41 protein-coding genes (2 of these 41 running past the window's edge) are annotated in these 57,671 nt (G+C 71.4%); 30 read left to right on the top strand and 11 right to left on the bottom strand.

Going from position 1 to position 57,671, the window contains the following annotated elements:
- From tssC to WMF22_RS01075, 11 genes are all read left to right on the top strand, one after another.
- Positions 1 to 661: the final stretch of a type VI secretion system contractile sheath large subunit gene (gene tssC / locus WMF22_RS01125; RefSeq protein ID WP_437297275.1), read on the top strand. 2,630 nt of this gene lie to the left of the window's left edge; the window shows 661 of its 3,291 coding nt (coding positions 2,631–3,291); its start codon lies beyond the left edge, outside the window; its stop codon occupies positions 659 to 661.
- 33 nt (positions 662 to 694) lie between these two features.
- Positions 695 to 1,264 (top strand): hypothetical protein, encoded by a 570-nt coding sequence (locus tag WMF22_RS01120; RefSeq protein WP_437297274.1) that lies wholly within the window; start codon positions 695 to 697, stop codon positions 1,262 to 1,264.
- A gap of 11 nt (positions 1,265 to 1,275) precedes the next feature.
- A complete protein-coding gene (gene tssK / locus WMF22_RS01115) occupies positions 1,276 to 2,679 on the top strand; it encodes a type VI secretion system baseplate subunit TssK (RefSeq protein ID WP_437297273.1) in 1,404 nt (467 codons plus the stop codon).
- Positions 2,680 to 2,721: 42 nt separating this feature from the next.
- Positions 2,722 to 3,084 carry a GPW/gp25 family protein gene (locus tag WMF22_RS01110; RefSeq protein WP_437297272.1) on the top strand — a complete coding sequence of 121 codons (363 nt, stop codon included), beginning with the start codon at positions 2,722 to 2,724 and terminating at the stop codon, positions 3,082 to 3,084.
- Positions 3,081 to 4,724: a hypothetical protein gene (locus WMF22_RS01105; RefSeq protein WP_437297271.1), complete on the top strand. Its 1,644-nt coding sequence runs from the start codon at positions 3,081 to 3,083 to the stop codon at positions 4,722 to 4,724. Before WMF22_RS01110 ends, WMF22_RS01105 begins: the two co-directional genes overlap by 4 nt.
- A gap of 2 nt (positions 4,725 to 4,726) precedes the next feature.
- Complete coding sequence (locus WMF22_RS01100) at positions 4,727 to 5,305, top strand: hypothetical protein (protein WP_437297270.1); 579 nt, start codon at positions 4,727 to 4,729, stop codon at positions 5,303 to 5,305.
- Positions 5,306 to 5,317: 12 nt separating this feature from the next.
- Positions 5,318 to 6,931, top strand: coding sequence for a type VI secretion system baseplate subunit TssF (locus WMF22_RS01095; protein WP_437297269.1), 1,614 nt, complete (start codon positions 5,318 to 5,320; stop codon positions 6,929 to 6,931).
- Complete coding sequence (locus tag WMF22_RS01090) at positions 6,928 to 7,581, top strand: hypothetical protein (RefSeq protein ID WP_437297268.1); 654 nt, start codon at positions 6,928 to 6,930, stop codon at positions 7,579 to 7,581. Before WMF22_RS01095 ends, WMF22_RS01090 begins: the two co-directional genes overlap by 4 nt.
- An 83-nt stretch (positions 7,582 to 7,664) precedes the next feature.
- Positions 7,665 to 7,925, top strand: a complete 261-nt coding sequence (locus tag WMF22_RS01085) for a hypothetical protein (protein WP_437297267.1) — start codon at positions 7,665 to 7,667, stop codon at positions 7,923 to 7,925.
- 6 nt (positions 7,926 to 7,931) lie between these two features.
- Complete coding sequence (locus WMF22_RS01080; protein ID WP_437297266.1) at positions 7,932 to 11,588, top strand: hypothetical protein; 3,657 nt, start codon at positions 7,932 to 7,934, stop codon at positions 11,586 to 11,588.
- Between the two features lie 107 nt (positions 11,589 to 11,695).
- On the top strand, positions 11,696 to 12,106 hold the full coding sequence (locus WMF22_RS01075) for a hypothetical protein (protein WP_438034560.1): 411 nt from the start codon (positions 11,696 to 11,698) through the stop codon (positions 12,104 to 12,106).
- Positions 12,107 to 12,165: 59 nt separating this feature from the next.
- Here the strand turns inward: WMF22_RS01075 and WMF22_RS01070 are convergent, their stop codons facing one another.
- A complete protein-coding gene (locus tag WMF22_RS01070) occupies positions 12,166 to 13,023 on the bottom strand; it encodes a hypothetical protein (protein WP_438034559.1) in 858 nt (285 codons plus the stop codon).
- Between the two features lie 189 nt (positions 13,024 to 13,212).
- On the opposite strand from WMF22_RS01070, the gene WMF22_RS01065 reads away from it, so the two are divergent.
- The 6 genes from WMF22_RS01065 to WMF22_RS01040 all read left to right on the top strand — a co-directional run bounded on the left by WMF22_RS01065 (position 13,213) and on the right by WMF22_RS01040 (position 23,535).
- Positions 13,213 to 13,851, top strand: a complete 639-nt coding sequence (locus WMF22_RS01065; RefSeq protein ID WP_437297263.1) for a regulatory protein RecX — start codon at positions 13,213 to 13,215, stop codon at positions 13,849 to 13,851.
- A gap of 108 nt (positions 13,852 to 13,959) precedes the next feature.
- Positions 13,960 to 17,559 (top strand): ATP-binding protein, encoded by a 3,600-nt coding sequence (locus WMF22_RS01060; protein WP_438034558.1) that lies wholly within the window; start codon positions 13,960 to 13,962, stop codon positions 17,557 to 17,559.
- Positions 17,560 to 17,646: 87 nt separating this feature from the next.
- On the top strand, positions 17,647 to 18,063 hold the full coding sequence (locus tag WMF22_RS01055) for a GAF domain-containing protein (protein ID WP_438034557.1): 417 nt from the start codon (positions 17,647 to 17,649) through the stop codon (positions 18,061 to 18,063).
- 135 nt (positions 18,064 to 18,198) lie between these two features.
- Entirely contained in the window at positions 18,199 to 19,428 is a 1,230-nt protein-coding gene (locus tag WMF22_RS01050) for a radical SAM protein (protein ID WP_438034556.1), read from the top strand.
- Positions 19,429 to 19,782: 354 nt separating this feature from the next.
- A complete protein-coding gene (locus WMF22_RS01045) occupies positions 19,783 to 20,409 on the top strand; it encodes an L-2-amino-thiazoline-4-carboxylic acid hydrolase (RefSeq protein ID WP_438034555.1) in 627 nt (208 codons plus the stop codon).
- 288 nt (positions 20,410 to 20,697) lie between these two features.
- On the top strand, positions 20,698 to 23,535 hold the full coding sequence (locus WMF22_RS01040) for a hypothetical protein (RefSeq protein ID WP_438034554.1): 2,838 nt from the start codon (positions 20,698 to 20,700) through the stop codon (positions 23,533 to 23,535).
- 55 nt (positions 23,536 to 23,590) lie between these two features.
- On the opposite strand, the gene WMF22_RS01035 is transcribed toward WMF22_RS01040, so the two are convergent.
- Entirely contained in the window at positions 23,591 to 24,544 is a 954-nt protein-coding gene (locus WMF22_RS01035; RefSeq protein WP_438034553.1) for a S1 family peptidase, read from the bottom strand.
- Positions 24,545 to 25,086: 542 nt separating this feature from the next.
- On the opposite strand from WMF22_RS01035, the gene WMF22_RS01030 reads away from it, so the two are divergent.
- The 5 genes from WMF22_RS01030 (at position 25,087) to WMF22_RS01010 (ending at position 32,396) form a co-directional block, all read left to right on the top strand.
- A complete protein-coding gene (locus WMF22_RS01030) occupies positions 25,087 to 26,535 on the top strand; it encodes a cytochrome P450 (protein ID WP_438034552.1) in 1,449 nt (482 codons plus the stop codon).
- Between the two features lie 248 nt (positions 26,536 to 26,783).
- Positions 26,784 to 27,035, top strand: coding sequence for a hypothetical protein (locus WMF22_RS01025; protein WP_438034551.1), 252 nt, complete (start codon positions 26,784 to 26,786; stop codon positions 27,033 to 27,035).
- Between the two features lie 51 nt (positions 27,036 to 27,086).
- Positions 27,087 to 27,521: a hypothetical protein gene (locus WMF22_RS01020; RefSeq protein ID WP_438034550.1), complete on the top strand. Its 435-nt coding sequence runs from the start codon at positions 27,087 to 27,089 to the stop codon at positions 27,519 to 27,521.
- Between the two features lie 85 nt (positions 27,522 to 27,606).
- Entirely contained in the window at positions 27,607 to 31,101 is a 3,495-nt protein-coding gene (locus WMF22_RS01015) for a PD-(D/E)XK nuclease family protein (protein ID WP_438034549.1), read from the top strand.
- Between the two features lie 83 nt (positions 31,102 to 31,184).
- Positions 31,185 to 32,396 carry an ABC transporter permease gene (locus tag WMF22_RS01010; RefSeq protein ID WP_438034548.1) on the top strand — a complete coding sequence of 404 codons (1,212 nt, stop codon included), beginning with the start codon at positions 31,185 to 31,187 and terminating at the stop codon, positions 32,394 to 32,396.
- A 63-nt stretch (positions 32,397 to 32,459) separates the two neighbouring features.
- Here WMF22_RS01010 and WMF22_RS01005 read toward each other — a convergent pair whose 3' ends face one another.
- A complete protein-coding gene (locus WMF22_RS01005; RefSeq protein ID WP_438034547.1) occupies positions 32,460 to 34,817 on the bottom strand; it encodes an ATP-binding protein in 2,358 nt (785 codons plus the stop codon).
- 486 nt (positions 34,818 to 35,303) lie between these two features.
- On the opposite strand from WMF22_RS01005, the gene WMF22_RS01000 reads away from it, so the two are divergent.
- Positions 35,304 to 36,563, top strand: coding sequence for a DUF4142 domain-containing protein (locus WMF22_RS01000; protein ID WP_438034546.1), 1,260 nt, complete (start codon positions 35,304 to 35,306; stop codon positions 36,561 to 36,563).
- A 176-nt stretch (positions 36,564 to 36,739) separates the two neighbouring features.
- Here WMF22_RS01000 and WMF22_RS00995 read toward each other — a convergent pair whose 3' ends face one another.
- Positions 36,740 to 37,165 (bottom strand): hypothetical protein, encoded by a 426-nt coding sequence (locus tag WMF22_RS00995; RefSeq protein ID WP_437297245.1) that lies wholly within the window; start codon positions 37,163 to 37,165, stop codon positions 36,740 to 36,742.
- Positions 37,166 to 37,327: 162 nt separating this feature from the next.
- On the opposite strand from WMF22_RS00995, the gene WMF22_RS00990 reads away from it, so the two are divergent.
- Positions 37,328 to 38,020 (top strand): hypothetical protein, encoded by a 693-nt coding sequence (locus tag WMF22_RS00990; protein WP_438034545.1) that lies wholly within the window; start codon positions 37,328 to 37,330, stop codon positions 38,018 to 38,020.
- A 147-nt stretch (positions 38,021 to 38,167) separates the two neighbouring features.
- On the opposite strand, the gene WMF22_RS00985 is transcribed toward WMF22_RS00990, so the two are convergent.
- The gene (locus WMF22_RS00985; protein ID WP_437297243.1) at positions 38,168 to 38,527 is read right to left on the bottom strand and encodes an arsenate reductase family protein; all 360 of its coding nucleotides are present in this window, start codon (positions 38,525 to 38,527) and stop codon (positions 38,168 to 38,170) included.
- 654 nt (positions 38,528 to 39,181) lie between these two features.
- Here WMF22_RS00985 and WMF22_RS00980 point away from each other — a divergent pair.
- Positions 39,182 to 40,522, top strand: a complete 1,341-nt coding sequence (locus tag WMF22_RS00980; RefSeq protein ID WP_437297242.1) for a sigma-70 family RNA polymerase sigma factor — start codon at positions 39,182 to 39,184, stop codon at positions 40,520 to 40,522.
- 24 nt (positions 40,523 to 40,546) lie between these two features.
- Here the strand turns inward: WMF22_RS00980 and WMF22_RS00975 are convergent, their stop codons facing one another.
- The 3 genes from WMF22_RS00975 to WMF22_RS00965 all read right to left on the bottom strand — a co-directional run bounded on the left by WMF22_RS00975 (position 40,547) and on the right by WMF22_RS00965 (position 43,690).
- Positions 40,547 to 41,158 (bottom strand): hypothetical protein, encoded by a 612-nt coding sequence (locus WMF22_RS00975; RefSeq protein ID WP_438034544.1) that lies wholly within the window; start codon positions 41,156 to 41,158, stop codon positions 40,547 to 40,549.
- A 26-nt stretch (positions 41,159 to 41,184) separates the two neighbouring features.
- On the bottom strand, positions 41,185 to 42,396 hold the full coding sequence (locus tag WMF22_RS00970; RefSeq protein WP_438034543.1) for an RCC1 domain-containing protein: 1,212 nt from the start codon (positions 42,394 to 42,396) through the stop codon (positions 41,185 to 41,187).
- Positions 42,397 to 42,769: 373 nt separating this feature from the next.
- A complete protein-coding gene (locus tag WMF22_RS00965) occupies positions 42,770 to 43,690 on the bottom strand; it encodes a transposase (protein WP_438034542.1) in 921 nt (306 codons plus the stop codon).
- A gap of 726 nt (positions 43,691 to 44,416) precedes the next feature.
- Here WMF22_RS00965 and WMF22_RS00960 point away from each other — a divergent pair.
- From WMF22_RS00960 to WMF22_RS00940, 5 genes are all read left to right on the top strand, one after another.
- On the top strand, positions 44,417 to 46,855 hold the full coding sequence (locus tag WMF22_RS00960) for a PAS domain-containing protein (RefSeq protein ID WP_438034541.1): 2,439 nt from the start codon (positions 44,417 to 44,419) through the stop codon (positions 46,853 to 46,855).
- 152 nt (positions 46,856 to 47,007) lie between these two features.
- Positions 47,008 to 50,301 carry a protein kinase domain-containing protein gene (locus WMF22_RS00955; protein ID WP_438034540.1) on the top strand — a complete coding sequence of 1,098 codons (3,294 nt, stop codon included), beginning with the start codon at positions 47,008 to 47,010 and terminating at the stop codon, positions 50,299 to 50,301.
- A gap of 102 nt (positions 50,302 to 50,403) precedes the next feature.
- Entirely contained in the window at positions 50,404 to 51,159 is a 756-nt protein-coding gene (locus tag WMF22_RS00950) for a glutathione S-transferase N-terminal domain-containing protein (RefSeq protein WP_437297236.1), read from the top strand.
- Positions 51,160 to 51,393: 234 nt separating this feature from the next.
- The gene (locus tag WMF22_RS00945; RefSeq protein ID WP_437297235.1) at positions 51,394 to 52,653 is read left to right on the top strand and encodes a PAS domain S-box protein; all 1,260 of its coding nucleotides are present in this window, start codon (positions 51,394 to 51,396) and stop codon (positions 52,651 to 52,653) included.
- 263 nt (positions 52,654 to 52,916) lie between these two features.
- Positions 52,917 to 53,342 (top strand): organic hydroperoxide resistance protein, encoded by a 426-nt coding sequence (locus tag WMF22_RS00940; protein WP_437297234.1) that lies wholly within the window; start codon positions 52,917 to 52,919, stop codon positions 53,340 to 53,342.
- Here the strand turns inward: WMF22_RS00940 and WMF22_RS00935 are convergent.
- The 3 genes from WMF22_RS00935 to WMF22_RS00925 form a co-directional block, all read right to left on the bottom strand.
- Positions 53,328 to 55,250: an ABC transporter ATP-binding protein gene (locus WMF22_RS00935; protein WP_438034539.1), complete on the bottom strand. Its 1,923-nt coding sequence runs from the start codon at positions 55,248 to 55,250 to the stop codon at positions 53,328 to 53,330. The genes WMF22_RS00940 and WMF22_RS00935 overlap by 15 nt on opposite strands.
- On the bottom strand, positions 55,247 to 57,193 hold the full coding sequence (locus WMF22_RS00930) for an ABC transporter ATP-binding protein (protein ID WP_438034538.1): 1,947 nt from the start codon (positions 57,191 to 57,193) through the stop codon (positions 55,247 to 55,249). Before WMF22_RS00930 ends, WMF22_RS00935 begins: the two co-directional genes overlap by 4 nt.
- Positions 57,194 to 57,347: 154 nt before the next feature.
- Positions 57,348 to 57,671 carry the end of a hypothetical protein gene (locus WMF22_RS00925; RefSeq protein WP_438034537.1) on the bottom strand. The gene runs 1,239 nt beyond the window's last position, so the window shows 324 of its 1,563 coding nt (coding positions 1,240–1,563); its start codon lies off the right edge, out of view; it ends in the stop codon at positions 57,348 to 57,350.

The raw sequence follows: 57,671 nt of genomic DNA, 5'->3' as shown, positions 1-57,671 counted from the left end.
GAACCTCATCCGCTCGTACGCGACGAGCGAGTGGGCGCAGCACATCCGCGGCCCGAAGGGCGGCGGCAGGGTGGACGGGCTCACCGTCTTCTCGTACACGCGCAAGGACGACGAGATCGTCTACGGCAAGAAGGCCATCGGGGTCGACGGCAAGGAGGAGTTCCTCCCGCCCGTCGAGATCGTGATCCCCGACTACCGAGAGTACCAGTTCGCGAGGAACGGGCTCATCGCGCTCGTGCACAAGAAGGGCGAGGCGGTCGGCACGTTCTTCAGCGCCCAGTCCGTGAAGAAGGGCAGGAACTTCCTCGAGGACGTCGCGACGAAGAACTCCTTCCTCGTCACGAACCTCGCGTACACCTACTCGATCACGATCATCGCGCACTACGTCAAGGCGATGGTGCGCGACTACATCGGATCGACCGCGGACGGCGACTACATCCAGAAGTCGCTCGCCGAGTGGCTCTCCGGCTACGTCACCACCGTGACCAACCCGGACGATCTCACGCTCCGCTACTACCCCTTCAAGGCCACCTCGGTGACCGTCGAGCCGAAGCCCGGGCCGTTCGGCTGGTACAAGTCGGTCATCTCGGTCCTCCCGCACGTGCAGTTCGAGGGCATGGACGTCGAGCTGCGCCTCGAAGCCAGCCTGGGCGGCAAGTGATCCTGAAGCGATCCGAGGAAAGGACGAGCTGCCATGCCTGAATACAGAAGAAGCCTCGATATCTACCAGGGATACAACTACAAGAAAGACAAGCAGACCCCGGTCGGCTACCTGACCAAGATCAAGGTCGCCGGCACGGATCTCACGGTCGATCAGACCTGCAAGGACCCGACGAACCCCACCACGGATCTCAAGTGCGTGGCGGTGCTGAGCGGCGCCCTGTGGGAGACGGGCGTCACCGACGCGGTGTACCTCTCCGGCCAGGTCTCGGCGCCGAACCGGCAGACCCTCGCGAGCCTGATCATCAACAGCCTGACGAGCGTCGAGGTCGTGTACCAGTTCGCTGTGTACGACTACGACCCCGTCGCGAAGAAGTACTACCTCGCGTTCCACGCGAACCAGACCGACATGAACGGCCTGCTCGAGAAGCGCGGGGAGGACCTCAACGTCTCGGTCGCCGACGACGCCTCCAACGAGGTGCAGTCTCCGATCAACTACGCGTTCCAGATCGGGATCAAGCCGCAGCCCAGCGCGCAGACCCTCCACATCGCGACCGCTGATCAAAAGAACGTCGTCAAGTCCTGGGGCCTGGCCCTCGGCTGACGGGAGACGAGATGGAGAGCCTCGCCCGCGTCGACTGGCACCTCGGACAGATCCTCCGCCCGGAAGACTTCGAGTCTCTGGAGGAGTCCCTGTCCGAGGAGCTTCGCGCGCGGGCCGAGGCTCCCGGGCTCCCGGCGTACGGCTGGCTCGAGCTGGAGTGGGATCCCGGCGACCTGTCGCGCGGTATCCTGCGCCTCGAGAGGGCGACGGCCGCCATGCCCGGCGGGCCGATCGTGCGCTCCTCCGACAACCTCTCTCTCCCGGAGCCCGTGAAGCTCAAGGCCGCGGGCACGCCTGAGGTCGACGTGTACTTCCACGTGCTCGCCGCGGAGCCCACCGAGGGCCAGCGGGCGGGCGCCGTGGGGACCCCGCGCATCACCCTCCGGTCCGAGCTGTCGTTCAAGGAGGCGTCCGCGCGCGGCCGATCGCTCCACGTGGGGCGCTTCGAGACGCGGGACGGCAAGGCGTTCCACGTCGCTCCGGCCGCCGTCCCGCCCCTCCTCCGGCTCCGATCGACTCCCCATCTCCACGCGCGCCTCGTCGGGTTGCGAGACCGGCTCACCCGGTATTCCGACGAGCTCCGCAAGCACGTGGCGCAGGCCCGAAGGTCGGCCGGCCCCACGCAGGCCTTCCTGCGCGGGCGCGCCGAGGTGATGAAGGCCGTCGCGCTCCTCGACGACGCGCTCCTCGACGCCCCGCAGGGCGCCGAGAGCCGCTCGCACGCGCGCCTGCACCCGTACACCGTGCTCGCGGCGCTGCGGTCGCTCCTCGTGGAGCTCCACCTCGTCGAGGGCACGCTGCCCGACGGCCTCCTTCCGAGGTACGATCACGACAACCTCGGCGGCCTGTTCGGCGACTTGATCTACGCGATCGAGGCCCGGATCGACGGGCTGCCGCTCACGACGCCGACCATCCAGCTCGTCGAGTCGGAGGGCCGCTTCGTGGCGCAGGACATCCCCGAGGACGTGCTCGACGCGCCGGAGATCTACCTGGTCATCGAGCGCCCGACGCCGTACGGCGAGATGCCCCTGGAGCGGTACAACGTGCGCCTCGGCGAGCCGAGCCGGCTGCCCTGGATCAATCAGCATTCCACGCGCGGGATCCGCCCCGCCCGGACGAGCGCCTCCCCCGCCGACTTCGGCGCTCGGTTCGACGTCTATGCGCTCCCGAAGCCCGACGGCAAGCAGCGCCAGCGCCTCGAGGGGCACCGCGTGGACACGCAGCGCATGGAGCCGCACCGCGCGGACACGCAGCGCATGGAGCCGCACCGCGCGGACACGCAGCGCATCGCCACGCTCGAAGAAGAGTGGAAGTACGTGCGTGCCAGCCGCTCCATCGGCTTCTTGCGCCCGAAGGAGCTGGAGGGCATCCGCGCCGCCCTCTACTGGACCTACCCGGCGAGCACGGCGCGCTGAGGGCGGACGATGGGCCTCCTGGGACGTCTGGCCGGTGAGCGCATGGAGTCCGCCCTGAAGTCGGTCGCGCGGAACCTCGCGACCGTGCTGAACGCGAAGAAGGGATATGCCGAGGCGGCCGAGGTCTTCGGCCTCGGCGACTACGACGAACACCTCGCGACGAACCCGCTCATCGAGACCCTGGGCCGCGAGATGCTGAAGCTCATCGAGGACTACGAGCCGCGCGCCGAGAAGCCGGTGCTCACCTTCCTCGGCGCAGACAGCACCCTGTACGCGGCCTTCCAGCTCCAGTGCGAGGTCGAGGGGAGCCCCGCGGCCTTCTGGATCCGGATGCACACGATCCTGCGCTACGTGACCGTCGAGCCCATGGCCCCGGGGCCGGACGGAGGAAGGGCGCCCACGTGAACGACCGGCTCGCCGCCACGCTGACGCTCACCTGCGGCGGCACGGCCCACACGATCCAGGGCGGCAACGTGCGCGGCTTCTCGCTCCGGCTCACGCCGTGGGGCGCCGAAGGAACGGTCGAGTTCGTCCTCCAGGACGACCAGACACGAGGCGGCCAGTACATGGACGACGTGCTCGCCGACTTCCAGAAGCCCGATCTCGCCGAGGTGAGCCTCTCCGTCACCGCCGTGCGCTCGGACGCGCAGAAGGACCCTACCGTTCCGGCGATCGCGACGCGCGGCCTCGTCGTCGAGCGGAGCGTGACCGAGAAGATCCACGACAAGGGCTTCACGGAGCGCCCGGTGCTCTACCGCAGGTATCGGGTCCGCTTCGTGGACGCGGCGCGCGCCCTCTGGAGGCAGCACCACCCGACGCTGCTCTACGTGGACCAGTCGTTCCAGGACGTCCTCGACGCCAACAAGGGCGACAAGATCACGCTCTCCTACGACTGGGACACGCTGTCCGCCGCGGTGCCGATGGTGTTCTTCCACCTCCACAAGGCCGCGGGCGCGAGCTTCTACGATCTCGTGACCTGGTACGTGAGCGACAAGGCGGGCGTCCTCACGTTCGATCACGCGGCCGGGACCTACAAGCTCTCGAAGACCAAGGACGCCTCGGGGACGGCGGCGGTCCTGCCGCGCGAGGACGTCGTCGACCTGACCTGGGAGATCGCCGAGCCCGCGCGGTACGCCCCGCGCATCGTGAACGTCTCGGCGGCGTCCCCGAAGCTCTCGGCGATCACGAACCAGGACGCGGCGACTGGCATTTACGAGGACGTGGTGATCTGCACGGACGTCGCGCAGGAGGGCGACGATCAGGTGACCGCCGAGACGTCCCGCGCGCGTGCGCCCGCGACCCGGTTGGCCCTCTCGTTCGCGCGGTTCCCCACCGTGCCTGTCTCCCCGGGCAGCCTGGTCACCGTGTCGACGAGCGGCGGGTTCTCCAGCTCCATCCGCACGCCCCCGGGCGACCTGCGCGTGCTCGAGCTCTCGATGTCGGCGCGCGCGCTCGATCAGGGCCCCGAGGCGGACTACGGCGACACCGCGACGGGGTTCGAGATCGAGCTCGGCCTCCTGCTCGAGGACCAGGACGACCCCTTCGTGTCCCTCTCGCCGTTCGTACCCCCGAAGTTCCCGGGTTACCTCGAAGGAAAGTGCGTCAGCGCGATCGGCGAGGACACCGACGTCACCTACGAGATCACCGCGAACGAGACAACGTCCGTGGACGAGTACAAGGTCGAGATCCCGTCCTTCGAGGACAAGCAGATCAAGGCGCCGTACATGTCGGCGCAGGCGACAGGCACCTTCTACCTGCCCGTCTACAAGCAGGAGCGGGTGCGGCTCGCGTGCTTCTTCGATCGCGCGGAGATCGTCCGCGTCCTCGATCACCGGGCCGGCGCGCGGGTGCCGCAGGACGGCCAGGGGCAACACCTGCTCTTCGGAAAGTCCGACAAGAGCAACACCTCGATGCTCCACGACTACCAGAGCGACAAACCGGTCCTCCGCGTGCTCCGCACGAACGAGAACGACACGGTGCTCCTGCGCCTCGAAGAGGGCAAGATGACCCTCAAGGTCGAGGAGACGGAAGGGGGAGGGTCGTAGTCGTGGGCAAGCTGGTCTGCACCGTGGAGCTCGACAAAGTGGCGGGGATCACCGTCACGATCGAGAACAAGGACGACCAGATCACGCAGACCGTCGCCATGAACGGGACCTCGATCACCCTCACCGTGAAGGGCTCCGACGCGACAAGCACCATCACGCAGACCTCCGCGAAGGTCAGCGTCTCGTGCAAGGAGTTCGAGGTGATGGCCTCCGAGACGATCACCATGAAGTCGACAAAGGCGTCCACCTACCAGAGCGACGACACGATGACCGTGAAGAGCGCGAAGGACATGACCCTCTCGTCGGACAAGGACATCTCGGCGACCGGCACCAACGTGAGCGTCACCGGCAACACGAAGATCGCCCTCTCGGGAGGCGGTCAGAGCACGGTGGATCTGACGTCCTCCGCGGCCAAGGTCGCGTCGATGGAGGTCGACGCCGCCGGGCAGACCAAGGTGAGCGTGTCCGGGGCGATGGTCCAGATCAAGGCCGATGCGACGCTCAACGCGGAGTCGACGGGCACGGCCACGCTCAAGGGCAGCCTCACCAACGTGCAAGGCCAGCTCGTGAACGTGGGCTGAGGGAGCGGCGACATGGACGAAGGACCCCAGTTTCGCGCCCTGTTCCACGAAGAGCTCGCGGCGCTCGATCACACCATCGAGGACGGCGTCCGCAGGGGCGAGCTCGCCGCCGGGACGGACGATCCCGACGTGCGGAGGCTCATCGAGGCCATGGCGTTCTTCTCGGCGCGCACGCGCGCGTCCGCGAGCGCCGCGATGCGGGCGGCGATCATCCGCCTGGCCGGCGGCCTGCTCGACGATCTGTTCGCGCCGATGCCCGCGGCGGCGCTCCTCCAGGCGGACGGGTGGGGCCTCCTCGACGCGCCGATCGAGCTGCCCGAGAGCACGCAGATGCGGGTCGAGACCTATGACGGGCGGGCGTCGGTCTTCTCGACGCGAGGCCCCCTGTCCGTGCGGCCGATCCGGATCCAGAAGGCCGAGATCGCGAGGAGCGCGCGCGGCGCGGAGCTGCGCATCCACCTCGCGGCCAGGGTGCCGCAAAAGGGCCCGATCGAGCTCCCGTTCTTCGTCCGGCGGCACGGCGACTACAACGCCGCGGCCGAGCTGCACGAGGAGCTGCGCCGCCACTTCCTGCGCGCGGTCGCGACCAAGGACGACGGGATCGACCGCGCCTGCGACGTGTCGTTCGAGCCGCCCGCGCCCGCGAGGCCGTGGGACATCGGCGAGGGCGGCTCGCCGATCGACCGGATCCGCTCCTTCTTCCACGCCCCCGAGCGGGCCCTGCTCTTCCGCGTCTCCGTGCCGGCCGAAGGGCCGGCCCCCGAGCGGATGACGCTGACGATCTCGCTCGGCGCGAGCTTCCCGGAGCAGCTCTCGGTCACGACCGACACGTTCGCGCTCTTCGTGGTGCCGATGCAGAATGCATGGAGTGATCTGGCCGAGCCGATCTCCGTCGACGGCACGAGCGACGCCCGCCAGGTCCGGCTGCTCCACTCGGCGCTCGCGGGGGTCGAGCCGGTGGCGGTGCGCGGCGTCTACAGGCCCGTCCAGAAGGTGCTGACGCCTGTCCCGCCGCGCTCGCTCTCGGGCGAGGAAGGGGACTCGTACGAGGCGCTCTTCCCCGAGGACGGCAGCGTCATGGTGCGCGTCTCCTCGCCCGACGCGGTGACCGCGCCGTGGATCGCGCAGGTGGACGCCGTGTGGTCACAGCCCTCGCTCTGGCAGAACGCGCGAGGCCCGCTGACCGTGCGGCCGCAGCGCAAGAAGGCCCTCGACGGCCTGGCGCTCCGCGTGCTCGGCAATGTGCGGCCGCCCCTGCCGAGCCCCCTCGCCCTCTCGCCCGAGAAGGGGCTCGACGTGCTCGCGCTCAAGCAGAAACCCACGCTCGAGGCGCGCGACCTCCGGGCCCTCCTCGCGCTCTTCGGCGCCTCCGGCGCGAGCCCGTTCGCCCGGTTTCCCGGCCGGATCGCCGGCCTCACCGCGTCGTTCGCGCCCGATCCGATCGGCGCGCGCGGCCCGCGAAAGAGGGTGTATCGTGTGGAGATGCAGCGGCCCGCGGCAGGAGAGGAGGCGCTCGCGCCCTGGTTCCACCGGCAGGTCTCGGCGCTGCTCGACGCGTGGAGCCCCGAGCCCGCGGACGTCGAGACGACCTCCCCGCGCGCGGGAGATCAGGACATCTCACCATGACGCAGGTGGGCAGTCCATCCAGCCCGGCCGCGGCGCCTCGGGAGGACGGGGTGCTCCACCTCTTGCGCGACGTGACGGCCGCGCACGCGAAGCTCGAGAAGATCATCGAGGACGCGTTCGACGCCGGCCCGGGCCTGCCCGATCTCGTTGTGCTCTCGACCGACATCTCCGACGAGCTGGACCACCTGCGAGGGCGGGTGTCCCGGAGGACGCGCGCTGCGCCCGAGAACGTGCTGCTGCCGCTCGTGTGCCTGTACGACGAGCGCGTGCTGCTCCGCGCCGCCCCGCTCGGCGGGAGCGAGGAGTGGCTGCGCGTGCAGCGGCGCGACTACGCGCCTCGCGAGGACGGAGGAGACCTGTTCTTCGAGGAGCTCGCGCCCCTCGTCCCGCGCGCCGAGCAGCTCGCGCAACAGCCCCCTTCGGACGAGCGCGATCGGGTCCTGTTGCTCCTGACCCTCTATCGATTCTGCCTCTCGGAGGGCTTCACCGGCGGCTACGCCGGCGCCCCCGATCTGCTCCGCGAGCGCACGGAAGAGGTGCAGAGCGCGCTGCGGCTCCTCGTGCCCTCGGCGCCCCGCGCCGCGCCCCTGGCGATTCCAGAGCCCCCGGAGTCCTGGCTCGCGAGGCTGCGAAAGGCGCTCTCGCTCTGAGCGCGGATCGCCGCGGGTGAGGGCAGAGACAGCGCAGACGCCTTTTTTTTGTGGCCGCGCGCCGCCCGTGGTCAGATCCCCCCATGGAGCGCCTTGGCCCGGGGTCCGACGATGCCGCACCGGCGCCGCGCCCGTCCGCGCCGCCGGCGAAGGGCGGAGTCTCGCCCGAGCAGGCGCTCCTCGCCAGCGTCGAGGCCCGCCTCTCTGCCTCGCTCTCGAAGACGGCCGTCGCCGCCGTGCTCGCGCCGCTCCACGAAGCCGTGGCCCCGGGGGCGAAGATCGACCCAGCGAAGCTCGTGGCCACCTTCGAGACCATCGAGGACCTGCTGGAAGCAGTGGGCTGAGCTGGGATGGATGTCGCGGGCGGCTCCGGCGTGGACGGGTGGTTCATCCTTGGGATCATCGCGCTCATCGTCGGGATCCTCTGCTTCGTCCTGCTCGCCGTGGGGTGGATCCGGAAGCGCCGCGCCGCCCAGGGGAAGAAGGCCGAGGACCTGGACCTCGCGGGCGCGTGGCGCAAGGCCGTCGCCGCGATGCCCCAGCGCGAGCGCGACGGCCCCGTGCTCGTCGTGCTCGGAGAGCGGCTGTCGGGGAAGACGACCCTCATCCGCGGAGCCCTGAAGCAAGGCGACCGGTACACGCCAGACGGCCGCGATCTGGACGTCTATTCAGGCAATGGACAGCGCGTCCAGGAGATCGCCGCAGACCTCCTGTTCGACCCGCGGCCCGAGGCCGAGGACGCGCTCCGCAAGCTCTGGAAGGGCGTGGCGCTCGAGGCGCTCCGCGTGATCGTGGTGGTCAACGCGAGCGCGCTCTCGTGGAACGACGCCGGGCTGCGCGATCTCGGCCGCGTGGCGCGGCGCAAGCTCGATATCCTCACCGATCTGCGCGGCTCGCCGGTGAACGTGCGCGTCGCGGTCACGCACTGCGACGCTCGCTCCGCCGGGTTCTTACCGCTCTGCGACATCCTCGAAGAGACCAACGCCCGCGGCCCGATCGCGCCGAGGGAGTCCGACGAGCTCCCCCCCGAGTGGCGCCGCGTGACGCCGCTCGGCGCCCGGACCACGAGGTTCCCTGAGCTCGTGGGCTTCGTCTCGTCGGAGGGCCCGGAGACCGTGCGGGCCCTCGCGCCGTTCTTCGAGTCGCTCCTCGCCTCGACGAAGGACGCGCCCATCGTCAACGGCGTGTTCCTCTCGGCCGCGACCGAGCTGGAGCCCTTCCGCTCCACCGGCGACGCGCTGGCCGAGGATCCCGAGCTCGCGAACAGCGACCGTCGAGCCCGGGAGCGCCGCTTCATCACGCGCGTGGGGCTCGCGCTGGCCGCGGCGCTGGCGCTCGGGGCGATCGTGTTCACCATGCAGCGCAGCTCGGTCGAGCGCACCGCGAGCGCCGTCACGGTCATGGCGGACGCGGTGAGCCACGGCGACAGGGTGTCGAGGACCGTCGAGGAGAAGGCCGCAGCCGAGGTGCTCCGGATGGACCGCTCGGCCTGGCTGTTCGACGCGCGGCGCGCCGAGATCGAGGAGCAGTATCGGACCGCCGTCGAGGCGGGCATGCTGAATCCGAAGCTCCAGAGCACCGACCGCGCCGCGCGGATCCGCGCGCTCTCCGTGCTCGACGCGGGCAAGGACGGCGACCCGCTGCGCGCGATCATCCAGAAAGACGAGGCCGCGTGGGCCGCCGCGCTCGGCATGTCGCCCCGGACCCTAAGGAGCTACCTGACCGTGAGCGACGGCGCGGGTCCGACCGAGAAGGAGCTGTCGAGTCTGCCCGAGATCACCGCGTTGCCGCGGGGCTCTTCCCGCGCGGACTGGGCCTCTTTCTTCCGCCGCCTGTCGGACGTGCTGCACGGACAGCGCCTGCGGACCGACCCCTTGAAGGAGCTCCAGGACAGCGCGGGTGATCTCGATCAGGCGGTCCGCGACGCCGCGGAGCAGACGGAGCTCGACGAGGCGGCGCGGATACTCCAGGCGCGTCATCCGACCCAGAAGAACCTGTTCGGAAAGGGCACGACGAGCGACGCGGGCCCGTGGATGCAGGAGAACGCGGGCACGCTCCAGCACCTGCTCGCGGCCGTCCGGGGAGCCTCGCTCGACGGGCCGTCGGGCGCAGGCAAAGGCCTGCGACAGGCCGTCCTGGACCTCCAGGTGATCGCCGTGCCGCCCGAGATCGTGGAGCCGAAAGCGAAAGAGGCCACGGCGGAGCAGCAGGCCAACAATCTGCTCGATCGATTGAAGCAGCTCGTCGGGACGGCCGCCGCTTCAACAGGCGGGGTCGCCTCCGCCGCCCCGAGGTCGAGCGCCGCGCCTGCGGCCCCCTCCGCGCCTGCATCGGCTTCGGCCTCGGCGAGCGCGGCGCCCTCGGGGAGTGCGTCCTCGACCGCGGCGGCCAGCGCCGAGCCGGAGGCGAAGAAGCCGCCTGTCTACAACGTGGTCCTCGACGCCCAGTCCTGGAGCTTCGACATGGGCCAGTGGGCCCAGGCCATCGTCGCCGGCCGCGCGCTCGTCTACCTCGACGCCCTGTTCGCGGACTCGTCCAGGCGATCGGTGCTGTTCCCTAAGGACGCGGCGTATCCCCCCGTGCTCCCGCAGCCCGGGCGCGGCGCGTCCACGTACATCGACGGCCTGTATTCACACGAGGCGTTCACGGCGGAGGTCGAGCCCGGCCTCGCGGGCTTCGAGGCCGCGCTCACGGGCACGGGCCTCGACGTCTCGGAGCGCGAGATCTACCTGCGGCCCACGCGCTCGGCTGCGTCGAGCTACGGCACGGGGCTGCGCGACGCGACGGACGCGTATTACAAGAGCTTCCAGCTCTCGCGAGGGGGCGCCTCCGCGCTCGCGGCGGACGTCGCCGACATGGTGTCTCCGTCCTCGTTCTTCACCACCTTTCAGAAGCGCGTCGCGGATCAGGCGAGCATCCCGGGATCGCCGGGGACGCTGCTCCGGCTCGTGGGAGACCCGGTCGCGGACTTCGGCCCGATCGCGCGGCTCCTGACCGGAGAGAACGGCAAGTATCCCGCGCTGGAGCCCTATTACAAGCTCCTCATCACGCTCGTCCCCTCGCTCTCGGACAGGGCCCCTCCGGCCCCGAAGAGGGACGCGCCGCTCGACGATCGCCTGGCCCCGATCGGCGCGCTCGCGCTCTCGGCCCTGCGCACCCCGGCGAAATCCCCCGACGCCGAGGTCGAGGCTTGGCTGAACGACGCGACGATGACCGAGTCGCTCCGCCGGCCGTTCCGCCTCGCGGCGCAGCGGGCGCTCGCGCTCGGGAAAGCCGATCTCGACCGCGCGACGGCCGACGCGTATACAGCGGAGCTCCGACCGTCCGTGACCCCGATCCTGGGGCGCTTCCCCTTCGACACGCGGTCGACGGTGGACGCGCAGGCGGCCGACGTGGAGGCGACGTTCGGGCCCAAGGGCACCTTCTTCGCGTCGTTCGCGTCGCTGATCGGGCCGGTGTGCCGCGAGGGCCCGGCGGGCAGCTACACGCCTCTGGAGGTCCCCTCGGCGGGCGCGGTCGAGGTCCCGGCGGGGGCGCTCCGGCTCGCGTCGTGGGCGCAGGGCCTTCAGAAGATGCTCTTCGGGCCCGACGGCAAGCCGCAGTCCATCGCGTTCCGCGTCAAGGCCCCTCCCCTCTCGCCGGTCGAGCCCGAGCGCACGATCACCCTGGCGCTCCTGCAGTCGGGGACAGCCACCTTCTATGCCTTCAACCAGGCCCCTTCGTGGCAGCCTTTCCCGGTCGCGTGGTCGCCGGCAGGGGGCCAGTCCAACACCTCGAGCGTGGGGATCCAGACCACGCCGACCGGCGGCGGCGAGCCCCGGATCCAGACCATCGACGTCGCGGCCGCGGACTTCTCATTCTTCCACCTGATCCAGCGCGCCGAGGTCGCGGGCTCGAAGGTCACCTGGAAGGCCCCGCCCGAGTCCCCCGGTGACCCGCGGCGGTACGCTGCGTTCCTGTTCGAGCCGAACCCCGCCGGGCTGCTCCGGGCGCCGTCCCTCGATTGAGCGCGGATCGCCGGGGAACCGGGGAGGACGGCGGGAGGACGGGGAAGGCGTCGCGGGCGCTCGCCGGCAAAGTGGATTCCTTCGCGCCGTCACGGGATAATCGCCGCGTGCGACTGCCCTGCCTGCCCCTCCCCGTGCTCGCGGCCACCCTCGCGGCGCCGGCGGCGCTCGGGTGCACGTCGCAGGTGGAGTTCCACGTCCGCCCGGACGACGGGCTGAACGAGAACCGGCCCTGCTACCTCGTGGTCCGCAACGTCGATTCGAAGACGTACCTCGAAGAGACCTACCAGGCGGCCTCTCTCCAGGTGACGGCGCCGGACGACTCCGTGCTGGAGACAGCCGTGGTGTTCCCCGGCACGAAGAAGGAGATCTCGGTGTCGCCGCCCGCGAAGGGCATGGTGGCGCTCTACGTCTTCTTCTACCACCCGACCGGCGACTGGAAGGCGCTCTTCCCCTCCTCCAAGGCGACGTACGACGTCGTGCTGGAGGGGAGTCGGCTGCGCGTCGAGAAGAGGTGAGCCCGGGGCGGAGGCCAGCGGAGAGCGTGCTCGTGAGCGGCGATAGGGCGCCGCGGCCCTCAATCGTATGTCTTGCTACCGCCCGTCGACGTGCTGCCCGGCTTCTTCGACCCCGTGCCGGAGCCCGTCGCGGAGGGATCGTAGAGCGTGTCAATCTTGGTGGGGTCCGTCAGCCATTCGAGCTTCGTGTTCGGGTACTCGTTGGCGAGGACCTGTGTCATCAGCGGAGAGATGTCCGTCCGCCTCTTCAAGACCGCCTCTTTGTAGTTGTCCATTCCCCAGATGAACGAGTCGAGCACGCCGAAGTTGGGCTGTGCCTTCGGCTTCGAGGAGGTGAGCTTCAGAGAGAGGCTGCTCAGCGGGGCGACCTCGGTCTTCAGCTTGGCGACCAGGACGCAGTCGAAGATCAGCGTGGAGTGGCTGCCCGCCGCGCTCGCATAGTCCTTGTGCCGGAACGTCCTCGTGGCCGGCTGACGCTTCAGCGGCTTGTAGTACGCCGAGTTGTAGGCGAAGAAAGGATACGTGCTGTGCGGCGCCTCCGGCCCGATGCGCAGGCGCGCCGGGGCCCCCACCTTGCCGCCGTCGATCGTGGCCAGCCCATCCCCGAACGTGGTGAGGCGGTCCATGTCGAAAGAGTTCTTCTCCAGGACCGCACGATCGGTGTCGGGCACCCACAGGACCTGGATCATCATCAGGTATCCGAGCTTCTTGGGATAGGAGGCGATGTACTCGATCGACATGGTCGGCTTGTCGACCCCGAGAGGCCGCCTGCCCCCCGCGTCCCACCACCACTGGTCGAGCTTCTCGGGCTCGGTCTGGTCCACTGCCAGCGCCCTCGTCGTCGGCATGTAGCCCACCACGACCCTGACATCGATGGTATCGTTCAGCAGCTTGTAGACGAGCCGTTGCCCGGGCATGGCGTCCTGTCTCCTCGCGGGCAGGAGACGCCAGCACGCCCCCGCGTGTCAAATTCCGAGTCGACGGCTCCACCAGGCGGCCGCGATCGTTCAGGTGAGGCGAGCCAGCAGGCGCCCTGCCGCGGCCGTGAGCAGGCGAAGTGAGCGGGAGCTTGCGGCCCGCGCGGGGTGCGCCATCGTCCCTCGGGCATGCCGATCATCACGGGAATCGCCCCCTCGCCTGACCAACCCGGCCACGTCGTCATCCTGGTGGATGGGGTGCCCTTCGCCACGGTGCCCGAGCAGGCCGCCGCCGGCCTGACCCCCGGCCAGGACAGCCCCGGGGCTGCGGCCGAGCCGCCGCGCAAGGCCCGCGAGGCCGCGGAGAAGACCTACGAGCGGGCGCTGCGGCTCCTGTCGTTCCGTGCGCGATCGGCCAGGGAGCTGGAGAAGCGCCTGATCGAGAAGGGCGAGCCCAGGGAGCACGTGACGACCGCGATCGAGCGCCTCACCTCGAGCGGGCTGCTCGACGACGCGCGCTTCGCGGAGGCCAAGGCGCGCTCCGGCATCGTGGGCAAGCCCCGGTCGCGCCGCAGGATCGAGCAGGACCTCGCCCGCAAAGGCGTCTCGCGCGACGTGGCGGACGCGGCCATACGGCAGGTGATGGCCGAGGAGGGAACGGACGAGTCCGCCGTGGCCGAGCGGGCGGCGCGCAAGAAGCTCCGCTCGCTCTCGGGGCTCGCTCCTGCGGAGCAACGGCAGAAGCTCTATGCTTTCCTCGCGCGCCAGGGCTATTCGCCCGACGTGGCGCGCCGGGCGCTGCGCGCGGTGCTCGACGCGCCGCCGTGAACGGCGACGGCGCGCCGGCCCCTGCGCGGTGCACGAGCTCCCCCGAGCGGCCGAAACACCCTGTTTTCTGCCCTTCTCCCGCCACCTACAGCACGCTACAAAGGGCCCATGTCGCCCGAGCTGGATGGCCCGCCGCCGGATCGCGCGGACGCTCGCGCGGTCCTCGCCGGCGGAGGCGAGATGGGCGCGCGCATGCGCGCGATCGACTGGTCGAAGACGCCGCTCGGACCGGTCTCGTCGTGGCCGCAGAGCCTCAAGACGTGCGTGCGCATCGTCCTGACGTCGCGCCAGCCGATGTTCGTCTGGTGGGGCGACTCGCTCATCAACCTGTACAACGACGCCTACAGGTCGATCGTCGGCGGCAAGCACCCCGAGGCGCTCGGGCAGCCCGCGTCCGTCGTGTGGCGCGAGATCTGGGGCCAGGTCGGGCCGCGCGCAGCGTCCGCGATGCGCCGCGACGAGGGCACCTACGACGAGGCGCTCCTCCTCATCATGGAGCGGAACGGCTACCAGGAGGAGACGTATTACACGTTCTCCCACAGCCCTGTGCCGAACGATCAGGGCGGCACGGGCGGCATCCTCTGCGCCAACACCGACGACACCCGGCGGATCATCGGAGAGCGGCAGCTCTCGCTCCTCCGCGACCTCGCGGCGCGGACCGCGGACGGGCGATCGTGGGAAGACGTGTGCGCGCGCAGCGCGAGCTCGCTCGCGACCAACACGAAGGATCTCCCCTTCGCGCTCCTCTACGTCGTCGACCCGGATCGGCGGCGCGTGCGGCTCGCGGGCAGCGCGGGGTTCGAGCGGGGGCACGCCGCGGCCCCCGAGACGATCGCGCTCACGGACGCGTCGCCGTGGCCGCTCGCCGCGGTGCTGCGAGAGCACGAGTCCTGCCGCGTCGTCGAGATACCGGCTCACCTCCGCGATCTCCCGACCGGCGCATGGCAAAGGCCGCCGACGCGGGCGGCCGCGCTCGCGATCTCCCCTTCGGGCGAGACGGGGCGCGCCGGGGTCCTGATCGTCGGGCTGAATCCATTCCGCCTCTTCGACGACGATTACCGCGGCTTCCTCCACCTCGTCGCCGGCCAGATCTCCGCCAGCATCGCCAACGCGCAGGCGTACGAGGAGGAGAAGCGGCGGGCGGAGGCCCTCGCCGAGCTCGATCGCGCGAAGACCACGTTCTTCAGCAACGTGAGCCACGAGTTCCGCACGCCCCTCACGCTGATGCTCGGGCCGCTCGAGGACGCCCTCGCGTCGACGGAGCGGAGCCTGTCGGGCGCGGATCTCGAGACAGCGCACCGCAACGCGGTCCGGCTCCTCAAGCTGGTCAACGCGCTGCTCGACTTCTCGCGCATCGAGGCGGGCCGGATCCAGGCGTCGTACGAGCCGACCGATCTCTCCGCGCTCACCGCGGATCTCGCGAGCGCCTTCCGCTCGGCGATGGCGCGCGCAGGGCTCGCCTTCGAGGTCGATTGCCCGCCCCTGCCCGAGCCCATCTACGTCGATCGCGACATGTGGGAGAAGATCGTGCTCAATCTGCTCTCGAACGCGCTCAAGTTCACGTTCGAGGGGACGGTCTCGATCTCGCTCCGCGCGCACGGCGATCGCGCCGACCTCACCGTGCGGGACACCGGGACGGGCATCCCGGATCGCGAGCTCTCGCACCTGTTCAAGCGATTCCATCGGGTCCAGGGCGCGCGATCCCGCACGCACGAGGGGTCCGGGATCGGGCTCGCGCTCGTCCACGAGCTCGTCCGCCTCCACGGCGGGACCATCCACGTCACGAGCGAGCTCTCCGTGGGGACGTCGTTCACGGTCTCCCTGCCTCGCGGGGCCGGGCACCTGCCGAAGGACAGCGTGAACGCCGCGCGGACGCTGGCGTCGACGACGACGGGCGCAGCGCCTTTCGTGCAGGAGGCGCTCCGCTGGCTGCCCCGCGCAGAGGGTGACTCGCCCCCCGGCGCAGAGGGTGACTCGCCCACCGGCGCAGAGGGTGACTCGCCCACCGGCGCAGAGGGCGACTCGCCCACCGGCGCAGAGGGCGACTCGCCCACCGGCGCAGAGGGTGACTCGCCCACCGGCGCAGAGGGTGACTCGCCCACCGGCGCAGAGGGTGACTCGCCCACCGGCGCAGAGGGTGATGACGCCGTCGAGCACCTCGCCCCGGCGGCGTGGACGCCGTCCGGCGGCGCCGCGATCGAGGCCGGGCCGGCGGGGCGCGTCCTGCTCGCGGACGACAACGCCGATATGCGCGAGTACGTCGGGCGGGTGCTGCGCGAGCGCTGGACGGTCGAGGCCGTCGCCGACGGCGCCGAGGCGCTCGCGTCGGCGCGCCGCAGCCCGCCGGCTCTCGTGCTCACCGACGTGATGATGCCGAACCTCGACGGCTTCGACCTGCTCCGCGCGCTGCGCGCCGACGAGCGCACGAGGGGTGTGCCGGTCGTCATGCTCTCCGCGCGCGCCGGGGAGGAGTCGCGCGTCGAGGGGCTCGAGGCGGGCGCGGACGACTACCTCCCCAAGCCGTTCTCCGCGCGCGAGCTCGTCGCCCGCGTCGCCACGCACCTCCAGCTCGCCCGGTTGCGGGCGGCGGCCGAGCGCGAGCGCGAGCGGCTGTACGACCTCTTCACGCAGGCGCCGGTCCCCATCGCGGTGTTCGCCGGCCCCGAGCACCGCTACGAGGTCGCGAACCCGCCGTACTGCGAGATGGCCGGCCGGCGGGACCTCGTCGGGAAGAGCGTGCGCGAGGCGTTCCCGGAGCTCGGCGAGCACGAGGCGATCGCGATGCTGGACCGCGCGCGCAAGACCGGCCAGCCGCTGCGCATGACCGAGCTGACCCTCCCCGTCCGGCGCGGCGGCGCGGTGGACGAGGCCGTCTTCAACTACGTCGCTCAGCCCATCCGCGACCCCTCCGGCGCCGTCTCGGGCATCATGGTGGTCGCCTTCGAGATCACCGATCAGGTGCTCGCGCGGCGCCGCATCGAGCAGCTGAGCCAGCACCGAGAGGAGCTCATCGCGGCGCTCGCGAAGACGAACCAGGAGCTCGACCAGTTCGCTTACGTCGCCTCGCACGACCTCAAGGCGCCCCTCCGGGGGATCGCGAACCTGTCCGAGTGGATCGAGGAGTCGCTGGCGGGGAAGCTGGACGGCGAGACGCAGGAGCATATCCACCTCCTGCGCGGGCGCGTGCGCCGCCTCGAGGCGCTCATCGACGGGATCCTCCATTACTCGCGCGCAGGGCGCCTGCGCGGCGACGTGGTCAGCGTCGACACCGGCCATCTTCTCGCGGAGGTCGTCGAGCTGCTCTCGCCGCCCGAGGGCGCCCGGGTCGACATCGCGCCCGGGATGCCGACGATCGCCGCGGAGCGCGTCCCGATGCAGCAGGTGTTCCAGAACCTCATCAGCAACGCCCTGAAGCACGCGCGCCGCAGCGACGCGCGCGTCGAGGTGACGTGTGAGGACGCCGGCGCCTACGTCGAGTTCGCCGTGAGCGACAACGGGCCCGGCATCGCGCCCGAGTACCACGAGCGCATCTGGGATCTCTTTCATACGCTCGAGTCGCGCGACAAGGTGGAAGGCACCGGGATAGGGCTCTCCGTCGTGAAGAAGATCGTGCAGAGCCGCGGAGGGAGCGTGTCCGTCTCGTCGCGCCCGGGCGCAGGAGCGACCTTCATCGTGCGCTGGCCCAAGCGGGTAAAGGACGAGGCCTGACGAGGCCTGACGAGGCCTGACCAATCCGGCGCGTCCCGCGGGCTGCCCCGGGTTGACGCAGGCCCCGCGACGGTCGAAGGTGCGGGCATGCATGCGCGCCGAGAGTCGTTGGAGCCGTGGCTTCGGAGCTTCGTCGCCGACAACGGGGGTATCGCTGGCACGGTGCACCTCGTCGAGGGCGATGCGCTCGCGCTGGCCGCCGCCGTGAACATCCCCGAGAAGGTGCAGGAGATCACGCGCCGCGTCCCGCGGGGCAAGGGGATGGCCGGGCTCGCCTGGGAGCGCGACCAGCCCGTGCAGACGTGCAACCTGCAGACGGACACGTCCGGCGACGTGCGGCCCGGGGCCAGGGCGGTCGCGGCGCAGGCGGCGGTGGCGCTGCCCGTGCGCGGCGCCTCCGCGGGCGTGCGCGCCGTCGTGGGGATCGCGTTCGCCGGCGAGCGCGAGCTCGGCCAGGACGAGCTCGATCGGCTCGCGCAGGGCGCTTTCGCGCTGCCGGCCTGACAAGAGCGCTCCCGCGCCGGGCCACCTCGCTCGCCGCTGCCCGCCGCAGCGCCGCTGTCCAGCGGCGCCGCCCCGCCACCGCCCCACAAGGCCCTTGTTTTTCGCGGCTGCGATGCTAGCGATGCCCGCTCTCCCATGGAGACGAACGGACGCAGCGCCCCGAAAGCCGCGATCGATGCTCCGCTCGACGCGCTCGATCCGGGCGCCCGCCCGCACGTCCGCGTGGAGGACCTCGTTCGTGGCGCCGCGAACGAGCCCGCGCGCGAGCGAGCCGCATCCGGGCCTGGCGAGGGCGGCGCCGCGGGCGAGCCCCTCACGGCGAAGCTCGCCCGCCGCACCGTGCCGGGCGCGCTCTACGAGCCCGGTCCCGAGGAGGGGTATCTCCGGTGCACCGCGTGCGCGCACCGCTGCGTCCTCGCGCCGGGGCGCGCGGGCGCGTGCGGGATCCGCTTCGAGAAGGACGGCGAGCTGCGCGTCCCGTTCGGCTACGTCGCGCGCCATTACGTGCGCTCGGTCGAGACGAACACGATCTTCCATGTGCGCCCCGGCGCGAGGTCCCTCACCTTCGGGATGTTCGGGTGCGACCTGCGCTGTCCTTATTGTCAGAACTGGAAGGTCTCCCAGGCCCTCCGTGAGCCGGAGAGCGAAGGCGAGCCCATCGACATCAGCGCCGCGGATCTCGTCGAGGTGGCCGTCGCGGCGGGCTGCGGGGTGCTCGCGAGCGCCTACAACGAGCCGATGATCACCGCCGAGTGGGCGCGCGCCGTCTTCGCCGAGGCGCAGCGGCGGGGGCTCGTCACCGCGCTCATCTCGGATGGCAACACGACGCCCGAGGCGCTCGCGTACATGCGCCCGGTCACCGACGTGTTCCGCGTCGATCTGAAGGGGTGGAGCGCGGATCAATACCGGACGCTCGGCGGCCGCGTCGAGCCGGTGCTCGCGGCGATCGGCGAGGCGCGGCGCCTCGGCTACTGGGTCGAGGTCGTGACGCTCGTCGTCCCCGGCTTCAACGACAAGGCGGCCGGCCTCCGCGCCCTCGGCGCCGAGATCGCCGGGGTCGACCCCGACATCCCCTGGCACCTCAACGCCTTCTACCCGCGTTACAAGATGCGCGATCGCATGACGACCGACCCGGCGTTCCTCGTGGACGTGGCGGGCGTCGCCTACGCGCGGGGGATGAAGTACGTCTACGTCAGCAACGTGGCCGACCGCGTCCGTGAGCTCTCGCATACACGCTGCCCGACCTGCCACGAGGTCGTTGTGCGGCGGTTCAACTACGAGACGCAGGAGGTCCTCCTCTCCGGCGGCGCGTGCCCTTCCTGCGGGACGCGCGTGCCCGGGCTGTGGGGACCGGCAGCGCCGTAGGGCCGTACAGACGGACGCCCGGCTCCTGCCGAGCCCGCGAGCGCATCGCCGCCCGGGAGCCGACTGGGCCTGTTGCTGAGAGGTTTCTGCCTCATTTCACCAGACGCCCTGTCCGGCGCTCCGCGCATCCCGGCAGAGCCATATTGCGTCCCTACCGAACTCCCCCGATCGCAGGAGCATCGCTGACCCTCTGGCCGCACAGGCCGGCTGGAATACGCCCCGCCCGCGGATCGGACTGGCCTGCTGGCCGGCCAGTCGATTGGCCGGCCAGTAGCTCACTTCGGCTGGCCACTCCGCTCACAGAGGCTCCCACAAGGAGGCTTGCCACGGCGCCGCATATGGTAAATTTCCAGCATGTCGTCGCCGTCCGAACGTCTCGCGCAGATCCTTGCGGAAGGCCGAGTCATCGCGACGCGCGAGCTCGGCGAAGCCTGTGCGGCGGAGCTCCACACGCACGCCAAGGAGCGGTATCTCGCGCTGGAGGCGACGATGCCGCGGTTCCGGAGCAGCACGAATCGCAAGCTCTTCGAGCTCGGCCCGCCGGTGCTCGCGATCTACCAGGCGCTCCTGCACGACCTCGGCGTGGACCGGGAGCCGGCCCTGCGCCTCGCCGAGGACATGCTGCTGGCCTTCTACCGCAAGCAGCTGAACCGGAGCCCGCTCCTCGGCGCCGCGATGGATGCGGTGTTCCGGCTGAAACCAGCGCGGAGCTTGCTGATGATGACCCTGCGCGCGGACGAGCCGGAGGGCATCCGCTTCGACGAGGCCAGCGGCACCGGCGCGCTCCTGGCCTTCGACGTGCGCGCGTGCCCGATCGTGGCGTTCGCGCGGCGGCACGGCGCGCCGGAGATCGTCCCCATGATCTGCCGCCTCGACGACCTCAAGGTGAAAGAGCTCCACGGCATCGAGCTCCAGCGCACGGGCACCCTCGGCACGGGCGCCGAGCGGTGCGACTTCCGGTACGTGACGGCGAAGAAGTAACGTCGCGCTCCGCGGCCGGCGCAGAACGCACATGGGCTCACCGCCCGTCGCTCGGGTGCGCCGGTGGGCTGCGCGCGCCGCCATTCAATGCTTGCCTCATGACGCGCTGCACCCCTGAAAAGGGTCATGATCGTGGGGCGGTGTGCGCTGTGCACTGTGCGCCGCGCGCATTTCAACATTGAAACATAAATGCTCTTTCCTGGATCCCCAAAGAGCGTGTCCGTGTTAGTTGTTCAATGATCCTCTGATCCCCGATCGCTCCTGAAGTCGCTTTCTCGAGGAGGTCCCATGAAGTCACCGTTCGCCCTGCGAAGGGTCGCCGGCGGCCTTTTGTCCGCCGCGGCGTCGTCTCTCGTCCTCGCGGCCAGCGCCCCCGCCCTGGCCGAGCCGTCTTATACGCTCTTCGAGAGCGGGCAGGTGCGCCCGCTCGCGCTCTCTCCCGGCGGAAACCTGCTCTTTGCGCTCAACACGCCGGATGGACGCCTCGAGGTCTTCCGCGTCCATCACGGCGCGCTCGTCCACCGGAGCTCGATACCGGTCGGGCTGGATCCGGTCGCCGTGGCGGCGCGGAGCGACACCGAGGTGTGGGTCGTGAACCATCTGTCCGACAGCGTCAGCGTCGTCGCGCTGTCCCCTGGCGGATACGGCGGCCGCGTCGAGCGCACGCTGCTCGTGGGCGATGAGCCGAGAGACATCGTGTTTGCGGGCCCCGGGCGGCGCCGCGCGTTCATCACGGCGGCGCACCGCGGCCAGAACAACCCGAACGATCCCGAGCTCACCACGCCGGGCGTGGGCCGGGCCGACGTCTGGGTGTTCGACGCGAACCACCTGGGCTCGTCGCTCGGCGGCGAGCCGCTCGCGATCCTCACGCTCTTCACCGACACGCCGCGCGCGCTCGCCGCCACGCCCGACGGCGCGCGCGTCTACGCGGCCGGCTTCCACTCGGGCAACCGGAGCACCGTCGTCACCGAGCTGCTCGTGCCCGACGGCGGCCCGGCGAACGGCGGCTCGCCGGGCCCGATGACCAACGCGTTCGGCGACCCGGCGCCCGAGGTCAGCCTCATCGTGAAGTTCGACGGCGCGCACTGGGTCGACGAGCTCGGCCGCACCTGGGACGACACGGTGCGGCTCTCGCTGCCCGACAAGGACGTGTTCGCCATCAACGCCATGGCGAACCCTCCGAGGCCGATCGCCGGGCCCTCGGGCCATTTCACCGGCGTCGGGACGATCCTCTTCAACATGGTCGTCAACCCGGTGAACGGGAAGGTCTACGTCTCCAACACCGACGCGCGGAACGAGCAGCGGTTCGAGGGCCCCGGCGTCTTCGCCGGGCAGAGCCTGCGGGGCCACCTGCACGAGAGCCGGATCACGGTGCTCCGCCCCGGCAACGCCCCTCCGCGCGTCGCGCCGCGGCACCTCAACAAACACATCGATTACTCGGTCTGCTGCGCCCCGACGCCGAACGCCGAGAGCGAGGCGAGCCTGGCCCAGCCGGTCGACATGGCGGTCACGAGCGACGGCGCGACGCTCTACGTGGCCGCGCTCGGGTCGAGCAAGGTCGGCGTGCTCGGCACGGCCGCGCTCGAGAGCGACACGTTCGTACCCGACGCTTCCGACCACATCGAGGTGAGCGGCGGCGGCCCGTCGGGGCTCGCGCTCGACGAGGCGCGAGGCCAGCTGTTCGTGCTGACCCGCTTCGACAACTCCATCTCGATCGTCGACACCGCGACCCGGGTCGAGACAGCGCACGTCGCGATGTACAGCCCCGAGCCGCCGAGCGTCGCGCTCGGGCGGCGCTTCCTCTACGACGCGCGCGTGAGCTCGGCGCACGGCGACTCGTCCTGCGCGAGCTGCCATATCTTCGGCGACTTCGACAGCCTCGGGTGGGATCTCGGCAATCCGGACGAGCCGGTCACGACCAACCCGGGCCCCTTCGTCGGCCCGCTGCTCAACCTCTTCACGCAGCAGCCGATGCCCCAGGAGTTCCACCCGATGAAGGGCCCGACGACGACCCAGAGCCTGCGCGGCATGGCCAACCACGGCCCCATGCACTGGCGCGGCGATCGCACGGGCGGCAACGACGCGCCCACCGCCCAGCCGGACAGCGGCTCGTTCGACGAGCGCGCCGCGTTCATGAAGTTCCAGGCCGGCTTCACCGACCTCCTCGGCCGGAGCGGCCCGATCCCGGCCGCCTCCATGGAGGCGTTCGCGGAATTCATCCTGCAGGTGACCTATCCGCCCAACCCGATCCGCCGCCTGGACAACTCGCTCACGCCGGATCAGCAGGCCGGGCGCGACACCTTCATGAGCGGCAACCTGGACGGCACCGCCATCTGCAATGGCTGTCACGTCCTCGACCCGGGGGGCAATCCCGGCGTCGACAAGCCGGGATTCTTCGGAGCGAACGGCAACATGACGTTCGACTTCCAGCCGCAGCTCATCAAGACGCCGCACCTGCGCAACATGTACCAGAAGGTCGGGATGTTCGGGATGGCCGCCCCGCTGTTCGGCATCCTGCCCGGCGACAACGATCCCATGGGAGACCAGGTGCGGGGGTTCGGCTTCCTGCACGACGGGAGCTTCGACACGCTGTTCCGGTTCTTCCGCGGGATGGGCTTCTCGCCGTTCACCGGCTTCACCAACCAGTTTGGCACCTTCCCGGACAACCCGAACGGCCTGCCGGACTCGCCGGCGGGCGACGCGGTCCGCCGGCAGCTCGAGTCGTTCCTGCTCGCCTTCGACTCGAACGTCGCGCCGATCGTCGGCCAGCAGGTCACGCTCACGTACGGCAACCAGGCCGCCGCCGATCCGCGCGTCGATCTCCTGATCGCCAGGGCGGACGCCGGCGAGTGTGATCTCGTGGCGAAGAGCCACCTGACCTTGCAGGAGATCGGCTTCCTTCACACAGGAGCAGGGCAGTTCGTCGCCGACCGGATGGCGCTGCCGCCGATCCCGGACGCGGTGCTCCGCCAGATCGCCCTCGCGACGGGGCGACCCCTGACCTACACGTGCGCGCCGCCGGGCTCGGGGTACCGCATCGGCCTCGATCGCGACGAGGACGGCTTCCTCGACGGCGACGAGCGGAGCGCCGGCAGCGACCCGGCGGACCCGGCCGACACGCCCTGATCTCCGCCTCGCGCCGTGGCGCGCGCCCGGCGCCCGCTGGCCTTCACCTGTCCCGTCATCGCACCTGCACGCCGGCGCGGAGCGCGCAGTCCGGGTCGGCCGGGAACGCGCAGGCGAGGGCGCACACCCCATCTTGGCCGCAGTGGCGATCGGCGCAATCGGGGTCGACGATCTCGGGCCCGACGTCGCACGCCGCCTCGCAGAGGCCGTCCGCGCGGCACGGGTTGTCCGCCTCGAACTCGTCAATCGTCGGCTGGATGAAGCGAGCTATCTGGTCGAGATCGGTGCGCGCCTGCACCCCGTCCAGCGTACAGGGGTCGTCGCCGAACGAGGTCACGCCGGCGTGGCGCTCGACGCCCCCGCGCACGAGGAACGCCGGACCTCCGGAGTCGCCAGCGCACGTGTTCATGTCGGGGACCTGGTAATAGAACTGGGTCGCGTCGATCGTCCCCGGCGTCCCGCCGACCTGGGCGGGGCCGACCGCCACGATGGGGAACGTCACGGCGCGGCGCATGCCGAACCCCGTCCCTGCGACGCCGTCGGAGACACCGTAACCGACGAAGGTGTATTCTGGCCCGACATACCAGGTGGTATTCTCCATCGATTCGCGCAGGAGGGGCGCGGGCTGCACGGGCGCGTCGCTCTCCAGCCGGAGGAGGGTAAGGTCGTTCTCGAGGGTTGCGGGATTGAAGGCGGGATGCCTCCTCGACGCCTCGATCCGCGCGCTCTCCGACCGCCGGCCGAGGGTCGGGCCGAAGAAGACGCGCGTGAGCGCGCCGTGGCAGTGTCCCGCCGTGATCACGGTGCGCCGCGAGATCACGGTCCCGCTGCAGTACGCCCTGTTGCGATTGCCCACGCCCACGACATAGGCATGCGTCGTGTCCACAGCGCCTCCGATGATGCGCTGCCGGGACGTGAGCAATGGCTGCTCGCCGTCGCCCCCGGGAGGTGCATCCGCGCAGCCGAGCCCGCCGAGGCACAGGATCGCGATCGGGATGGCATTCTTCATACTGCAACCTTTCCGTCCAGAAATGGTGTCTAGAGCGGCGGATTGCGGAGGCGCCCGCGGTCCGGCGCCGCTCGGCCCCGCGGGCGCGCGGGGGGCATAACAAGCGCAGTGCCAGCGCCATGCTCGGCGCGCGCGCGTGTCGGCCGCGGGGCGCGGCGGGGAGTCCTGGAATTGCGCGCGAGCGGGGGGATCTCGCCGGGGCGATCGCGGCTGGAGGGACGGCGCGGACGTTCGCTCCGCGCCGGAGGGGGCATGGCGCCGCGGTCGCGGCCGTTGCGCGCTCTCCGATGCCACGATAGCGGAGGACCGGGAGCGGGGCAGCGGCCGTCGGCAAGCTCGCGCGCTCGTCGATCCGCGGCCGGCGCGCCGCCTTCGTCACGCGCCGGCTCGCCCAGGGGGGCCTCGCGGCCGCGCTCGCGATGCCGGCGCGTGACGAAGGCCGCGCGCCGGAGAGCGCCCACGTGCACGCCAGGACGAGCTACGTTGCACCTCGACCGCGGCGGCGCCGGCGCTGGCCGCTTTCGCCCTCTCGAAAGGAGACCATGGAGACCGCCAGAGCAGAAGTCGCCCCGTCAGCGGGCATGCGCGATCTATCGACGCTCCCGGGACCGCGGAGGCTGCCGCTGCTCGGCAACCTCCTCGAGATCCGGCCCACCCAGTTCCACCTCACGCTCGAGGGCTGGAACCGCAGGTATGGCGATCTCTACACCTTCTGGCTCGGCCGCACGCCGGTCGTGGTCGTCGCCAGCGCCGAGCTCGTCCAGCGCATCCTGCGGGAGCGGCCGAAGGAGTTCCGCCGCTGGAGCCCGCTGCAGGAGCTCATCGACGAGATGGGCTTCGGCGGCGTCTTCTCGGCCGAGGGCGACCAGTGGACGCGGCAGCGGCGGCTCGTGATGAGCGCGTTCACCGCCGGGCAGCTGCGCGAGAGCCACGGCACGCTCTCCACGATCACCCGCCGGCTCCGGGAGCGATGGCGCGCGTCGGCCGCGCGGGGGGCGCCGGTCGACGCGCGGCGAGACCTCGCGCGTTACACGGTGGATGTCACCACCGCCGTGGCGTTCGGCCTCGACATGAACCTCATCGAGCGCGGCACCGACCCCCTGTCGCACCAGCTCGAGACGGTCTTCGCGGCGCTCAACCGCCGCCTCTTCGCGCCATTTCCGTACTGGCGGCACGTCAAGCTGCCCGCCGATAGGGCGCTCGATCAGGCGCTCTCGGCGGTACGCACGCGCATGCTGGACATCCTCCGGACGACGCGCGCGGAGCTCGACGGGGATCCGGCGCGGGCCGCGGCGCCTCGCTCGCTGCTGGAGGCCTTGCTCGTGGCGCGCGACGCCGACGACCCGAAGGCGCGGCTGTCGGAGCAGGAGGTGCTCGGCAACGTGCTCACGCTGCTGCTCGCCGGGGAGGACACGACGGCCGACACGATGGCCTGGATGCTCCACTTCATGGCGCTGCGCCCGGACGTGCAGGCGCGGATGCGGGCCGAGGTCGACGCCGAGCTCGGCGACGCGGATCTGCCCGAGGGCCCGGAGCACGCGCAGCGGCTGCGCTATCTCGGCGCGGTGGCGCAGGAGACGCTGCGCCTGAAGTCCGCGGCGCCGGTCCTGTTCATGGAGGCGTGCGCGGACACGGCGGTCGGCTCGCTGCGGCTCGCGGCGGGGGCGCGGATGATCCTGCTGACGCGGCAGATCGCCCTGAAGGAGGAGCACTTCCACGACGCAACCTCGTTCATGCCCGAGCGCTGGCTGACCCCGCGGCCTGCGGGCGCCGGCAAGCACGACCCGCGCGCCGCCCTCGCCTTCGGCAGCGGCCCGCGGGTCTGCCCCGGGCGCGCGCTCTCGATGGTCGAGAGCGCCATGGTGGGCGCCATGGTCGCGCGCGACTTCGATGTATCGCTGGTCGACCCGGCGCGACCCGTGAAGGAGCTGCTCGGGTTCACGATGAAGCCGGAAGGGCTGTTCGTCCGCTTCACCCCCCGCCGCCGCTGACGCCCCATCGCGCCTCGTTCCGGGGCCATGCTGGGGTTGATCCCACCGAGAAAGACGCCCTGAGCCCATCGGGACACGACGTGCCTACCTCTGTCAAAACCGCGAAGCTGCGCTACCTCCTGGTCCTCGGTGTCGCCGTCGTTTCCTTTGCGCTCGGATGGTTCCTTAAGCCATCCGTCCGCGTCGCTGGTTTTCCGGAGCTAGGGGAGCTGCAGCCGTTCACGAAACGGGGCTGCACCAAGGTGGGAGTGCCGTTATCGGAGCTCGAGGCGTTCTCGGAGCCCTCGCTCCGCTACTCGCCCGGCGACAGCGCGCGGCTCCAGGTGGTGGCCTTCCGCCGCACGGGCCCGGACGCGGAGCTGCTGCAGCTCGACGCGGGCGAATACGATGACGAGTTCGACGCCAGCGGGGAGGTGTTCAAGCTGCGCTGGGATGCCGCCAAGGGGTGGTATGTCGGCGACTGTCACGTGGTCGTCAGGTACTGGCCTGGAAGGCCGTGAGCCGGGCGTCGCGCTCATTCGCCCGAGGCCGTGCCGGGCCTGGCGATGCGCGTGGTGGTGCTCGCGGAGCTGCCCCGCACGCGCGCAACCCTGCTGCTGCGGCTGCTCGGCTCGGGCCGCCGCTTCCGCGAGGCGGTGGCGGATCTGGCGGCGTTGCCCCGCGATGCCTGGGAGAAGAGCGTGGCCGTGCCGCTGCTGTTACACTTCGGGCTCGACCAACAGGAGCCGACGACCGACGAGGAGGACGACGTGAGCGCAGAGATCCGGGCTTGGTTCGAGGAGTACAAGCAGCAGCTCCGGAACGAGGGGCGCGCCGAGGAGGCGGCGCGTGCCGTGCTGACCGCGCTCCGGGTTCGCGGCATCGCGGTGCCGGACATCCTGCGCAAGCGCATCCTGATCGAGAAGGATCCTGAGCTCCTGGAGCGGTGGCATGAACGGGCCATCGTCGCTGCATCGATCGAAGATGTGCTCCCGGACCTGAGCTGAGCGATGCCAGCCGACAGCAGACTGCCGAGCTCGTAAGCGTCGCTCATCACCTCCCGGCGGCCTCCGCCGCCTCTCGAGCCACCCCGTGCCCCACGCCGTCATCACCTCCCCCAGCGCCGCCGCCCGCCTCGATCGGGCCGTGGGCTGGCTGCGCCGCCGGCGCCCCGCCGAGCGCGTGCTCCTCGTCGGCGCCTCGGTCGAGGGCGTGAGCGAGCTCGCCCGCGCGTCGATCCGCGGCCGCCGCGCCACCTTCGGCTGGCACCGGCTGACCCTGGGGCGCCTCGCCGCCGCGCTCGCGATGCCGGCGCTCGCCGAGCGCGGCCTCGTCCCGGCCAGCGCGCTCGCCATCGAGGCCCTCTGCGCGCGCACCCTCGACGGTCTCGCGCAGGACGGGCTGCTCGGCCGCTTCGCCCGCGTCGCGGATCGACCCGGGCTGCCGCGCGCCGTCGCGCGGACGCTCGACGAGGCGCGGCTCTCCGGCGTCGCGCCGGACGCGCTCGCGCCGGCCGATCTGGACCGCATCGCCCACGCGTTCGACGCCGCCCTGGACGACGCGGGGCTCGCCGATCGCGCGATCGTCCTGCGCCTAGCGGCCGAGCGCGCCCGGGCCGCGGACGACGGCGACCCCCGCTCGCGCCACCCGCTGCTCGGGCTGCCGATGCTCCTGCTCGACCTGCCCGTGCGGTTCGCGCTGGAGCGCGAGCTCCTCGAGGCCGTCGCCGCGCGCTCGCCGGACGCGCTCGCCACCGTGCCGGCCGGCGACGCCGCGTCGCTGCGCCACCTGCAGGCGGCGCTCCGATCGCCGCCGCGACGGGTCTCGCTGACCGCGGTCTCCGCCGCGCACGACGGCGCCGGCGCTGGCAATGGCGTGGACGACGGCGCCGACGACGGCGCGGGCGACGAGCCGCCGCCGGTCGCGCCCAGCACCTCGCTCGCGCGCCTGCAGGAGCACCTGTTCGACCCGCTGACAGACGATGCCCCCGGGCTCGGCGACGAGGTCGAGATCCTCTCCGCGCCCGGCGAGAGCCGGGAGTGCGTGGAGCTCGCGCGCATCGCGCTGCGCGAAGCCGCCCGAGGCGTGCCGTTCGAGCGGATGGCGATCCTCCTGCGCGCGCCCGAGCAGTACCGCGCGCACCTCGTCGAGGCGCTGCGCCGGGCCGGGATCCCTGCGCACTTCGCGCAGGGCTCGGTGCAGCCCGACCCGGCGGGCCGCGCGCTGCTCGCGCTGCTCGCGTGCGCCGCCGAGCACCTGTCGGCGTCGCGCTTCGCCGAGTACCTCTCGCTCGGGCAGGTCCCCGACGCGACGCCCGCGGGCGAGCCACCGCCGGCCGCGCCCGAGGCCGATCGCTGGGTGCCGCCGGACGACGACCTCTTCCCCGAGCTGCTGCGTGGCGGCTTCGACGAGGCGCCGCCGGACGACGAGATGGCGGGGGAAGATCTCGGGTTCGATCCGCCAGGGAAGAGCTTCAGTCCGGCCGCCCAGAGCCCCGATCCGACAGCCCAGAGCCCCGATCCGGCAGCCCCGACCCCCGATCCTACAGCCCAGGGCCCCGACGCCCCCGTGCACGACGGCACCCTGCGCGCCCCGCGACGCTGGGAGCGCATCCTCGTCGACGCGGCGGTGATCGGCGGGCTCGATCGGTGGGAGGCGCGGCTCTCGGGCTTCGAGCGGGAGCTCCGGCTGGAGCTCGCGCGCGCCCCCGAGGACCGCGACGTCGCGCGCATCGCGCGGACGCTCGCCGACCTCTCGGCCCTCCGCGCCTTCGCGCTGCCGCTGCTCGCGGCGCTGCCCGGCCCGGGCGAGCGCGCGACCTTCGGCGAGTGGCAGCGCCGCCTCTCGGCCCTCGCGACGCGCGCGCTCCGGCGGCCCGAGCGCGTGCTCGCCGTGCTCGCCGAGCTCGCGCCGATGGCCCACGTCGGCCCGGTGGACCTCGGCGAGATCCGCCTCTGCCTCTCGCGCCGCCTCACCGACCTCGTGCTGCCCCCGGCCGCCCGCCGCGACGGGCGCCTCTTCGTCTCGCCCATCGAGGGCGCCCGCGGGCGCTCGTTCGACGTGGTCTTCATCCCCGGGCTCGCCGAGCGGATCTTCCCGCAGAAGGTCACCGAGGACCCGATCCTCCGCGACGCCCTCCGCCGGACGATCGCCGGGGGCGACTCGGGCCTCGACACGAGCGACGAGCGCGTGGCGCGCGAGCGCCTCGCGCTCCGGCTCGCGGTCGGCGCGGCCCGGCAGCGGCTCGTCGTGTCGTACCCGCGCGTGGACATGGATCAGTCCCGGCCTCGGGTGCCTTCGTTCTACGGCCTCGAGCTCCTGCGCGCGGCCGAGGGCAGGCTGCCCGGCTTCGGCGAGCTCGAGCGCCGGGCCGAGCAGGGCGGCGCCGCGCGCATCGGCTGGCCCGCGCCCGCGCGGCCCGAGGACGCCATCGACGCGGCCGAGCACGACCTCGCGCTCCTCGAGACGCTCTTCAGCCTGCCGGAGGCGCAGACGGTCGGCACCGCGCGCTACCTGCTCAACGCCAACCCCCACCTCGCGCGGGCGCTCCGGTTCCGCGCGCGGCGCTGGATCCCTGGCTGGACGAGCGCCGACGGGCTGTTCAAGCCGATCGCGGAGGCGCGCGAGGCGCTCGCGAAGCACGCGTTCGGGCGCAGGTCGTTCTCGCCGACCGCCCTCCAGCACTTCGCCGCGTGCCCTTACCGCTTCTTCCTCTATGCCGTGCACAGGCTCGCCCCGCGCCCGGCGCCCGAGGCGATCGAGGAGCTCGACCCGCTCCAGCGCGGCCGGCTCGTGCACGACGTGCTCTACGAGGTGCTGGTCGCCCTGCGCGACGCGGGCAAGCTGCCGCTCGGCCTGCCAGCGCTCGACGAGGCGCGGGCCGAGCTCGATCGGGCGCTCGACCGCGTCGCCGCGCGCTACGCGGACGAGCTCGCGCCGGCGATCCGGCGCGTCTGGGACGACGGCATCGCGTCGGTGCGGGCCGACCTCCGGGAGTGGCTGCGGCGCGCCGCGGAGGACCGCGACTGGGAGCCGATCCATTTCGAGCTGTCGTTCGGGCTGCCGCGCCGCCTCACCACCCGCGATCCGGGGAGCTCGGACGCGCCCGTGGAGCTCGACTGCGGCGTCCGGCTCCGGGGCTCGATCGACCTTGTCGAGCGGAGCGTGTGGGGCGCGATGCGGGCGACCGACTACAAGACGGGCAAGGCGCGGGCGCCGCGCGACGCGGTCGTGAGCGGCGGCGGCACGCTCCAGCCGGTCCTCTACGCGCTCGCGCTGGAGAAGCTCATGCCCCCGGGCACGCAGGTCGAGTCCGGGCGGCTCTATTACTGCACCTCCGCCGGCGGGTTCACGGAGGTGCCGATCTACCTGGACGCGCGGGCGCGCGACGCGGCCGCCCAGGTGGCGGGGATCATCGGGGACGCGATCGACAAGGCGGCCCTCCTGCCGATGCCGGCGGAGGGGGCGTGCGCGCAGTGCGATTACCGGCCCGTGTGCGGGCCCTACGAGGAGCTCAGGACCGGGAAGATCAAGCGGCGCGACATCGAGCCGCGGCGACGGCTGGAGCAGCTCCGCCGGCTCGCGTGAGCGCGGGTGTCGCACGGAAGCGTCGCCCCTGGACAGTGGCCCGCGATCGCCGGGGGCGTGGCCGGGGATGTATACACTCCGTCATGCACAGCAAGATCGCTTTGCCCTGCGCCCTCCTCGCGCTCGCGGCGACGGGCACCGGTTGCAATCTCATTTTCGGCATCGAGCCTGGCACGGAGGGGGCTTCCTCCGCTTCCTCGACGACGAGCACCGGACCTGGTGACGGAGGCTCTACCCAGACGTCGGGCGGTGGCAACGGCGGCGACGGCGGCGATGGAACCGGCGGCGACGGCACGGGCGGCGACGGCGGCGATGGCGCCGGCGGCACGCCCTCGTGCCCCCCGTCGAACTGCGCCGTGGGGGAGTGCCCGGTGACGCAGATGCAAGGGGAGCTCGGGTCCAACGTGAAAGGCATGGCGGTCACCCGGGATCTCGTGCTCCTGGCCAACAACCAGGCCATCGTCGCCATCCCGAAGGACGGCGGGGCCGCGCGCACGCTCCCGGGCACCCTCGGCTTCGGGGATACCGCCTGGATCACCTACGCGGGCGGGCAGCTCTCGTGGACCAACTGGAGCAATGGAGACGTGCTGGGGATCTCCATCGAGCCGCCGAGGTCCAGCCCGATCCAGATCGCGCAAGTCCCCCCGCAGGAGAACGGCGATCCGGCGGTCACGGCCTTCGGCCGGATCGCCTCCTTCGGCGACAGCGTCTACTGGGCGACGCAGACGCCTGCAGCCGTCTGGCGGGCCAAGGCCGACGGCAGCCAGGCCGTCGCCGAGCTGGTCGCCTCCGACGACCATCCGATCGGCGTCGCCGTCGACGCGACGCACGTCTACTGGTCCAACTACTGGTCGCGCCAGATCCTGCGCAAGACAAGGGACCCGCTCGGCGAGACCGCCGAGGTCTTCGCGGAGACGAACGGCAACCCGACCACGCTCGTCCTCGCCAACGGCGTCGTGCACTGGGTGACCGACACCAACGGCGCGGTCCAGTCCAAGGCGACGAGCGCGGCGCCGAGCGCCCCGCCCTTCACCACCACGGTCGACGCTCAGGCCGTCGCCAAGTCGCTCGCGGTGGACGACGAGTTCATCTACTGGACCGTTTACATGAACAGCGAGGGGAAAGGCGAGGTGCGGAGGGCGCACCTCGGCATGGGGGACACGATCACCCTCGCGACCGGGCAGCCGTACTTCTTCGAGATCGCCGTCGACTGCGGATCCATCTACTGGAATGTCAACGACGTGGAAGCCGAAGAGGAAGGCGTGGTGTTCCAGATGCCGAAGCCCTCGAACTGAGCACCTCGCCCCCTGACTCCGTCGCTGGTAGCGCGCTCCCGGGCAGCTCGGCGGGCGCGACGACTACCCGGCGCCCTCCGCCTCTTCCCTCCTGGGCCACGTGAACCGGAACGTCGCACCCCTCTTGCCGTCCGACTCGACCCACGCCCGCCCGCCGCGGCTCTCCACGATCTTTCGCACGATGGCGAGGCCGATCCCCGTGCTCTCCACCTTGTCCCTCGCCTGCAGCGTCTGGAACATCCCCCACACCTTCTCCTGGAACGCAGGCGCGATCCCAGGCCCGTTGTCGGACACGGAGACCTCGACCCTGTCGCCCTGCTCCCGGGCGGACACGGAGACCGCCGCGTCCTCGCGGCCCGCGTGCTTGAGGCCGTTCGTGATGAGGTTCATGAGCACCTGTTGCAAGGGCACCCTGTAGGTCCGCAGGGTCGCGGGCGGCACGTCGAGCGTCACCCGCGCGGGCGGCCTCGGGGCGATGAGCTCGACCACCTCCCTCGCCAGCCTGTCGAGGTCGACGCTCTCCGGCTTCTCGCGGAACCTCGTGGCGCGGGAGTAGGCCAGGATCCCCTCGATCAAGGCCTCCATGCGCCGCACGCGCCCGCGCAGGAGCTCCATCTGATGGCGCGTGTCCGCGGTGAGCTTGTCGGAGAGGTCCTCCTCGATCCACTGGGCGAGGCTCGCGATGCCCCGGAGGGGCGCCTTCAGATCGTGGCTCGTCACGTACGCGAACTGGTCGAGCTCGGCGTTGGTCCGCTCCAGCGCGCGGATGAGCGATTGCGCCTCCTGGAACCGCCTCGCGTTGTCGATCAGAAGGGCGACGCGGTTCGCGAGCTCCTCGGCGAGCGCGACGTCCGCCTGGCTGAAGCGGCGGCCCGACTCCGCGTGGACCAGCGTCAGCGCGCCGATGGTCCGGTCGCGCCCCCGGAGCGGGACGACGACATACGACCTCAACCCGAGCGACCGGATCAGGCGCAGGTGCTCGGGGCTCAGCGCGGCGGACTCGATGGCCGCGTCCGGGATGTCGGCCATCCACTCGGAGCGACCGGCGCGGATCACCGCGGACACGCCCGCCGGGGCGTCGGGCCGGGGCGGGGACATCGCCCGGAGGCGCTCGGCGAGCTCGATCTTCGCGGGATCGCCGTGGTGGACGGCCACGCGCTCGATGGAATCGCCGTTCAGCATGTCGACAGCACACCAGTCGGCCAGGGTGGGGACCGCCAGGTGGGTCAGGTGCGTGAGCCGCGACGCGACGTCGAGCGAGCCGGAGAGCGCGGCGCCCGCCTCGCTCAGGAGGCGGAGCGTCGCCTGCTGCCGCTCGAGCTCCGCCGCGAGCATCTCCGCGCGCGCCCGGGCCTCGCGCTCCCGCTCGAGGAGGCGCGCCCTGTCCAGCGCCGACGCGCACTGCGCCGCCACGCTGAGCAGGAACTCGCGCTCTTCGGGGCTCCACGCCCGCTCGTCCGCGAACGAGAACGCGAGGCCGCCGAGCAGCGCCGCGTGGGCGACGATCGGCAGGACGGCGAGCGCCTTCACGTCGTCGCGGACAGGCCGCAGGGCCGCGAGCTCGGGGTACGCGGCGTGCAGGCTTTGCCTCGTGTCCACCCAGATGGGGCGGCGCTCCCGGAGCGCGTCCGAGAGCGGTAGTCGGGCGTCGAGGGGCACCCTCGCGTAGGGGCTCGCGCGCTGCTCCTCGAGCCCCGAGTGGCCGACGAGCGCCGCGACGCCGGCCGCCTCGTCCGCCGTGTACATCATCGTCGTCGAGGCGCCGAGCACCCGGTGGATGTCGCTCACGACGGCGGCGGAGACCTGCTCGACCGTCACGGCGCCGCTCAGCGCGGTGCTGACCGCGAGCAGCGCCTGGGTGAGCCGGGCGCGGCGATCGAGCTCCTCGACCCGCTTCGTGAGCTGCGCGGCGAGCTCGCCGCGCTCGGCCTCGACCTGCTTGAGGCGCGAGATGTCGGCGAACACCGAGATCCCGCCCTCGAGCTCGCCGCCAGACCCGATGATGGGCGCGGCGCTCCCGAGGACCATGCCATACGTGCCGTCGAAGCGCTGAATCCGGGTCTCCTCGCTCTCGATGACCTGCCGTTCGGACATCGCGCGGGCCATGGCCCAGTCCTTTGCCTCGTACGGGCGGCCGTCCTCGTGGAAGGCGCGATACAGCGTCCAGTCGTTGATCGATTCGGTCGAGGCGCTGCCGGCCCAGATGCGCTCCGCCGCCCGGTTGTGCAGGACGAGCTTCCCGGACGCGTCGCAGAGGATGACGCCGTGCGGGCTGTGCTCGAGCACGGCGTCGAGCCACCCGCGATCCCGGGACCCCACGGCGCGGAGCCGCTCGAGCTCACGCTTCAGGGCCTCGATGTCCGTCGTGTCGACGCGGGCGGCGGGCCCGGGAGACGGGCCGTTGTGCGCGGAGGTTTTCATAGGATGACGGCGACCGGCGCCTCGGCAGAGGGCCGAGGCGGCGCTCGGTCGGACGTCGCCGGAGCTTACGCGCATCGATGGCGCGGCGGAAGGCGGCGCGCCCCGGCCGAGCGGGTTCCTCGGCCCGCGGCGCGCATGCCCGGCTGCCTGGCGGCGATCCGGCCGCCTGGCAGCTTATCCGGCGCGCGCGGGCGGACGGCGCCGACGGCGGCGGGTCCTCGCGCGGGCGAGTGCCCGAGCGGGTCCTTGGGATCATGGTCGCTCGCCGGGCCGGCCGCTGCGCACCGGCTCGGTCTGGGTCAGCGCCGAGCGGGACTGCGACTCTCGGCGCGATCGCGCAGGGGGCGCAGGGGTGCTCGGGGAAATGACGATGCTGGCTTAGGGCTCCACCTCGCTCACCATCCTCGCTCCCCGAACCCAGATGTTCGGGGCCGATAACTGGCAGGTGAGCGCGACAGCGCGCCGGTGTCGGCCAAGGAGCAAGCAATGATGGGCAATCGTTCAGGTCGCCTCATGGCGATCATGTTCGCTGGGAGCTTTGTCCTCGCGGGGGCCGGCGGCTGCATGGGCAGCGACGATGACGCCGAGGCGAATCGCGATGGAGCGGATGGGCAAGAGCGGACCGGCACGGGCCCCGACGGCAGGAGCCACGGACAGACGGGCCGAGACGGCGCGCGAGGCGCCGGGAGGGGCGGTGGAGCGCAGGCCGGCGGCAGGCAGGCAGGCCGCGAGCAGCCCGGTCATCAAGGCGGCAGACAGGGCGGCGAACGGGCCGGCGGCCAGCGCGCGGGCGACAGGCAGATGTGCGGAGAGCAGGACGGCCATCAAGGCGGCAGGCAAGGGGGCCGCGGACAGATCGGCAGTCAGGGCGACAGGCAGGGAGGCCGCGGAGAGCGCAGCGCGACGCAGCAGCCGTCGGACGCGGAGCTCACGATGCTGATCTCGTTCATCCACCAGAAGGAGGTGGATCTGTCGCAGATCGCCTTGGACAAGGCCGCGTCCCCGGATGTGAAGCGCTACGCCGAGCAGATCGTCGAGGAGCACGCCCAGTCCGAGCAGTTCGGCGCGGGCTCGAGGTTCAAGATGGAGTCGTGCCCGCGCTGCCGGGAGCTCGACGAGAGCTCGACCGAGGTGAGCGGAGCGCTGGAAGAGGAGGAAGGCGCCGAGTTCGACACGGCCTTCATCTGGGCCCAGATCTCCTTCCATCGCCGCGCCCTCGAGCTCCTCGACGTGCCGGGCGTCGCGAACGCGGAGAACGCGAAGATACGAACTCGCGTGAAGGCGATGCGAGCGGACGTCGAGCAGCACCTGACGGAGGCCGAGCAGCTGTTCTGCTTGCTGCTCCACGAGCAGCAGGGAGGCGGCCAGCAGCAACGCGGGCAGCAGGAAGGCACCCAGCCCGGCCAGCAGGAACGCGGCCAGTTCGGCGGGGCGCAAACCGGCCAGCAGCAGGGCATCCAGGTCGGACAGCAGCAGGGCATCCAGGTCGGACAGCAGCAACGCGGACAGGGCAGCCAGATGCAGCCCGGCCAGCAGCAGGGCGCCCAGCTCGGCCAGCAGCAACGCGACCGGCAGCAACGCGGACAGGGCAGCCAGATGCAGCCCGGCCAGCAGCAGGGCGCCCAGCTCGGCCAGCAGCAACGCGACCACTCCGGCCGGCTGCAACCCGGCCAGCAGCAAAACAGCCAGCAGCAAGGCCCCCAGGCCTACGCGCAACGGCAAGGGGAATCGCAGAAGTCCCAGTAACAGGGCTTCATGTCCCGCAGGGCGGCGGCGACGGCGCCTGCTCGCGGCCTTCGCGAGCGCCGAGCTCCCCGAGCGCGACCCCGCCTACCCGATCCAATAACGGCGTCCATGGTCTCGTGACCGCGATCGCGGGCGAGTAGGCGCCCGCGTGCGGTCGCTCAGGCGAGCCGCGCGCGTCATGAGTCGATCCACGTCCACGGGAAGTCGACCTCCACAAGCGTGTCGGCGCCGTCGAACACGTCGACGCTCTCGACGCGCACGATGTCGCTCATCGCGTCTCCGTCGAAATCCACGAGCCAGACATCGACGTCATAGTACCCCTCGGAGAGGCCGTCGATGGTGAGGCCGAGATCATCGCAGTCCGCCACCGCGTCGAGGACGAGGAAGCCATCCTCGTCCTCGACGCTGACCGCGACCCCGCTCACGTCGTGATCGAAGCACGCCCACGGATCGTCGCTGCCGTCGATGGTCAGGGCGACGGTGAGCGAGCCGCGCGTGAGGTGATCGTGGTCATCGTCATGACCGACGACGATGCACCCCGTGAGCGAGGCAGTGGCGAGGACGCAGCCAGCGAGACCGGTGAGCACCTTCGAAAGTTTCATGAGGTTCGTCTTCCTTTATCCAAGTCTGGCGCTGTCGCGCCGATGCGCGGCACGGCAGCAAGCGCTATACCAGCGAGCGGCGCCCTGCGGTGCCACGCGGCGGCGCCCCGCCTTCGGCGGGTGGCACCGCAATTGCTCCTGTGAACCCCCATGGAGATGAACGTGCCAGTCCTCGATGTTTCCTCCCCCAGCGCTGCGGCGCGCGCTCAGCCGCGCGGCAGCAGGCTCGCCGTGCTGGCCGCGCTCGTTGCGCTCGCGCTCCTCGGCGCGACCGGGTGCGCGGCAGAAGTCCACACCAGGGCCGCTGCGCCGGCGCATGCGACCGTCACGTACCAGGAGTTCGCGGTGTACGAGGAGCCGGTCGTTCACATCGCGGCGGCGCCGGTCCACGTCGAGACCTACCCGCGCGTGTACTACCGCGGCACCTACGTCTACTATGTGGACGGCCGCTGGTACTACCCGTCGCACCACGGCTGGGTCTACTACCGGGACGAGCCGCGCGCCCTGGTCCGCTACCGCGTCGGCTTCGAGCGACACGGCCACCATCACCATCACCATCACCATCACGACGTGCACCGCACAACCACGGTCAGGCCGGCAGCGACGGTCCGGGCGGGGGCCTCGGTCCGGGCGGGGGCCTCGGCTAGGCCGGCAACCTCGGCTAGGCCGGCAACCTCGGTCAGGCCGGCAACCTCGGTGAGGGCGGGGGCGGTGAGGGCGGGGGCGACGGTGAAGGCGGGGGCCTCGGTCAGGCCGGCAACCTCGGTCAGGCCGGCAACTCCGGCGAAGCCGGCGAAGAAGCATCGCGTGGAGCGTCGACGGCACCACGTCGAGGAGAGGCACCCCGAGCGCTGACTGCCGCCTCAGAGTTGGCACAAAATTTGCTTTTGTACCAGCGACGAGGCGGTGACGCGGGTCGCGGCATGACCGCGCTCCCTTCGGGGCCGCCTCGACCCACACGCGGGCCCGGCCTCCCCCGATCCCCTGGCCCGCCCCCTTCCGCTACCCGCCCTTCGCGGCATCGGCGAAGGCCTTCCAAGTCCCCTCGGCCGCGCCCACACAGGCGCGCGTCCCGTCGCGCACGATGGGCGTGCGGAGCAGGAGCGGATCGTCGACGAGGAGCTCCGCGATCCGCGCATCGCTCGGGCCGAGGTGCTGGAGGCCACGCTCCTTCACCCGCGCGCTCTCCGCGTCGTAAAGCGCGCGCATGCCGCCCACCGCGCGCGCTACGCTCGCGAGCTCCCCCTTGGAGAGGCCCTTCTCGCGCAGATCGACGAGCTGCACCTTGATGCCCCGGTCGGCGAAGAACCGCTGCGCCGCCCGCGTCGCTTTGCACTTGGCCGTGCCGAAGATCTGGATCATGCGCGTCGTTCCTCGGTGGAATGGCTACTGCGCGCCCCGGAGGGCAGCGCGGGCGTGGAGCATAGCAACCGCTGCCCGGACGGCGCAGGGCCAGCAGCGCGCCGATTCTTCCGACCTAGGTTGCCGTCCGCTGCCGTCTCGGATCGATCCCGCCCCGTCGCGGCCGCTCCACCAGACAGATGGCGACCTCGCTCCGCCCCCTCCGAGACCGCCCGCTCCGCTCTCGACCGGCCCCGCTCCCCCGCCGGACGGCCCCGGCAACCCGCGGCCTCGCTCCGCCCCCTCCGAGGCCGCCCGTGCCGGTTCGAGAACGCCCCCTCTCGAGGCCCCTCCGCCAGCGCCCTCACGTCGCGCCCTCCAACGCCCGCTTCTCCGCCCCGCAGCGCGATCGAGCGGGACGCGTCCGCTCGCCCGGCGGCGCACACTCGTCCGGCAACGCACACGCGCGCGCCGCCATCCGAGGACAACGAGAACGCGCCCCGCCGAGCCGGGCAACAACACCGAAAAACGCCGTGGAAATGGGCGACGTCGGCGGTCGATTCGTTTTCCTATTTACGTCCTCAGCGGTTAGGATATCGAGGCGCATTGATGATCGTGCCCCCTCACACCCTTCGCGGTCGGGTACGACGCAGCGGCAACACTGGAGCGCATTGAATGAGGTTCCGTCCCTCGCTCTCGACGAGCGAGTCCGAATCGAGTCATCCCGTTTCCATCGCTTCCGCGGGCGGACGCGCGGGCGAGCGCGCGCCAGCTCGGCGCGCGAAGGCCGCCGGCGCGCAAGCCACGCTCGGCGCGACCGAGCTCTACTTCCGGGCGCTCGCCGGCAGCCAGCCGCTTACGCGCGAGGGCGAGGTCGCGATCGGCCGTCGTATCGAGGCGGGCGCGCTCGCCTGCTTCGAGGCGTGGGTCCGGTCGCCCGTCGCGCTGCGCGAGCTCGCCTCGACGGCAGAGGACGTCCAGGTCGGGGCGCTGAGCCTCCGGGATCTGCTGTGCGAGGCCGACGCCGGTGATCCAGAGGCGGACGCCTCCGCGAAGCGGCTCGCGGACCTGCTCGCTCTCGCCCGCTCGCTCCTCGGCCGGCAGATCACCGAGGACGGCGTGGAGACCGCCCTCGCGGGCCTCGCCGCGGGCCTCGCCGAGCTGCGCCTCGATCCGACCTTCGAGGAGCGCATCGAGCGGAGCCTTCGCGCAGCAGCGGCCGAGGCGGACAAGGCGGAGCGCGCCGCGATCGAGGCCACGATCGCGGCGATCGCCCGGGGGCGCCGCGCCGTCGCGCAGGCGAAGTCCGAGCTCGTCCAGGCGAACCTCCGGCTCGCGGTCGCCATCGCGCGGGAGCACCAGCGCTTCGGCGTCCCGCTGCTCGACCTCGTGCAGGAGGGGAACCTCGGCCTGATCCGCGCCGCCGACAAGTTCGAGTACCGCCGCGGCCACCGCTTCGGCACCTACGCCGCGTGGTGGATCAAGCAGGCGATCAAGCGGACGATCCTCAACCAGGGAAAGCCCGTTCGGATGCCGGTCCACCTCACCGCGATCCGGAGCCAGGTGGTGCGCGCTCGGCGAGATCTGGTGCAGGAGCGGGGGCGCGAGCCTTCCGTCGAGGAGATCGCGGAGCGCAGCGGCCTCACCGTGGAGAAGGTGCGGGTGATCAGCGAGCTCGCGCTCGAGCCGCTCAGCCTCGACGCCCCCGTCGGCGAGGAGGGCGATACCCGGTACGGCGATCTGCTGGCCAACGACGAGCCCACGCCCGCGGACATGCTGGCCCGGCGCCGGCTGATCGAGCAGACGCGCGAGCTGCTCGACTCGCTGCAGCCGCGCGAGCGCGAGCTCCTGCGGCGCCGCTTCGGCCTCGACGGCAACGAGGACGAGACGCTCGAGGAGATCGGGCAATCGTTCTCGCTGACGCGGGAGCGCATCCGTCAGATCGAGGCGAAGCTGCTCGAGAAGCTCCGGACGCGCTCGCGGCAGCGAGAGCTCGGCTCCTATCTCGAGGGGTGAGGGCGCGGGAAGCGCCGGCGCGCTTCAGAAGCTGTACCCCACCGCCCCGCCCAGCCGGTGCGACGAGCCGGCCGCGTTCTCGTACGCGACCTCGACGTGGTTGGGGACGAGGAAGAGCAGGGTGTCGACGAGCAGGCAGTCGTCCGCGCCATCGCACAGCCGCTCGTCCCGGCTCCCGAAGATCATGCGCCACTTCACGGGCAGGCCGAGGCCGAGGGCCGCGCGCGCGCCGAGCGCGCCGCCGGCCTCGGGGAGCCTGTCGCTCAGCGTCCCGGCGAAGAGGTAGACCGGCGCGACGGCCAGATAGACGTAGTGGTTCATCGTGCCGCTCTCGCCGGCAAAGCCGGCGCGGAGCTCGGGACCGAGCGCGTAGCGCGCGACGCGCACCTCGCCGTCGAAGCCGCGGCGATCGTCAACGTCGGTCGAGCCTGCGCTCGCCGAGAGCCCCGCGGAGAAGTAGGGGAGCCACGACGCGCTGTCGGGGCCGATCGACCCGCACCAGCCGAGGAACAGCCTGCCTTCGACGACCCGCACGCCGCTGCCCGCGCGCGCGCCGAGGGCGAGATCCATCTGAAAGGGCCGCACCGGATCGGCGAGAGCAGCGCCAGGGGCGAGGATGCTGGCGATCCCTGCCACGGCCGCGAGCAGCCACGCGGCGCGCGTCACTGTCGCCCGGTCCCGATCTGGCCTTGGCCGTCGCTGCCCCAGCAGAACACCCCGCCCTCCTCGTCGAGCGCGCAGGTGTGCTCTCGCCCGGCGGCGAGGGCGACCGCGCGCACGTCGAGCGCCGCCCGCACCGGCGCGGAGACCAGGTTGGCCTCCTCGGAGCCGAGCTGGCCGCTCTGGTTGGAGCCCCAGCACACGACGCCGCCGTCGTCGATCAGCGCGCAGCTGTGGCGCCCGCCGGCAACGACGACCTTCGCACTGGCAACGCCCTCGACGAGCGTGACGCCGACAACCTCGTCGGCGCTGTCGACGATGGGCCCGTCGCCGCTCTGGCCGTTGAGGTTCCAACCCCAGCACGCCACCTGTCCCGTGCCGAGGGCAGCGCAGCTGTGGCGCCCGCCCGCCGCAACGTCGGTCGCGCCGCGCACGCCCTCCTTGCGGACAGCTCCGGCGGCACCGTCTCCCCAGCACCACACGTCGCCCTGCGCGTCGAGGGCGCACGCGTGCGCTTCGCCGGCGGCGACGCGCGTCACGCCGCGCAGCGGGAACCCACCCAGGTCGAGGACGAGCGCGGGCTCGCTCCTCACGACGGTCTCGGGATCGGCGCCGAGCTGGTGGCTCCGGTTGTCACCCCAGCAGACCACGGTGTCGGCGCCACGCACGGCGCACGTGAACCCGAGCGATGGGTCGTCCGCCTCCACGAGCCCGCCGGCCGCGAGCTCAACCACGTCCTCCAGGCCGGGCACGTCGCGCGGTGGCACCGGGCAACGCCCACCAGCCACGACGTCCGCGCCCCCGGAAGTGTCGCCGCAGCCCGCCGGCACGACGCCGAGGGAGCCGCCCACGTCATCCCCCCAGCACCTGACCCTCCCCTCGTCGAACAGCGCGCACGTGTGCCGCGGACCAGCGGCGAGACGCACGGGGTCCGCGGCGAGCGAGACCCACCTCGGGGAGGTACTCAGCGAGCCGATGGAAACGTCGCCAAGCTGGCCCGCGTCGTTGTCGCCCCAGCACGCGGTATTACCGTTCCTGAGAATCGCGCAGGTATGGTAGGCACCGGCGACGATCTGCGCCGCGGGTTCGAGCGCCTTCACGCGCACGGGGGTGAAGTGGTAGTCCTCCGAGCAGCCACCGGCGAGGGGCGCCGTGATGAGCAGCGAGGCGGCCGCCCACCGTCGGGAGGTGAGACCTCTTTGTCCGATCATCATTCGCCTCGTGCGCGTGCCTGCATGAACGACCCTACCCAGGTTGCGCCGCACCCGAAAACGACAAAACGACTGACCTACGTTGCGATGCCACCAGCGGCCGGGGGGCGGCGGCGACCCACCCCAGAATGACTATCACATGGGTCCACCTTTCGAGAGGAATCATTCCGCTCGGCCAACCATCGCGTACAGCACTCTGCCCCTGACGCCGCTTCCTCTGCGTTCGGCACCGCCTGCAGACACACGACAGCACGGGTATACCGCCACACGAAATTCATCCGTCCACACCGCCGGTCCCAGACGGACGCGCCCCACGACAAGGCACCGATACCCTCGCCCGTCCCGTCCGCCTCCCTGCCACGGCGCCGCCAGGGCTCTACACCGTGAGCACGACGCCGGCCACGCTGGCGCCGTGAAACGTGCGCATCCACCACGTCCCCGCGGGGAATACAGCGCTGCGTACGCCGGCACGCCATCGCTCCAGTGCCGCACGGTACGACGCTCGAAACGCACGCACAGCGGCACCAGCGATTCGCCACGCATCTCCCTGCTCGCGACCCACCGCAAACGTCGGATTGCCGTCGCGCAGCGGCTCGAAGCTCGTCACGCGCTCGTAAGGGGACACCTTGCCGGCCCCCTCGGCGCCCAAGAAGCGATGCCCTCGCCGCTGCACCTCCGCGTGGGCCCGCGCTTCGTGTCGCTCGAGCTCGGCAGAGACGTCCTGGCGAAAGCCCTCCGCGCTGTCCTGCTCGATGGCCGGGGGCAGCGCGAGCGAGACCGTCGCTTCCTCGGGCCACTGGGGGTTTTCCGGGTCGAGATACACCGAAGGGCGTGCCGCGCGCAGCACGCCGCGACCGAGCTCGTCCACATCCACCTTGACGCCCGGCCACTCGCGCGCATGCTGCACCAGACCAGCGGCAACAGGATTCGCCATGACATAAGCAATCTTCTCCACCACCGCTGCGCGCGTCAGCAGCCGCACCACGCTCGTGGCCTCGTGGTCCCATACCGGGCCTTCCCACCCGCGAAGCACCTTCGTGCCGAGCGCGACGATGCGATGGAAGAATTGCAAGAACCGCGGCAGGACGCCCCTCGAGTCGGTCACGACCAGGTGCAGATGCGTTGACATGGCGCAGAGCGCATGGACCTCGATGTCGTAACGGCGAGTCGACACCGCGAGGACGTAGACCAAGAGCTGGGTGATTGCCGCATCCGGGCGGAAGAGCAGGTGCCGGCGCAGGACGCGACGGGTGATGAGGTAGGTGGCTCCGGCAACGATCTCGCGGGGCTGGCTCATGACAGGCGCAATAAGACAAGCGCCGTGCCAGGGATTTCCATCAATCATTTCGCGGCTCGACCAAGCTTTGTGGGTGGCGGCCGCCTGGCGGTCCGCCACCTAAGCTGGAGCTGTTGCTACTACTACTAGCCCAACCTGGGTTGCGGTTAGTCCGACTGCAGCCAGGTCGGGGCCACCGCCGCGCCGCCAACCTGGGTCGCCGCGCCGCCAACCTGGGTCGTTCCGTGGGTCCGCGCCGCCAACCTGGGTCGGGTCCGCCGCCGGTCCGCCCAGCACGCCCGGGTGCGCTCGACCCCTACAGCGACGATGAGAGGTTGCCGTCAGTATGCAACTCGTCCACGCACTTCAAGAGGCGCGCGGGTGCTTGGCCTTCGCCACGAGGAAGCGACGCTGCCCAGTAGCCGCCTCCCAGCGCGCTGGCCGCTGCGCATTTCCTCCCCGGCGTCCTCCTCAGCCAGCGCGGGCGCGGCACAGCCGCCGCCGGGCCTGCACCGGCCCGGACCCTGGACGGCTGCGTGAACCAGGTTGCGGCGCGAAGGCGCGTGAACCAGGTTGCGGCGCGAAGGCTCGTGATAGTCTCGCTTCGCGCCCACCAGGATCCGGGTAGAAGGCGCGAGGGGCGGATTGAACAGCGACGACAGAGGGCGCCGAGCCGAACGGGGTGGACCGTCCAGGGAGCGACACCGCGGGGATCCGCCGGCGTCGGGCGACACGCTCGCCCGCGCCGTGGCCGACGCGTCGATGGCCCTCTCGCGCGCCGGCGATGACGGTCCGCAGCAAGCGATCGTGGCGGCGGCGGCGCGCCTCCTCCACGTCGACATCGCCTGCCTCTACGATGTCGCGCAGGTGCCGCACACGCTCGGGCTCGTCGCCTGCGCGGGCGGCAGCGCGGGCTCGCTGGACGCCCTCCGGCGCCTGCCGCTCGACGCCCCGAGCCTCGCCGGCGCCGCCGCCCGCTTGAACATCGCGCAGGTCGCGCCCGAGGACGAGAGCGCCGACGCGCTCCTGGACGCCGGCCACCTGCACCGACGTTGCGGCTGCACCCGCGCCTTCGCGATCCCCATCACCTTTGCCGGCACCCTGCGCGCGGTGCTGCTCTGCGCCACGGCGCAGCCCGACCCCCCGCAGACCGAGCTGCTCGAGATCGCGGGCGTCCTGTCGAGCCTCTTCGGGATGGCGCTCGCCGCCCCCGAGCTGCACGCCCAGCGCGCGCGGATCGAGGAGCTCGAGCGGGAGAACCACGAGCTCGAGCGCTCGCGCGAGCAGCTCCACGCGACGATCGCGGAGGCCAGGCAGACAGAGGCCGCGCTCCGGTTGAGCGAGGACAGCCTCGCCCGCGCGCAGAGGTTGGCGAAGCTGGGCAACTGGGACTGGCACATTGCGAGCAACGAGCTGCTCTGGTCCGACGAGTGTTATCGGATGCTGGGCCTGTCCCGCGACGCCGGCGCGCTCACGTACGAGCGGTTCCTCGCCTGCATCCACCCGGAGGACCGCGAGGGTGTGATACGCTCCGTCGACCTCGCGCTCCAGGGCACCCTGCCCTATTGCGTCGATTACCGGATCGTCCGCCCGAACGGCGAAGAGCGCTCCCTCCACACCGAGGCGGACGTGATCCGCGCCGAGGACGGCTCTCCGCTGCGGATGATCGGCACGGCCCTCGACGTCACCGAGCAGCGGCGCGCCGATCGCGCCTTGCGGCTCAGCGAGGAGCGCCTGCGGATGATCGCGGAGCACGCGAGCGACGTCATCTTCCATATACGGCTCGGCCCGGAGGGGGGCTACGAGTACATCAACCCCGCCGTCCTCGAGCACACCGGTTATCCGCCCGCCGCCTGGTACGAGAACCCTGAGCTGTTCGTCACCCTGATCCATCCCGAGGACGTCGGGCGCTATCATGCGTTCGTCGAGCACATGGCCGCGGCCGGCGGCCGGCTCACCTTCCGCATCATCGACAGGAGCGGCCGGACCCGCTGGGTCTCGACCCACATCACGATCCAGCACGACGAGCACGGAAACTCGATCGCCGGGATCGGCATCTCGCGCGACGTCACCACGGAGAAGCTCGCCGACGAGGAGCGCGAGCAGCTCCTCGGACAGCTCGCGGCCGAGCGGCGCTGGCTCCACGCGGTCATCGAGCGCTCGCCTGTCGGCATCCTCCTCCTCGACCGGGCCGGCGCGCAGATCGCCCGGAATCGCCGCGCCCAGGAGCTCGCCGGGACAGACTCGCCGCCCGGGCCCCCGGGCGCATGGGGCCTGTGCCTGCCCGACGGGCAGCCCCTCATGGACGAGGAGCAGCCGTCGGCGGGCGCGCTGCGAGGCGAGGTCACGAGCTCGAGGGAGCTGTCGCTCCGGCGCGCCGACGGCAGCATGCTGGCGGTGCTCGCGAGCGCTGGCCCCATCGTCGACGGGAACGGCAAGCTGCTCGGCGCGGTCGTCGTCTTCGACGACATCACCCGGCTCAAGGAGCTCGAGCGGCTCAAGGAAGAGTGGACGTCGGTCGTCGCGCACGACCTGAAGCAGCCCGTGACGACGATCATCGGCTACGCGACCCAGCTCGAACGGAAGCCCCAGGTCACGACCGCGGTAAAGACGAGGGCGGGGCACATCCTGGCGAGCGCCAAGCGGCTCGGGCGGATGGTCTCCGATCTCACGGACATCTCCCAGATCGAGTCGCGTCGCCTCGCGATCGAGCGCACCCCCATCGACCTGCGCGCGCTCGTGGAGGCGGTCGTCGAGCGGATGGAGAGCGAGACCGAGGGGCGCGCTGTCGACGTCGAGAGCCGCGGGGAGATCCCGATCGTGCGCGCGGACGCCGGGCGCGTCGAGCAGGTGCTCAGCAATCTCATCTCCAACGCCGTCAAATACGGTGATCCAGAGACGCCGATACAGGTGGCGCTGGAGCGGCGCGGCGACGCGGTGCAGATCTCCATCCGGAACAGCGGCCGCGGGATCCCGGCCCAGGACCTCCCGCTCCTGTTCGAGCGCTTCTTCCGGGGAAAGGCGAAGGAGGAGCGCGTTGTCGGCCTCGGCCTCGGCCTGTACATCGCGAAGGGGCTGGTCGAGGCCCACGACGGCAAGATCTGGGTCGAGAGCCCCGAGGGCGGCCACACGACGTTCCATTTCACGCTTCCGGTGGGCGCGGCGCCGCGCCGGGATGCAACGTAGCCACGAGCCGCCCGGCCCTCGGCGTCGCCGCCTGGGGCCTGGTGACCGGCGTCGCGATGGTCGAGAGCGGGCCCACGGCGCCGCCCGCGGCGCGCATGCAGGCGCGGGCGCGCAGGTTCTCCTGAGGCGCCAAGGCTGGTACGCTGGGCGACATGTCGGATGAGAGTGCCCGCCGTCCGCACCAGGCCACCAAGCCATCCGCTCGCGGGAGCGACTCGACCGGGGCCAGGGGCGTTGGCCCGGGGGATGTCGTCGGCCAGCACTTTCGGATCGACGAGCTCCTGAAGAAGGGAGGCATGGGCCGGGTCTACCGGGCAACCGATCTTCGCCTCGGCGAGCCGGTCGCGCTCAAGCTGATGGATCCGGCGATCGTCGGCACGGAGCGGGCGCGCGCCCGCTTCTTCCGCGAGGCGCAGACAGCGGCGAGGCTGCGGAGCAAGAACGTCGTGCAGCTCCTCGACTTCAACGTCGATGCAGCCACGCAGGTGCCTTACATCGCCATGGAGCTCCTTCGCGGCGAGGACCTGGCCCAGCGGATCGCCCGCGGGCCGCTCTCCTACGAAGAGACGAAGGCGATCCTCGGCGATGTCTGCAGCGCGATCGCCAAGGCCCACCGCATGGACATCATCCATCGCGACATCAAGCCGGCCAACGTCTTCCTCGTCGAGGACGACGATGGCCCGCTCTGCAAGGTCCTCGATTTCGGGATCGTCAAGCTCGGTGACCTCGGGCTCGACCCCCAGGGAGCGCCGCAGACGGACGCCGGCGCCACCCTGGGCACGGTGAGCTACATGAGCCCGGAGCAGATCGCCGACGCCCGCGGGGTCGACCTCCGCGCGGACCTGTGGTCTATCGGCGTGATCGCCTACGAGTGCATGACCGGGCAACGGCCCTTCCGCGGCGAATCGCTCTTCGAGCTCGTCCACAAGATCTGCTTCGATGTCCCGGCCCCGCCGTCGCGCCTGGCGGACGTCCCGAGCGGCTTCGACGCCTGGTTCGCCCGGGCGACCCACCGCGACCTCGACCGCCGGTTCACCTCCGCCCGCGAGCTCATCGAGGCCCTCCGGGCGCTCGCCGGGCGCCCGCCGGAGCCGCCCCTGCCCCAGCCCCGGCCCCCGCCGCCCGAGCCCCCCACGAACCAGAGCTGGGCCTCGGACGCCAACCAGATCGATATCGGCGCCCTCAAGGACCTGACCTTCAAGAACGCCGTGGTCCGGGAGTTCCTCGACAGCGCCAACAAGCACTTTGTCTCGGGGAGCAAGGGGCTCGGCAAGACCCTCCTCCTCACGTACAAGCGCTCGGTCCTCAGCGAGATCTACCTGGCGGCGACCGGCCGCGAGCGCCGCCACGCCGCCGTGCAGTTCATCCCGGAGGGGCGGCCGTACCTCGATCTGATGGGCGATCTGCCCACCGTCGATCAGACCCGGAGCGACCTCATGTCGGGCCTCCACGAGTGCAAGCGGCTCTGGAGCTTCAGCTTCCGCATGTCGATCGTCTCCTACCAGTCCGCGGCCGCCGGCGCCGGCGATCCCGCGGATCTGGCGCCGCTCCCCCGGAGCCTGCGCGGGCTCCTGGAGGGCCGTCCGGTCGAGCCGACGATGGTGCTGAAGGAGCTGCTCTCGCTGACCGTGCGCCAGATCAACCAGGTCGTCGACGCGATGGAGCGCCCGCTCGAGCGGCGGCTCCGCTCGCTCCACAGCGGCGTCTTCATCTTCATCGACAAGCTCGATCAGGCGCTCCGGCGGCTCCCGCGCGCCGCGTGGATCCACATGCAAGCGGGGATGATCGAGGCCGCGTGGGATCTGATGAACGCCAACCGGCACGTCAAGATCTTCGCCGCCATCCGCGAGGAGGCGTTCTCCGCCTACGAGTCCGACATCAAGACCAACCTCTACGGCGCGACGTCGACGCTCCGCTACGCCAAGCACGAGCTCTTCGAGCTGCTGGAGAAGCTCACGTATTATTACGAGCGGCTGCCGCTCCGCGAGTTCATCCACCTCGACGTGGTGAGCGCGGGGCGCTCGGCCCGCGGCGAGTCGACCTTCGACTTCCTCCACCGCCACACCCTCGGGCGGCCGCGCGACCTCGTGATCCTCGCCTCGGAGATCTCGCGCAACCGAAAGGCGCTCGACGAGCGGACCTTCACGCAGATCGTGCAGAGCACGAGCGCCGGCCTCCTCGTGGCCAACATCTTCGACGAGATGCGGGTCTTCCTCGAGGTGCTCTGTCACCGCGACAAGCGGGCTCGCTTCCTCGGCCTCCTCCCCTGCGACGTCCTCACCCACGACGAGGTGGTCGAGGTCTGGTGCAGGTTTCACGAGGTCGATCGCGCGTTTTACGACGCCCACGGCCGGGACGCCGACGACGTCTACCACCCTTTTCGCGAGCTCTTCGAGTGCGGCCTCCTCGGGGTGCTCGGCGCCGATCCGGGGGCCGAGCGCCAGGTCCAGCGCTTTCGCCAGCCGCACGACGCCGTCGTCGGCTCGCGCCACGAGCTGCCGCGCTCGCGGTATTACCTGCTCCACCCCTCCCTCCGCGCGTTGATCGAGCCGCTCCCCGGCGGCGGCCGGTTCCACGCGATCCGCCACGTGATCATCGGCCACGGGGAGCCCTGGCCCCGCCACTGGGACCTCGTGGTCGACGTCCAGCGCGAGCTCTTCCGGCGCCCGGACGCCGACGAGGAGATCGGCGGGGCGGTGTTCTCGCTCCTCGACCGCCTCGCGACGGAGATCGCCGACGGCGAGGCTCCAGACGCCGCGCGCCGGGCGATCGCCGCCTCCCCCACCTTCGCCCGCCTCAGCGCGCACCTCGAGCGGATCCACTGGGACGATCTCCACCTCACGCTCCTCGAGCTCTTCCCCGACGAGCGGCGGGAGGAAACGGAGCCGACCGACCGGGTCGAGGTGGCGATGCTGCTCATCGACATCGTCCGGTCGACCCACATGATCCGCAGCATCGGCGACACCGGCTTCGTCGACCACCTTCACCGGCTCCGCGGCTCCCTCCGAGGGGCGACGAACCCGCGCCTGCTGAAGGGGACCGGCGACGGGTACCTCGCTGTCTATCCCACGGTGGCCCGCGCCGTCGACGCGGCCCGCGTGCTCCGCCGCGCCGTCGACGACCCCGCCCAGCTGCGCCTCGTCGTCCACTGGGGCTGGGTGCGCATGAGCGATCACGACGTCATCGGCACCGAGGTCCACCGGCTCTTCCGCATCGAGGCGGTCACCGAGGAGGATCGCGCGGACGAGCCGAGCTCCGGGATCGGCCTGCCGCGCCCCGGCCGCGTGACGCTCTCGCGCTCCGCGGCCGCCGCGCTCCCCGACCCGTCGCGCGCGGACTTCCGCCGCGCGGGCGCGTTCCGGCTCAAGGGGTTCGACGATCCCGAGTCGATCTGGGTGGAGACCGACGAGACCGACGAGACCGACGAGGCCGACGCCTGCCCGTGAGATCGCCCGCGGTGAGCCGGAGGGCCCACCGGCGGGCCGCGCCCGCTGCCCGCGAGCGTTCGGCCGGAGGCGCGCGGCGGTGTGTGGTAGCCTGCCGGCGCCATGACCGAGCTACTTGGCCTCGTTTTCTCGCCGTGGACGGAGAAGGCCCGCTGGGCGCTCGACGTCCGGCGCGTCCCCTACACCTTCCGGCACTTCCAGCCGCTCGTCGGTGAGCCGGCGCTCCGGGTGAAGCTCCGCCGGCTCACGGGCCGTGTCTCGGTGCCTGTGCTCACCACCGATGACGGGCGCGTGCTCGGGGACTCGGCCGACATCGCGCGCTGGGCAGACGGGCGCGGCGCGGGACCGACCCTGTTCCCTGTCGAGCACGAGGCCGACATCGCGCGGCTCATCGATCTATCGGAGCGCGGCCTCGCCGCCGGGCGCGCCCGCGCGCTGAGGCGCATGCTGGCCGACGACGAGGCGCTCGCCGAGATGGCGCCGAGGCCGATCCGCCGCGCGCTCCGCCCCCTCGCCTCGCGGCTGGGCGCGCTGGGGGTCGCCCGCACCCTCCGCAAGTACGAAGGCGACAAAGCCGACGGCGAAGCGCAGCGGCAAACGCAGGTCGCCGTGCTGGAGGAGATCCGCGAGATGCTCGCGCGTGCGGCGCCGTCCGGAGACGCGCCGCGGACGCTCCTCGGCCGCTTCACGTTCGCCGATATCGCGATGAGCCAGGTCCTCGTGAACGTGGCGCCGCCCGCCCAGCTGAAGCTCGGCGCCGCCAGCCGCCGGTGCTTCTCCGACCCCGACCTGCGCGATCGCTACGACGACCTGATCGCGTGGCGCGACGAGCTCTACCGCGCCTTCCGCACGAGCTGACCTGCCCGGTCGGGCGAGCGCGGTATTTCGAGCGCGGTGAAGCCCGGCCAAACCAGCATGGCAATGTGCTTCATCAAGGGGCTCTCTCCTTCAGGCGTCGAGTGAGACTGACCGGGAGCGCGGTCGCCCAGCGTGCCCCCACCGACCGCTGGCAGGCTCGCCCGCGACGCTCGGCCTCGCGTCGCGCCAGAGGCTCGATCGTGGACGCCGGATCTGATAGCGGTGGAATTCACCATGAAACAAGCGTGGCAAACGGACGAGCTGGGCCGCTTCTTGGAGATGTCCGTGGATCTGATCGGCATCGCCGGTTATGACGGGCATTTCAGGCGGGTTGGCCAGGCGTGGGAGCGCACGCTCGGGTTCTCGCGCGAAGAGCTCTTGTCGACGCCGTTCATCGACTTCGTGCACCCCGACGATCGAGAGCGCACGCTGGCCGAGTCGGCGCAGGTGTTCGCCGGCAGCGGCAGCGTGACGTTCACGAACCGCTACCGGTGTCGCGACGGCTCTTATCGATGGATCGAGTGGAACTCGTCGGTTCACCCGGAGGAGGAGCTCGTCTATTTCGTCGCTCGTGATATCACGGATCGCAAGCGTGCGGAGGAGTCGCTGCTCGAGGCCGAGTCCCGGTTCCGGGCGGCGATCGAAGGGAGCCTGGACGCCTTCTTCGTGCTCCGGAGCGCGTTCGACGAGGCCGGGACGCTCGTGGATTTCGTGATCACCGACGCCAACCAGAAGGCCCTCACGGGGCTGTCGTTGCCCCGCGAGGAGATCGTCGGCAAGCGGCTCAGCGAGATCTCGCCCGCCTCGCGCCGGCAGCTGGACAAGTACACGCGCGTCGCTCGGACCGGCGAGCGGCTCCTCGAGGAAGAGCAGAGCGAGGGTCCAGCGCACAAGGATGTGTGGTTCCAGCATCAGGTCATCCCGCTGAGCGACGGTGTCGCGATCACGATCAGGGACATCACGCCCTTCAAGCAGCTGGAGGCCGAGCTCAGGGAGGCGCTCCAGCGCCGGGCGATCCACGCGGAGGAGCTCGAGGAGAAGAACCGCCTGCTCGCGGCGGAGAACGCCGAGCGCGAGCGCACCGAGGCGCTGATGCGGCAGCAGCAGGAGACGATGCGCGCCATGTCCACGCCCATCATCCAGGCGTGGGAGGGGGTCCTCGTGCTGCCGATCATCGGGACCGTGGAGACCGGGCGGGCGAATGACATCATGGAGCGGCTGCTCACCGAGATCGTGCGGACGAGCGCGCGCTTCGCCATCCTCGACCTGACCGGCGTGAGCGCGGTGGACGCCGCGACCGTGGCGCACCTCCTCGCCGTGGTGCGCGCGGCGAACCTCCTTGGCAGCAGCTGCCTCGTCTCCGGGATCTCGCCCGAGATCGCGCGGACGATGACGGAGCTCGGCGCGGCGGATGGCGGGTTCAAGACCTTCGGCGTGCTCCAGAGCGCCTTGCGTTACGCGCTCTCCCGCTGCGGCGCCGAAGGCGCGCGGTGAGCCGCCCGGGCGCGCGCATCGACGCGCGCTCGAGCTGACGTGAGGCGGCGGGGAGCGCCTCGCTGACTGCAAGCGGATGACAGGCTGATGACGCCGCGCGGTCGATGCCGGGCGTGATTTCCGGGTGCCGTCTCCTCCCGCGGTTGCCCGGGAGGAGCGCGGGCACTATGGGAGCCTCCCCGAACGGCGCTGTCCGGTCGGGCCGTGCTCGGCGGGGACGCGCTGCCCGTGACCGGGCTCATCGCCACGAAAGGAACGCTCCAATGCCTGTTGACGTGAAGTACACGACGCAAGCCACGGCCCAGGGCGGCCGCGACGGCCACGCTGCCACGGCCGACGGTGCTCTCAAGGTCAAGCTCTCCACTCCGAAGGAGCTCGGCGGCGCTGGCGGCGAGGGGAACAACCCGGAGCAGCTGTTCGCGGCGGGTTATGCGGCCTGCTTCCTGGGCGCCCTCAAGTTCGTGGCCGCGCAGGAGAAGGCCCGGATCCCGGCCGACGCCACCGTGACGGCGAGCGTCGGCATCGGCCCGCGCTCCGAGGGCGGGTTTGGCCTCGACATCGGCCTGCGGATCGCGCTTCCGGGCCTGGAGCGGTCGCAAGCCGAGCAGCTCGTCGAGAAGGCGCACCAGGTTTGCCCCTACTCGAACGCCACCCGCAACAACGTCCCCGTCCGCCTAGAGGTCGCCTGACCTTCTGACGCCGCGCGCTCCCTCCACGGGGGCCGGCCCCTCATTCACGAGCTCCCGGTGGAGCGCCGCGAACGCTCCCCCCCGCGCGAGCAGCTCCGCGTGCGTCCCTTGCTCGACGACCCGCCCGTGGTCGAGCACGACGACGCGATCGGCGTGCCGGATCGTGCTCAGCCGGTGGGCCACGACGAAGCTCGTCCGCCCTCGCAAGAGCCTCCCGAGCGCCGCCTGCAGCCGGGCCTCGGTGAGGGCGTCCACCGCGCTCGTCGCCTCGTCGAGCAGCACGATGCGCGGATTGGCGACCAGGGCGCGCAGGAAGCACACGATCTGCCGCTGCCCGAGCGACAGCGCCGTCCCGCGCTCGCCGACCTCGGTGCCCAGGCCGTCCGGCAGCGCGTCGAGCATGTCGAGCACGTCGAGGCCCCGCGCCGCGTCGCGGATCTCCGCGTCGGTCGCGGCGGGGTTGCCCAGGCGCACGTTGTCGAGCACCGTCCCGCTGAAGAGGAAATTGCTCTGCAGCACCAGCCCGAGCTGCGCCCGCAGCGAGGCGGACGAGGTCGCCGCGAGGTCGTGCCCGTCGACGGTGATCGACCCCGCCGTCGGCAGGTAGAGCTTCGCGAGCAGGTTCAGGATCGACGTCTTGCCGCTGCCCGTGTGCCCGACCAGCGCGATCATCTGCCCCGGCTCGGCGACGAGATCGACCCCGTGGAGCACCGGCTTGCCCGGATCGTAGGCGAAGTGGACCCCCTCGAACACGACCCGGCCGCGCACCGGGGGCAGCGCCGGGAGGCCGCGCTCGTCGGGCCAGTCGGGCGCCGTGTCGAGCACGCGGAAGAGCCGTTCGGCGCCCGCCATCGCCGTGAGGGCCTGGTTGTATTGATTGCCCAGGACGGGGATCGGGTTGAACAGGAGGTTCGCGAGGAAGAAGAACTCCACGAGCACGCGCAGCTCGATCGCGCCGTGGAGCGCCTGATAGCCGCCGACGACAACGAGGACGGCCAGGAACAGCTGCCCGTTGAACTCGAGGAGCGGGAGGAACGTCGCCGAGTGGCGCGCCGCATCCATGTTGTAGCGGGAGTGGTCGAAGATCAGCGCGCGGAACAGCCCGCCGTTGATGTCCTGCCGCACGAAGCCCTGCGTCACGCGCACCCCCGTGACCGACTCGGCGAGCGTCGCGGTCACGCGGGTGAAGCTCTCCTGCGCGCGCTGGTGGGCGGCCCCGAGGCGCTTGTGGAAATAGACGATCAGCCCCCAGAAGACGGGGACCATCGCGACCACCACGAGGAAGAGCTGCCAGTGCGCGTGGGCCATCAGCGCCATCGCGACCGCCATGGTGCCGAGGTTCACCGTGCTCACGAACACGACGTCCTGCACCGCCACCCGGATCGCGTCGATGTCGGACGTCATGCGGCCGATGAGGCGCCCCACCTTCGTCTTCACGAAGAAGCGCATCGGCATGCGCAGGAGGTGGCTCTCCAGCCGATCACGCATGTCGAACACCACCGCCTCGCCGAGCTCGAGCGCGAGCCGCGCGCGGTAGTGGAAGACGATCTCGGTGAAGAGCACGAGCGCCGCGAAGCCGAGGACGGCGAGCAGCGTGGCGCGCTCGTCGCGCCGGGCCACCGGGCCGCTGATGATGGCGCCGACCGCCCAGGTCAGGATCGGGAGCTGGATCGACCTCACCACCACGAGGGCGAAGAGCGCGTTCCGCTTGCGCGCGTACGGGCGGGTGAAGGCGAACACCCGCCGCGCGAGCCCGAGATCGAGCGTGCGGTGGTGCTGGTCCTGCTCGTCTTCGAGCGCCACGCGCGCGAGGCCGAGGCGCGCGTCGATCGGCGCCGCCCCGGCCGCGGAGCGGGCCGCCCTCGACGCCGTCGCGGGGCGGCTCGGCGCGTCGACCCCGCGGCTCACGCCGACTCCTCGGCAGGGCGCGCGCCCGCGCGGCGCGAGGGGGTGTCGTCCGCCCGCGCCCCGACGGCGTGGGCGTCGTGCAGCGCGAGGGCGCTCGCGTAGTGGCCGCGCCGCCGGAGCAGCTCCTCGTGGGTCCCCCGCTCGGCGATGCGGCCCCTGTCGAGCACGATCACCTGGTGCGCGCGGCGGAGCAGGTGCGCCCTGTGCGTCGCCATGATCGTCGTCCGCCCCCGCGTCGCGCTGAGGATCGCGTCGAGGATCTCGCGCTCCGTGCTCGCGTCCACCGCCGCTGTCGGGTCATCGAGCAGGAGCAGCGGCGGGTCGAGCAGCACCGCGCGCGCGATGGCCAGCCGCTGCCGCTGGCCGCCCGAGAGGTTGGCCGCCGCCTCGCCGAGCTCGGTGTCATAGCCCTCGGGCAGCTCCCGGATGAACTCGTGGGCGCAGGCGATGACCGCGGCGCGCTCGATCTGCTCGCGCGTCGCGTGCGGGGCGCCGAACGCGATGTTCGCCGCCACCGTGTTGCTGAAGAGGAAGTTGTCCTGGAAGACGACCCCGATGCGCCGCCGGATCTGGTCGAGGTCGTGGCGCCGGAGGTCGATGCCGTCGAGCAGGACGCGCCCCGACGTCGGATCGTAGAAGCGCGGGATCAGGCTGAGCAGCGTGCTCTTGCCCGCGCCGGTCGGGCCGATCACCGCGACGAACTGCCCTGGCGCGACGTCGAGGTGGACGTCGTGGAGGACGGGCCTCTCCGGATCGTACCCGAACGTGACGCGCTCGAACACGAGGCGCCCCTCCACCCGCGCGGGGCGCGCCGGCGCCTCGGGGCTCGTGATCTCGACGGGGGTGTCGAGCACCTCGAAGACGCGCTTCGCCCCGATGAAGCTCTGCTGCGCGGTGTTGACGATCGTCGCCATGCTCGCGATCTGCCCCGAGAATTGCTGCAGGATGCCGGCGAACACGACGAGCTGCCCGAGCGTCATCCGGTCGCGCGTGACGAGCAGCCCGCCCATGCCGAGCAGGATGACGAGGTTCACCTGCCCGAGCAGATCGATGGTCGGGCTGAGCACGCTGACGGTCCGGAACGTCTCCTGCTGCTGCTCGCGCACCTCGCGGCTGCGCTCGTCGAAGCGGCGATGGGCCTCGCGCTCTCGCCCGAGCCCCTTGATGACCTGGATGCCCTGCAGCCCCTCCGTGAAGCTCAGGACCATGCGATCCACGAGCTCCCGGTTGCGGAGGTAGGCGGGCTGCGCCCACCGGGCGAAGAGCGTGCTCGCGATCCAGAGCAGCGGCGTCGGGGCGAGGCACGCGAGCGTCAGCAGGACGTGCGCGCGGAGCATGTACGCGACGTACACGCCGAGCGACAGGACCATGATGACGCTCGGGAGCAGCACCCCGTCGACGAAGGAGCGCACGAGCTGCACATCGCCGGTGACGCGGTTGATGAGCGAGCCGCTCTTGTTGGCGTCGAAGAACCGGAAGCTCAGCCGCTGGAGCTTGTCGTACACCCGCGCCCGGAGATCCGGAACGATCTCCATGTGGACGAGGTAGCCCACCGAGAGCGCGTAACCGTAGTTGATCACCGCGCGCGCGGCGGCCATCGCGAGGATGGCGGCGCCGATCGAGAGGACCGCGCGCATGGGCTCACGCTCGGCGTCGACCAGCCGTCCGAGGCCGGCCGGCAGCTCGGGCAGGTGGATCGACGGATCGAGCCGATGGCGGAGGATGTCGATGGCGAGCCCGGTCAGGCCGAGCCCAGCGAGCCCCAGCGAGAGCAGGACGATCTGGTAGCCGAGGACACGGAGGACGCGCCCCCGGTACGCCCAGCTCAGCCCGAGGAGCCGCAGCAGGAGCGAGCCCCCCTCGCGGGAGCGCCCTGTTTCAGACGAAGCGAGGGAAGCGAGGGAAGCGAGGGAACCGCCATCAGGACGTGAACCGGACAACATCAGCGCAGGGCACCTGGCATACCGGCCATGCCGGGGCCCGTAAGCTACCGATTTGTGCGGCGTTCGCCAGCGGCGGGGACACGAACCCCGGGGCGCGGCCCGCCAGTCGCTCGGACCGCCGGGCCAGCGCCCTGACAGGGCTCCTGGCGCTCCGCTAGTACATCAGGTTGCCCTGGCCGAGCTGGAAGTTGATGTTCGATCCGAACTGATCGCGCGCGTTCTGGACGCGCGAGATCGCGTTCGAGATCCGGCCCTGGCGCTGCGACCAGGTCGCCGCCGAGAGGCCCGCGGCGATCTCGGTCTTCGCCAGCTGGAGGCGATCCGTGGAGACGGGGTGCAGCGGCGTGCCGCCGACGGCGAGGACCTGCAGCGCGTCGTCGATCTCGGCCTCGGCCAGCTCCATCAGGCGCCTCTGGACGTCGGCGCTCGTGTCGTGGAACTGCTGGACGAGCACCTGGGCGGCGTTCAGGCGCTGCCT

The sequence above is a fragment of the Sorangium sp. So ce204 genome (assembly GCF_051526795.1).
GTDB lineage: Bacteria > Myxococcota_A > Polyangia > Polyangiales > Polyangiaceae > Sorangium > Sorangium cellulosum_B.
This window is presented reverse-complemented; position numbering and strand designations above follow the sequence as displayed.

Excerpts from the sequence above, each read along its gene's own strand:
- WMF22_RS00930 (WP_438034538.1), bottom strand. The coding sequence starts at position 57,193 with ATGTTGTCCGGTTCACGTCCTGATGGCGGTTCCCTCGCTTCCCTCGCT.
- WMF22_RS01090 (WP_437297268.1), top strand. The coding sequence starts at position 6,928 with ATGACGCAGGTGGGCAGTCCATCCAGCCCGGCCGCGGCGCCTCGGGAG.
- WMF22_RS01085 (WP_437297267.1), top strand. The coding sequence starts at position 7,665 with ATGGAGCGCCTTGGCCCGGGGTCCGACGATGCCGCACCGGCGCCGCGC.
- WMF22_RS01095 (WP_437297269.1), top strand. The coding sequence starts at position 5,318 with ATGGACGAAGGACCCCAGTTTCGCGCCCTGTTCCACGAAGAGCTCGCG.
- WMF22_RS00970 (WP_438034543.1), bottom strand. The coding sequence starts at position 42,396 with ATGATGATCGGACAAAGAGGTCTCACCTCCCGACGGTGGGCGGCCGCC.
- WMF22_RS01035 (WP_438034553.1), bottom strand. The coding sequence starts at position 24,544 with ATGAAGAATGCCATCCCGATCGCGATCCTGTGCCTCGGCGGGCTCGGC.
- WMF22_RS00950 (WP_437297236.1), top strand. The coding sequence starts at position 50,404 with ATGACCGAGCTACTTGGCCTCGTTTTCTCGCCGTGGACGGAGAAGGCC.
- WMF22_RS01065 (WP_437297263.1), top strand. The coding sequence starts at position 13,213 with ATGCCGATCATCACGGGAATCGCCCCCTCGCCTGACCAACCCGGCCAC.
- WMF22_RS01070 (WP_438034559.1), bottom strand. The coding sequence starts at position 13,023 with ATGCCCGGGCAACGGCTCGTCTACAAGCTGCTGAACGATACCATCGAT.
- WMF22_RS00965 (WP_438034542.1), bottom strand. The coding sequence starts at position 43,690 with ATGAGCCAGCCCCGCGAGATCGTTGCCGGAGCCACCTACCTCATCACC.
- WMF22_RS01000 (WP_438034546.1), top strand. The coding sequence starts at position 35,304 with ATGATGGGCAATCGTTCAGGTCGCCTCATGGCGATCATGTTCGCTGGG.
- WMF22_RS01050 (WP_438034556.1), top strand. The coding sequence starts at position 18,199 with ATGGAGACGAACGGACGCAGCGCCCCGAAAGCCGCGATCGATGCTCCG.
- WMF22_RS01005 (WP_438034547.1), bottom strand. The coding sequence starts at position 34,817 with ATGAAAACCTCCGCGCACAACGGCCCGTCTCCCGGGCCCGCCGCCCGC.
- WMF22_RS01060 (WP_438034558.1), top strand. The coding sequence starts at position 13,960 with ATGTCGCCCGAGCTGGATGGCCCGCCGCCGGATCGCGCGGACGCTCGC.
- WMF22_RS00980 (WP_437297242.1), top strand. The coding sequence starts at position 39,182 with ATGAGGTTCCGTCCCTCGCTCTCGACGAGCGAGTCCGAATCGAGTCAT.
- WMF22_RS01120 (WP_437297274.1), top strand. The coding sequence starts at position 695 with ATGCCTGAATACAGAAGAAGCCTCGATATCTACCAGGGATACAACTAC.
- WMF22_RS01080 (WP_437297266.1), top strand. The coding sequence starts at position 7,932 with ATGGATGTCGCGGGCGGCTCCGGCGTGGACGGGTGGTTCATCCTTGGG.
- WMF22_RS00945 (WP_437297235.1), top strand. The coding sequence starts at position 51,394 with ATGAAACAAGCGTGGCAAACGGACGAGCTGGGCCGCTTCTTGGAGATG.
- WMF22_RS01030 (WP_438034552.1), top strand. The coding sequence starts at position 25,087 with ATGGAGACCGCCAGAGCAGAAGTCGCCCCGTCAGCGGGCATGCGCGAT.
- WMF22_RS00955 (WP_438034540.1), top strand. The coding sequence starts at position 47,008 with ATGTCGGATGAGAGTGCCCGCCGTCCGCACCAGGCCACCAAGCCATCC.
- WMF22_RS00940 (WP_437297234.1), top strand. The coding sequence starts at position 52,917 with ATGCCTGTTGACGTGAAGTACACGACGCAAGCCACGGCCCAGGGCGGC.
- WMF22_RS00985 (WP_437297243.1), bottom strand. The coding sequence starts at position 38,527 with ATGATCCAGATCTTCGGCACGGCCAAGTGCAAAGCGACGCGGGCGGCG.
- tssK (WP_437297273.1), top strand. The coding sequence starts at position 1,276 with ATGGAGAGCCTCGCCCGCGTCGACTGGCACCTCGGACAGATCCTCCGC.
- WMF22_RS01040 (WP_438034554.1), top strand. The coding sequence starts at position 20,698 with ATGAAGTCACCGTTCGCCCTGCGAAGGGTCGCCGGCGGCCTTTTGTCC.
- WMF22_RS01045 (WP_438034555.1), top strand. The coding sequence starts at position 19,783 with ATGTCGTCGCCGTCCGAACGTCTCGCGCAGATCCTTGCGGAAGGCCGA.
- WMF22_RS01010 (WP_438034548.1), top strand. The coding sequence starts at position 31,185 with ATGCACAGCAAGATCGCTTTGCCCTGCGCCCTCCTCGCGCTCGCGGCG.
- WMF22_RS00995 (WP_437297245.1), bottom strand. The coding sequence starts at position 37,165 with ATGAAACTTTCGAAGGTGCTCACCGGTCTCGCTGGCTGCGTCCTCGCC.
- WMF22_RS01110 (WP_437297272.1), top strand. The coding sequence starts at position 2,722 with ATGGAGTCCGCCCTGAAGTCGGTCGCGCGGAACCTCGCGACCGTGCTG.
- WMF22_RS01055 (WP_438034557.1), top strand. The coding sequence starts at position 17,647 with ATGCATGCGCGCCGAGAGTCGTTGGAGCCGTGGCTTCGGAGCTTCGTC.